General features: G+C 46.2%; 39 protein-coding genes, 1 tRNA gene and 1 pseudogene. 2 read left to right on the forward strand and 39 right to left on the reverse strand.

Going from position 1 to position 48,255, the window contains the following annotated elements; all coding sequences use genetic code 11:
* Positions 1-337 precede the first annotated feature (337 nt).
* A tRNA-Thr gene (locus tag DXA57_RS14915) sits at positions 338-410 on the forward strand.
* A gap of 123 nt (positions 411-533) precedes the next feature.
* Here the strand turns inward: DXA57_RS14915 and DXA57_RS14920 are convergent.
* The 11 genes from DXA57_RS14920 to tgt form a co-directional block, all read right to left on the reverse strand.
* Positions 534-1,373 carry an alpha/beta hydrolase gene (locus DXA57_RS14920; RefSeq protein ID WP_330423282.1) on the reverse strand — a complete coding sequence of 280 codons (840 nt, stop codon included), beginning with the start codon at positions 1,371-1,373 and terminating at the stop codon, positions 534-536.
* A 340-nt stretch (positions 1,374-1,713) separates the two neighbouring features.
* Positions 1,714-1,794, reverse strand: a complete 81-nt coding sequence (locus DXA57_RS17875; RefSeq protein ID WP_243005809.1) for a transposase — start codon at positions 1,792-1,794, stop codon at positions 1,714-1,716.
* A gap of 196 nt (positions 1,795-1,990) precedes the next feature.
* Positions 1,991-3,067, reverse strand: a complete 1,077-nt coding sequence (locus tag DXA57_RS14930) for an LCP family protein (protein ID WP_117768074.1) — start codon at positions 3,065-3,067, stop codon at positions 1,991-1,993.
* Positions 3,064-5,325, reverse strand: coding sequence for a 1,4-alpha-glucan branching protein GlgB (gene glgB / locus DXA57_RS14935; RefSeq protein WP_117768075.1), 2,262 nt, complete (start codon positions 5,323-5,325; stop codon positions 3,064-3,066). Before glgB ends, DXA57_RS14930 begins: the two co-directional genes overlap by 4 nt.
* Positions 5,326-5,571: 246 nt before the next feature.
* Positions 5,572-6,735, reverse strand: coding sequence for a phosphoglycerate dehydrogenase (locus DXA57_RS14940; protein ID WP_117768076.1), 1,164 nt, complete (start codon positions 6,733-6,735; stop codon positions 5,572-5,574).
* On the reverse strand, positions 6,735-7,817 hold the full coding sequence (gene serC, locus DXA57_RS14945; protein ID WP_117768077.1) for a 3-phosphoserine/phosphohydroxythreonine transaminase: 1,083 nt from the start codon (positions 7,815-7,817) through the stop codon (positions 6,735-6,737). Before serC ends, DXA57_RS14940 begins: the two co-directional genes overlap by 1 nt.
* Positions 7,818-8,019: 202 nt before the next feature.
* Positions 8,020-9,693 (reverse strand): biosynthetic-type acetolactate synthase large subunit, encoded by a 1,674-nt coding sequence (gene ilvB, locus DXA57_RS14950; protein WP_117768078.1) that lies wholly within the window; start codon positions 9,691-9,693, stop codon positions 8,020-8,022.
* A 14-nt stretch (positions 9,694-9,707) separates the two neighbouring features.
* Positions 9,708-11,381, reverse strand: a complete 1,674-nt coding sequence (gene ilvD / locus DXA57_RS14955) for a dihydroxy-acid dehydratase (protein WP_117768079.1) — start codon at positions 11,379-11,381, stop codon at positions 9,708-9,710.
* A 22-nt stretch (positions 11,382-11,403) separates the two neighbouring features.
* The gene (gene leuB / locus DXA57_RS14960; protein WP_117768100.1) at positions 11,404-12,489 is read right to left on the reverse strand and encodes a 3-isopropylmalate dehydrogenase; all 1,086 of its coding nucleotides are present in this window, start codon (positions 12,487-12,489) and stop codon (positions 11,404-11,406) included.
* A 132-nt stretch (positions 12,490-12,621) separates the two neighbouring features.
* On the reverse strand, positions 12,622-12,936 hold the full coding sequence (yajC, locus tag DXA57_RS14965) for a preprotein translocase subunit YajC (RefSeq protein ID WP_117768080.1): 315 nt from the start codon (positions 12,934-12,936) through the stop codon (positions 12,622-12,624).
* Between the two features lie 82 nt (positions 12,937-13,018).
* Positions 13,019-14,149 (reverse strand): tRNA guanosine(34) transglycosylase Tgt, encoded by a 1,131-nt coding sequence (gene tgt / locus DXA57_RS14970; protein ID WP_117768081.1) that lies wholly within the window; start codon positions 14,147-14,149, stop codon positions 13,019-13,021.
* A gap of 289 nt (positions 14,150-14,438) precedes the next feature.
* On the opposite strand from tgt, the gene DXA57_RS14975 reads away from it, so the two are divergent.
* Positions 14,439-18,671 carry a 2-hydroxyacyl-CoA dehydratase gene (locus tag DXA57_RS14975; protein ID WP_117768082.1) on the forward strand — a complete coding sequence of 1,411 codons (4,233 nt, stop codon included), beginning with the start codon at positions 14,439-14,441 and terminating at the stop codon, positions 18,669-18,671.
* 84 nt (positions 18,672-18,755) lie between these two features.
* On the opposite strand, the gene DXA57_RS14980 is transcribed toward DXA57_RS14975, so the two are convergent.
* The 28 genes and pseudogenes from DXA57_RS14980 to DXA57_RS15130 all read right to left on the reverse strand — a co-directional run bounded on the left by DXA57_RS14980 (position 18,756) and on the right by DXA57_RS15130 (position 48,060).
* Positions 18,756-19,796, reverse strand: a complete 1,041-nt coding sequence (locus DXA57_RS14980) for an OmpA family protein (RefSeq protein WP_117768083.1) — start codon at positions 19,794-19,796, stop codon at positions 18,756-18,758.
* Positions 19,797-19,804: 8 nt separating this feature from the next.
* Positions 19,805-21,445: a MotA/TolQ/ExbB proton channel family protein gene (locus DXA57_RS14985; RefSeq protein ID WP_158571340.1), complete on the reverse strand. Its 1,641-nt coding sequence runs from the start codon at positions 21,443-21,445 to the stop codon at positions 19,805-19,807.
* A 19-nt stretch (positions 21,446-21,464) separates the two neighbouring features.
* Entirely contained in the window at positions 21,465-22,139 is a 675-nt protein-coding gene (ung, locus tag DXA57_RS14990) for a uracil-DNA glycosylase (protein WP_117768085.1), read from the reverse strand.
* A 2-nt stretch (positions 22,140-22,141) separates the two neighbouring features.
* A complete protein-coding gene (gene hisF / locus DXA57_RS14995; RefSeq protein ID WP_117768086.1) occupies positions 22,142-22,909 on the reverse strand; it encodes an imidazole glycerol phosphate synthase subunit HisF in 768 nt (255 codons plus the stop codon).
* 1 nt (position 22,910) lies between these two features.
* On the reverse strand, positions 22,911-23,528 hold the full coding sequence (hisH, locus tag DXA57_RS15000) for an imidazole glycerol phosphate synthase subunit HisH (protein WP_117768087.1): 618 nt from the start codon (positions 23,526-23,528) through the stop codon (positions 22,911-22,913).
* Between the two features lie 147 nt (positions 23,529-23,675).
* Positions 23,676-24,647 carry a hypothetical protein gene (locus tag DXA57_RS15005; RefSeq protein ID WP_117768088.1) on the reverse strand — a complete coding sequence of 324 codons (972 nt, stop codon included), beginning with the start codon at positions 24,645-24,647 and terminating at the stop codon, positions 23,676-23,678.
* Positions 24,648-24,704: 57 nt separating this feature from the next.
* Positions 24,705-25,232: a hypothetical protein gene (locus DXA57_RS15010; RefSeq protein WP_117768089.1), complete on the reverse strand. Its 528-nt coding sequence runs from the start codon at positions 25,230-25,232 to the stop codon at positions 24,705-24,707.
* Positions 25,233-25,433: 201 nt separating this feature from the next.
* Positions 25,434-26,333 (reverse strand): carbohydrate ABC transporter permease, encoded by a 900-nt coding sequence (locus DXA57_RS15015; RefSeq protein WP_117768090.1) that lies wholly within the window; start codon positions 26,331-26,333, stop codon positions 25,434-25,436.
* A gap of 12 nt (positions 26,334-26,345) precedes the next feature.
* A complete protein-coding gene (locus DXA57_RS15020; protein WP_117768091.1) occupies positions 26,346-27,296 on the reverse strand; it encodes an ABC transporter permease in 951 nt (316 codons plus the stop codon).
* A 23-nt stretch (positions 27,297-27,319) separates the two neighbouring features.
* Complete coding sequence (locus tag DXA57_RS15025) at positions 27,320-29,245, reverse strand: alpha-galactosidase (RefSeq protein WP_117768092.1); 1,926 nt, start codon at positions 29,243-29,245, stop codon at positions 27,320-27,322.
* Between the two features lie 1,367 nt (positions 29,246-30,612).
* A pseudogene (locus DXA57_RS15030) lies at positions 30,613-32,475 on the reverse strand (recombinase family protein); the annotation flags it as partial.
* A 54-nt stretch (positions 32,476-32,529) separates the two neighbouring features.
* A complete protein-coding gene (locus DXA57_RS15035; RefSeq protein WP_002596259.1) occupies positions 32,530-32,721 on the reverse strand; it encodes a hypothetical protein in 192 nt (63 codons plus the stop codon).
* A gap of 70 nt (positions 32,722-32,791) precedes the next feature.
* A complete protein-coding gene (locus tag DXA57_RS15040) occupies positions 32,792-33,022 on the reverse strand; it encodes a YdbC family protein (protein ID WP_002596258.1) in 231 nt (76 codons plus the stop codon).
* Between the two features lie 45 nt (positions 33,023-33,067).
* Positions 33,068-33,922: a ParB/RepB/Spo0J family partition protein gene (locus tag DXA57_RS15045; protein ID WP_002596257.1), complete on the reverse strand. Its 855-nt coding sequence runs from the start codon at positions 33,920-33,922 to the stop codon at positions 33,068-33,070.
* A gap of 8 nt (positions 33,923-33,930) precedes the next feature.
* Positions 33,931-34,896 carry a MobV family relaxase gene (gene mobV / locus DXA57_RS15050; protein ID WP_002596256.1) on the reverse strand — a complete coding sequence of 322 codons (966 nt, stop codon included), beginning with the start codon at positions 34,894-34,896 and terminating at the stop codon, positions 33,931-33,933.
* Between the two features lie 6 nt (positions 34,897-34,902).
* Positions 34,903-35,082 carry a hypothetical protein gene (locus DXA57_RS15055; protein WP_004613323.1) on the reverse strand — a complete coding sequence of 60 codons (180 nt, stop codon included), beginning with the start codon at positions 35,080-35,082 and terminating at the stop codon, positions 34,903-34,905.
* Between the two features lie 330 nt (positions 35,083-35,412).
* A complete protein-coding gene (locus DXA57_RS15065; protein WP_002596255.1) occupies positions 35,413-36,444 on the reverse strand; it encodes an AAA family ATPase in 1,032 nt (343 codons plus the stop codon).
* Between the two features lie 155 nt (positions 36,445-36,599).
* Positions 36,600-37,073, reverse strand: coding sequence for an RNA polymerase sigma factor (locus DXA57_RS15070; protein WP_002596254.1), 474 nt, complete (start codon positions 37,071-37,073; stop codon positions 36,600-36,602).
* 76 nt (positions 37,074-37,149) lie between these two features.
* Positions 37,150-37,581: a sigma-70 family RNA polymerase sigma factor gene (locus DXA57_RS15075; protein WP_117768093.1), complete on the reverse strand. Its 432-nt coding sequence runs from the start codon at positions 37,579-37,581 to the stop codon at positions 37,150-37,152.
* Between the two features lie 95 nt (positions 37,582-37,676).
* Positions 37,677-38,186: a sigma-70 family RNA polymerase sigma factor gene (locus DXA57_RS15080; RefSeq protein WP_002596252.1), complete on the reverse strand. Its 510-nt coding sequence runs from the start codon at positions 38,184-38,186 to the stop codon at positions 37,677-37,679.
* Positions 38,187-38,676: 490 nt separating this feature from the next.
* Positions 38,677-38,850 (reverse strand): cysteine-rich KTR domain-containing protein, encoded by a 174-nt coding sequence (locus DXA57_RS15095; protein ID WP_008724758.1) that lies wholly within the window; start codon positions 38,848-38,850, stop codon positions 38,677-38,679.
* Between the two features lie 51 nt (positions 38,851-38,901).
* Positions 38,902-40,821, reverse strand: coding sequence for a tetracycline resistance ribosomal protection protein Tet(O) (gene tet(O) / locus DXA57_RS15100; protein ID WP_002596250.1), 1,920 nt, complete (start codon positions 40,819-40,821; stop codon positions 38,902-38,904).
* A 366-nt stretch (positions 40,822-41,187) separates the two neighbouring features.
* On the reverse strand, positions 41,188-41,562 hold the full coding sequence (locus tag DXA57_RS15105) for a TnpV protein (protein ID WP_001129922.1): 375 nt from the start codon (positions 41,560-41,562) through the stop codon (positions 41,188-41,190).
* A gap of 51 nt (positions 41,563-41,613) precedes the next feature.
* Entirely contained in the window at positions 41,614-41,934 is a 321-nt protein-coding gene (locus DXA57_RS15110; RefSeq protein WP_117768094.1) for a hypothetical protein, read from the reverse strand.
* Positions 41,935-42,122: 188 nt separating this feature from the next.
* Complete coding sequence (locus tag DXA57_RS15115; protein WP_117768095.1) at positions 42,123-43,637, reverse strand: response regulator transcription factor; 1,515 nt, start codon at positions 43,635-43,637, stop codon at positions 42,123-42,125.
* A 3-nt stretch (positions 43,638-43,640) separates the two neighbouring features.
* A complete protein-coding gene (locus DXA57_RS15120) occupies positions 43,641-45,224 on the reverse strand; it encodes an extracellular solute-binding protein (RefSeq protein WP_117768096.1) in 1,584 nt (527 codons plus the stop codon).
* A complete protein-coding gene (locus DXA57_RS15125; RefSeq protein WP_117768097.1) occupies positions 45,221-46,900 on the reverse strand; it encodes a sensor histidine kinase in 1,680 nt (559 codons plus the stop codon). The genes DXA57_RS15120 and DXA57_RS15125 overlap by 4 nt, the downstream gene beginning before the upstream one ends.
* A 20-nt stretch (positions 46,901-46,920) precedes the next feature.
* On the reverse strand, positions 46,921-48,060 hold the full coding sequence (locus DXA57_RS15130; RefSeq protein WP_117768098.1) for a M20/M25/M40 family metallo-hydrolase: 1,140 nt from the start codon (positions 48,058-48,060) through the stop codon (positions 46,921-46,923).
* Positions 48,061-48,255 lie beyond the last annotated feature (195 nt).

Below are 48,255 nucleotides of genomic sequence, written 5' to 3' on the forward strand. Positions count from 1 at the left end.
TTTTGAACTTTCAAGGATATGTCACTGTTCAGTTATCAAGGTTCTTGGTTTGTTGCTGTCTCAGCAGTAACTTCTATACTATATCAGGTTTTGTTTCCTTTGTCAACCACTTTTTTATCTTTTTTGAAGATTTAAAAGTTTGAATTGTTTGAATTGTTTGAGCAGTTCAATCAATTTCATCGGCGACATGTAGTATAATACACCAATGGAACGGGATTGTCAACTACTTTTTTCAAGTTTTTCAAAAAATATGTTGATTTAATTTTTTTCAAAAAAACACTTGCCAATCATAACCTTCTGTTATATAATAAATGAGTCGATGCGAAAGCACTGACAGGCTTCCGTGGCTCAGCTGGTAGAGCAACGCATTCGTAATGCGTAGGTCGCCGGTTCGAATCCGGCCGGGAGCTTAAAAAAAAGCCCGTATTTACGGGCTTTTTTTGTGTTCTTTTTTAGAACATACACTATCCGACAAGGCGTCAATTATACGCTTTGATTAACATTTTCTTGGTCAATAAAATTCGAGTTGCCTGTCATAAAATATTTGAAAGAAATTCTTCTATCAAGCTATTGATCATCTCCGGTTTATCTGTATTAGAATTATGACCGGCTCCTTCAACCCACTTTAAAGGAATTTTCGTTTTTTGATGCCATGCTCTATTATACCTTATGCATGAACCGGCATGATCCTTTGTGCCACATATCAACAGGGAAGGACATTTGATTTCATATGACAGATCCTTTTCCATTGCCTCTGCCAGAATACGAAATCCATGCCCGGCAATTTGTGCATAACGACGCCGATCACCATCATAGACCAGCATCATTTCCCTCATCAGGCTTCTGCCATAACTGGAAGTTGCAACTCCCTCAGTTCCCGATTTTAAAAGCGACTTCCATGGATAATGTGCATATATTGGTTCCATTCTTTTCAGAAGCCAGATTTCCACTGCTGTCACATAGTTTCTCTGCAGCGGTGCTGAATCAATGGAAATAAAACCTGCCAGCCGGCCGGGATACAATTGTGCATAAGCCTGTCCTACATATCCTCCCATTGATTGGCCGATTATAACCGGTTTTATGATTTCTTCTTTTTCAAGAATCTCATTCAGCCATTTTGCCTTATCAAACAGGTCAAAATCAAACCGAAACGGCCAGGAGGATGCATGAGCCGGTGCATCCCATACAATCATATTATATTTTCCCTCGAAGTACTCAACCTGCTTATCAAACAATCTATGATCAGCAGTCAGCCCTGGTAGAAATATAAGCGTAATTGTATCTAAACTCAGAATACTTGACCAATAGTGTATTGTTCCACAAGGAGTTTGATATGTACTTTCCTTCAACAGATCCACCTCCGCAATTTTCATTTTTTCTGATTTCCTGTTTTCTCTTTAAAAAAAGCTCTGTGCTTTTCTGAACATACTATTTTGCCACTTTATGTTCACTTCCATTTATAATGGTAATACTTTTTTACCATTATATCAATTCTATTTTACTTTTTGTCTTGTATAATAAAACCAGAATATCATTAATGATTAACCCATGGTGACATGCTCCCACCACTTAAATCACTGATTTTGAAGTGGGGGCTTCTTGCTCAATGGCTCTACTGGGCCAAGTATCTACAAGCTATCCTCGCGTGCCCCGCGATTCTTTTGCCCGGACACGGGCATTTTTTTATCTTTCTATTGTCCGGATACGGACAATTTATGCTGTCAACATCCTTCTCGCCTCTTCGCGGATGTTGATTGCTGCATTACGATCTCTGTCCATCTCATTTCCACACACACAGCGATAGACTCCAATTGAGGAATTGTTGGTGTGTATGCATTGCTTACCACGGAAGAATTATTCCGGCTTGCTGTATCGTTAATTATCTTTAAAAGACGTAAACGGATAATTAGTTTATGCTGATTTATACAAAGAAAAGGCACCCTTCACACAAGAAGGATGCCTTTTCTTCATATATCAGTACACAGACTGTTTATTCGCCGGTACTGTAGTTTTCCGTGCTTGCAAGAGACGGATCATCATAACCGGTGGCGTTGATGATCTCCTGGCTTCGGGATACGACCATATCCGAAGGCTGATAAGCGGAATCACCAAAGAGATACTCATGCAGCTGGGTCACATTGCTTTCCAGAGTAACCGGAACCTCATTGTAATCACTCTGACTGGTACGGTGAGCAAACGGGAAGCCACAGGAATCACCAAGCTTATAATTCAGGATATTCAGACCAAGTTTGATCAGTTCTGTCTCGGAAAAGCTGGTGAGTACTTTCGGGAACATGGTATGTGCAAGATCCATCAGATCACTGACGCCCATGGTTTTTACCTTATCCACGATCTTTCCGATCACTTCTCTCTGTCTCTCAGTTCTCTTGAAGTCATTTCCGGATGTGTAACGGATACGGGTATAAGAAACTGCCTGTACGCCATTCATCAGATACGTACCTGCTCCCGGAAGGTCTTCATAGGTTTTTCCGGTAACCTGAGAGGTCTCTACACAATAGCCATTCACATAACCCGCTTCTTCTTCATCTACTGTGATCTCCAGGCCTCCGATCGCATCGATCAGATTTACCAGTGCATTGAAATCTACAGAAACAAATTCTTTGATATCCAGGTCCAGATTTGTATTCAGCATACTTACCGCCCACTCAGGACCGCCGTTGGCATACGCCGCATTGGCTTTCCGGTACATATTACCGCCGATATTGAGATAAGTATCTCGGTAAACAGATACCATTTTGATCTCTTTTGTGTCATTGTTGATGCTGGCAATGATGATGGTATCGCTGTTTGCCTGTTCCAGGTTGCCTTCGCGGGAATCCAGGCCAAAAAGTGCAATGTTGGTATAACCTTTTAATTTTTTATTCTCTTTTACCTGCTGGTTAATCTCAAGCTTGTCGCTTTCCAGTTCCCGGTAATTCATCTCTCCTACCGTATCGCTGAATTTCTGGTACACCCAGAAGGCTCCGCCTGCTGCTACAAGGAGCAGGATCAATACGATCAGCAGGATCACCTTCAACACGGTATGCTTTTTCTTTTGTTTTCTCATAATTCCTCCTGTTTCTTCTTATTATAATTCGCTTTTGCCTCGCGATTGGTAGCTGCCCTCGGGGCAGTTCCGGCAAAAGCAAAGAAAAGAACACTCATGGGTGGGACAGTAATCGTAATGGAGTGTTCTCTGCCGTCACACTCTTCTTTCCTGGATTGTTTCACTCTTGGATTTCCGGCTCCGCTTCCACCATATTCTTCCCGGTCGCTGTTAAAGATCTCCTTATATTTTCCGGGCCAGGGAACACCAATCTTTCGTTTTTCATAAGTCACCGGCGAGAAGTTCACCACCGCCAGAATGGTATCTTCCTTTTTCTCTGTGTTCCTTGCGAAAACAAGCATATTTTCGTTAGCCGAAATGCTGTTGATCCATTCAAAACCGTCCGGATCATAATCCAGTCGGTAAAGGGCCGGGTGTGTCTGATAAAAATGGTTGAGATCACTGACAAAATGCTGCATTTTCTGATGCTCTTCCTCTTCTAAAAGCCCCCAGTCCAGTTCATTTTCCGCATCCCAGTCTTTTTCCTGCGCAAACTCCTGCCCCATGAAAAGGAGCTTCTTTCCGGGATGCGCCGCCATATACGCATAAGCCGCCCGTAAGTTTGCTTCCTGCTGAGCCGCTCTGCCCGGCATTTTCCGGATCATGGATTCCTTTCCGTTCACCACATCGTCATGAGAAAACGTCAGCATATAATCTTCGCTGTACGCATAGATCATGCTAAAGGTCAGATCTCCGTGATGATAGCCCCGGAAGATCGGATCCAGACTCAGATATTCCAGAAGATCTTCTGTCCAGCCTGTATTCCATTTGAGATCAAAACCAAGCCCTTCTTCTTCCACCGGTGCGGTCACTCTTGGCCAGGCCGCTGATTCCTCTGCAATAAGAACGACACCGGGCTGCTTTTTCTTAAAGATGGAATTCAGATGTTTAAAAAACTCCACTGCTTCCAGGTTTTCATTTCCGCCATACATATTGGCAGCCCATTCACCGCCCTGACGGCCGTAGTCCAGATAAAGCATGGATGCCACCGCATTCATGCGAAGCCCATCTGCATGATACTTTTCTGCCCAGAAAAGTGCATTTGCGATCAGGAAATCAGAAACCTCCGGCTTTCCATAATCAAACACATACGTCCCCCACTCCGGATGGATCCCGCGACGCGGATCCGGATGCTCATAAAGACAAGTACCGTCAAAACCGCCCAGTCCAAAATCGTATTTCGGAAAATGAGCCGGAACCCAGTCCAGGATCACACCGATCCCTTCTCTGTGAAGATAATCCATGAAATACATGAAGTCCTCTGGAGTGCCGTATTTTCTGGCAGGTGCATAATATCCGGTCACCTGATACCCCCAGGAGTCTTCTGCATAATGTTCCATCACCGGCATAAGCTCCACATGCGTGTAATTCATCTTCTTTACATAAGCAGCCACCAAAGGAGCTAATTCCCGAAAATTATAAAGCTCTCCGTTTTCTTTTCGTTTCCAGGAGCCCAGGTGCATCTCATAGACAGCCATTGCCTCTTTTTTGACATCGCATTTTTTCCTTCTGGCCATCCAGTCCTGATCCTTCCATTCAAAGCCGGAAAGGTCTGTCACCACGGATGCAGTCCCGGGAGATTCTTCGGTTTCATTGGCATAGGGATCCGCCTTCAGAAAGACAAGCCCGTTTTTCGCCTTGATCTCATATTTATAAAGCGTCCCAGCCGAAAGTCCAGGAACAAACAATTCAAAAATACCGGAATCTGGAAGTCTTCTCATCGGAAGTCTCCGTCCATCCCAGAGGTTAAAATCACCTACCAGGCTGACACGCATGGCATTCGGTGCCCATACGGCAAAATAAACACCGGGAATTCCTTTGACTGTCATCGGATGGGCTCCCAGTTTTTCATAAATATCGTAACAGATCCCAGCCTTGAAACGCTTTTGCTCTTTTTCTGTGATCTGTGGTTCAAACGCATAGGGATCCTGCCAGCAGACGGTATCTCCACTGTCAAAGGTTACCTGCAAAGTATACGATGGAATCCTCTTTCCCGGAATGAGTGCTGCAAAAAATCCTGCCTCGTCTTCCAGTTCCATGGGATATGATTTTTTTCCACATACAACGCTAACGGATGCTGCTGTGGGAATAAATGTCTGGATCAGTATTCCATCATCCGTAACCTGTGCTCCCAAAAGACTGTGCGGGTCATCGGTCTCTGCATAGGTAACTGCCTCGATCTCAGCCCAGTCCATCAGGTTATACAGTCTTTCGTTCATCCCAACACACCTCCCCTGTATCCATATCTTCTCTTATTTATTCTGCTTTGAAGTTTCTGCTTCACCGCTGTCATCATGTAACGCGGACATTCGCAATCCATTTTCGCTGCCTGCCCATGAACGCAGTCGGTTCTGAATAGTTACATTTTATCATATCTGCTTTCACTTTCAAGCCTTTTTCACAGTTTTCCTCTTTACTGCCTTAAAAATAAGAAAAGACTGCAAGCTGCAGCCTTTTTCTTATTTTCATTTCAAAATGCGTACCTTCAGAACACCATTGATCTTTTTTAATCCTTCCAGAACCGCTTCCGACGGATGACTCTCAAGATCAAAAAGAGAATAGGCATAGTTTCCTTTGCTCTTGTTCAGCATTTTGGCGATGTTGATATCCGCTTCTCCGAAAAGAGTGGTAAACTGACCGATCATATTCTTGATATTCCGGTGATTGATGGCAATGCGACACTTCTCCTGGCAGACACCCATCTCACAGTCCGGATAATTGACCGAATGACGGATGTTTCCGTTTTCCATGTAATCAATGAGTTCTTCTGCCGCCATTCTCGCACAGTTGTCTTCTGACTCCTGTGTGGATGCACCCAGATGCGGGATCACAATGGCTCCCGGTGTTTTTGCGATCGCAGGTGTGGGGAAGTCCACTACATAACGTTTTACTTTTCCCTGCTCCAGCGCAGCGACCATCGCTTTTTCATCTACGAGAAGATCTCTTGCAAAATTCAGGATCACAACACCGTCTTTCATCTGGCTTAAAGCAGCCTCATTGATCATCTCTTTCGTGCTGTCCAGAAGAGGAACATGAATGGTAATGTAATCACATTCCCGGTAAATATCATTTACATCCTGGATATGATGAATGTCTCTGGAAAGCTTCCAGGCTCCGTCCACGGAAATGTAGGGATCATAGCCATAAACCTCCATATCCAGATTCACTGCCGCATTGGCCACCAGAACGCCGATTGCGCCAAGACCAATGATACCGAGCTTCTTTCCTTTCAGCTCACAGCCTGCAAAATGTTTTTTCTCCTTCTCCGCCTTTTTTCCGAGGTCCTCGCTGTCTTTTTCACTTTGTACCCAGCTGACACCACCAATGATATCTCTGGAAGCCAGAAGAAGACCTGCCAGAACCAGTTCTTTTACACCATTGGCATTGGCTCCCGGTGTGTTGAAAACCACGATGCCCTGTTCTGCACATTTTTCCAGCGGAATGTTATTGACACCGGCACCGGCCCTTGCAACAGCTTCCAGGCAGGCCGGAAGTACCATCTCATGCATGGAAGCGCTTCGTACCATCACCGCATCCGCTTCGTTGAAATCTTCTGTTTTTTCAAAATCTTCTCCGAAAAGAGCTGTTCCTTTCTCAGAAATCGCATTCAGACAGGTATATTTAAACATTACAGATTCTCCTCCTCAAACTTCTTCATAAATGCCACCAGAGCTTCCACTCCTTCCAGCGGCATGGCATTGTAAATGCTGGCCCGCATACCGCCTACCGTTCTGTGGCCTTTCAGGTTTACAAAGCCTGCTGCCTCTGCTTCTTTGACAAATCTGGCATCCAGCTCTTTATCCCCTGTCACAAAAGGAACATTCATAAGAGAACGGTCTTTCTTTTCCACCGTACCATGGAAAAGACGGCTCTGATCCAGATAATCATAAAGAATCGCTGCTTTTTTCTCATTCTTTTCTTTCATGGCAGCAAGACCACCGTTCTTTTTCAGCCATTTGAAAACCTTGCCGCACATATAAATGCAGTAACAGTTCGGTGTATTGTAAAGGGAATCCGCATCCGCATGCGTCTTATAAGTCAGCATGGTCGGAGTTCCCGGAAGAACGTCCTCCGTGATCAGATCTTCTCTTATGATCGTAATGACCATACCTGCCGGTCCGATATTCTTCTGGACACCGCCGTAGATGATCCCGTATTTTGTCACATCCACCGGTTCAGAAAGGAAACAGGAGGACACATCTGCAACCAGTGTCTTTCCTTTCGTATTCGGAAGTTCTTTAAATTTCGTTCCGTAAATCGTATTGTTCTCACAGATATAAACATAATCTGCATCCGGGCTGATGGGAAGATCGCTGCAATCCGGAATATAAGAAAACGTCTTATCCTCTGAAGAGGCGATCTTATTTGCTTTTCCGTATTTCTGTGCTTCCTGCCATGCCTTCTTTGCCCACTGGCCGGTAACGATATAATCAGCCACCTTATTTTTCATCAGGTTCATCGGGATCATGGCAAACTGCTGGGAAGCACCTCCCTGCAGAAAAAGCACCTTGTAATTATCAGGGATCTGCATCAGATCTCTTAAATCCTGTTCCGCCGTCTTTATGATCTGGTCGAAAGTCGAAGATCGATGACTCATTTCCATCACGGACATTCCTGAACCACAGTAATCCAGCATTTCCTCCGCAGCTTCTTTTAATACTTCTTCCGGCAGACAAGCCGGACCCGCTGAAAAATTGTACACTCTCTTCACTACTTGCTTCCTCCTCTTAATCCTGTCATCTGTTATTAAAGATACTGACCTTTGATTTTGTCATCTATCTCTTTAATTCATTAAAGTGTATCGCATTGTGAAAGAATTGTCAACATTTATTTTCCCAGCAGTTACATTTGTCTTTAGTCTGCGTACAAAAAAAGAAAGTCTGTTTTCTTTTACAGACTTTCTCTCTGGTTTCTTATTTCAGGTCATCCTGATCAAAAACTTCCTCTATGGCAGCCCCGGCAGGAACCATGGGGAATACTTTATCATCCTTGTCAATGATGCAGTCGATCACTACGGGACGGCCAAGCTCTATGGCCTTGCGTACAGCAGGCTCCAGCTCTTCTTTCTTTGTCACACGGATACCGACAGCACCCATGGCCTCTGCCAGTTTGACAAAATCCACATTGTCATTAAGAATTGTATTCGAGTAACGCTTTCCGTAGAACAATGTCTGCCACTGGCGAACCATTCCAAGTACATGGTTATTGATGACAACCTCGATGACCGGAATGTTATATCTCGCAGCCGTAGCGATCTCATTCATATTCATACGGAAACAGCCGTCACCGGCGATATTGATCACCGTTTTATCCGGGCGGCCAACCTTTGCTCCGATTGCAGCTCCAAGACCATATCCCATCGTACCAAGACCGCCGGAGGTCAGAAGCTGATGGGGCTCCTTATATTTATAATACTGGGCAGCCCACATCTGATGCTGTCCGACTTCTGTGACGATCAGGGCATTTCCTTCTGTGATCCGGTAAAGCTCTTTCACCACATAGGGTGCAGTCAGACCTGCCGGATCGTATTTCAGCGGGAACTGATTCTTATAGCCCTCGATGTGTTTTACCCATTCCTCATGGGCATTTTCTTCCACTTTCGGAAGGAGACGTTTCAGCACTTCTTTTACATCACCGATAACAGAAGCGTCTACTACCACGTTCTTATTGATCTCTGCCGCATCCACATCGATCTGAAGGATTTTGGCATTTTCTGCAAATTTGGATACTTTTCCTACCACACGGTCACTGAAACGGGCGCCGATGACGATCAGAAGGTCACAGTCCGTCACACCAAAGTTGGAAGCCTTGGTTCCGTGCATACCGATCATACCACAGTAGAGCTCATCTCTGCCGTCAAACGCGCCTTTTCCCATCAGGCTGTCTCCCACAGGCGCATTGATCTTATGAGCCAGAGCGCTCACCTCTTCCGAAGCATTTGATATCACAGCTCCGCCCCCTACATACAGGAAGGGACGCTCACTCTTATTGATCATCTCTGCTGCCGTCTCAAGATCTGCCTCTTTGATATATTCCGTACTGCGAAAGACCGGCCAGGGCTCCTGCCTGGTATATTCGGTCTCTGCAGCCGTTACATCTTTGGGGATATCCACCAGGACAGGACCGGGGCGTCCCTCCTGTGCAATAAAGAAAGCACGGCGCAGGGCATCTGCCAGATCTGCAACATTCTTCACGATAAAATTATGTTTGGTGATGGGCATGGTAACGCCGGTGATATCGATCTCCTGGAAACTGTCACGTCCGAGAAGGGGAACCGTCACATTTGCTGTGATCGCAACGACAGGAACCGAATCCATATAGGCAGTGGCGATACCAGTGACCAGATTGGTTGCACCGGGACCGGAGGTCGCCATGCAGACGCCCACTTTTCCGGTAGCTCTGGCATAACCGTCTGCCGCATGCGAAGCTCCCTGTTCATGGGAGGTCAGGATATGATGGATTTCCTTGTCATGTTTATAAAGTTCATCATAAATATTCAGGATCGCACCGCCCGGATACCCAAAAACGGTATCCACACCCTGTTCTTTCAGGCATTCCACAACGATCTGAGAACCTGTTAATTTCATTCTTCTTCCTCCAGTTATTTTGTCTTTGGTATTTCAAGGATCGCGCCGCGGTTTCCTGAGGTAACCATTGCCGCATAGCGGGCCAGATAACCGGTCGTGATCTTCGGTTCTCTGGGCTGCCATTTCGCCTTTCTCTCAGCAAGGACTTCTTCGCTCACTTTAAGCTCCAGACGGTTCTCCGGGATATTGATGGAGATGATATCTCCCTCCTCCACTAAAGCGATCGGACCTCCCACAGCTGCCTCCGGAGATACATGGCCGATAGAAGCACCTCTGGATGCACCGCTGAAGCGGCCATCTGTAATAAGAGCAACACTGGAACCAAGTCCCATACCTGCGATCGCAGAAGTCGGATTCAGCATCTCACGCATGCCGGGGCCGCCTTTCGGACCTTCATAACGGATGACAACGACGTCACCGGCCACGATCTTACCGCCAAGAATAGCCGCAATGGCATCTTCCTCGCAGTCAAAGACTCTGGCAGGACCTTCATGAACCATCATTTCCGGTACTACCGCAGAACGTTTTACCACACCGGAATCCGGAGCCAGATTTCCTTTCAGGATAGCCAGACCGCCGGTGGTACTGTACGGATGATCGATCGGACGGATCACTTCCGGATTGCGGTTTACACTGTTTGCAATGTTCTCTCCAACCGTCTTTCCGGTAACTGTCATACAATCCAGATTCAACAGATTTTTTCTGGTCAGTTCTTTCATGACTGCATATACACCGCCTGCCTCGTTCAGATCCTCCATGTAGTTAGGACCTGCCGGTGCCAGATGACAGAGGTTCGGCGTGCGTGCGCTTACCTCATTGGCAATGTCCACATTCAGCTCCACTCCTGCTTCATGAGCGATAGCCGGAAGATGAAGCATACTGTTTGTGGAACAGCCCAGCGCCATATCTACGGTCAGCGCATTCATAAAGGCTTTGTCTGTCATGATATCTCTCGGGCGGATGTTTTTCTTCAGAAGCTCCATAACCTGCATACCGGCTCTCTTGGCAAGGCGGAGCCTCTCGGAATAAACAGCCGGGATCGTTCCGTTCCCCTGAAGTCCCATGCCCAGGACCTCTGTCAGACAGTTCATGCTGTTGGCTGTATACATACCGGAACAGGAACCGCAGGTCGGGCAGACCTTACACTCATACTCCTCCAGCTCTTCTGCATTGATCTTGCCCGCCGTATACTCTCCTACTGCCTCGAACATGCTGGAAAGGCTTCTCTTTCTGCCTTCCACATGACCTGCCAGCATGGGACCGCCGCTGACAAAGACCGTCGGAATATTCAGCCGGGCTGCTGCCATCAGAAGACCCGGCACATTTTTATCACAGTTCGGGACCATGACAAGGGCATCAAACTGATGTGCCATTGCCATCGCTTCTGTGGAATCGGCAATGAGGTCTCTGGTAACCAGAGAGTATTTCATTCCCACATGACCCATGGCGATTCCGTCACAGACAGCGATCGCCGGAAACACTCTCGGCACTCCGCCAGCCATTGCAACGCCCATTTTTACGGCTTCCACAATCTTATCCAGGTTCATATGACCGGGAACGATCTCATTATAGGAACTTACGATTCCGACCAGCGGACGTTCCATCTCTTCTTTGGTAAATCCAAGCGCATTGAAAAGGGAACGGTGAGGTGCCTGCTGTACTCCTTTTTTTACTGCATCACTTTTCATAATAGTACACTCCTTTTATCTCTTACTGAATTCTCTCAGCGATCAGATCGCCCATCTTTGCCGTGCCTACAAGGGTACAGCCTTCAGACATGATATCACCTGTGCGGTAACCGTCTTTTAAAACCTGCTTTACCGCTGCCTCAATGGCATCCGCCGCCTCGTCAAGATCCAGAGAAAAACGAAGCATCATGGCTGCTGAAAGAATGGTTGCGATGGGGTTTGCTTTATCCTGGCCTGCGATATCCGGTGCGGAACCGTGACTCGGCTCATAGAGGCCAAACTTTGTTTCATTAAGGCTTGCGGAAGAAAGCATTCCGATGGAACCGGTCACCATGCTTGCTTCATCAGAAAGAATATCACCAAACATGTTCTCCGTCAGGATCACATCGAACTGTTTCGGATCACGGACGAGCTGCATGGCACAGTTATCTACCAGCATATGTTCCAGGGTCACTTCCGGATAATCCTTTGCCACTTCCTCTACCACGCTTCTCCAGAGACGGGAAGAATCCAGCACATTGGCTTTATCTACGCTTGTCACTTTTTTCCGGCGTTTCATGGCTATGTCAAAGCCTCTTCTGGCGATCCGGCGGATTTCTTCCTCCGTATAGGTCAGCGTATCCGTGGCTTTTTTTACTCCGTTTTCTTCCACTGTTTTTCTTTCACCGAAATAAAGGCCTCCGGTCAGTTCTCTCATGATGACCATATCGAAACCGTCTCCGATGATCTCATCTCTTAACGGGCAGGCTGCTTTCAGTTCTTCGTAGAGATATGCCGGCCGCACATTTGCAAAAAGATTTAAGGATTTCCGAAGCTTCAGAAGACCTGCCTCCGGGCGTTTATCCGGAGAAAGCCGATACCATGGAGACGTCTTTGCATCTCCTCCGATGGAACCCATCAGGACTGCATCGCTTGCTTTGGCTTTTTCAATGGTCTCATCGGTAAGCGGCACACCGTTCACGTCAATAGAAGCGCCTCCCATAAGAAGATCCGTATAATCAAAAGAGAAATTGTATTTTTTTCCTGTCACATCCAGGACTTTTCTTGCTTCCCGGACGATCTCCGGACCGATACCATCACCGGCGATCACTGCTATTTTATAATTCATCACAATCATCCTTTCTCTGCTGCGTTAAAGTATATCATAATTCATTTTTTACTGTTTTTCAATAAAAAGTTACAGTGACACAGAAAAAAAGGACACCGGATGATCCGATGTCCTTTTCACTCATTCTCTGAATTATTCTTCTCCTGGCTTCTCAACCTGAGAAATTGCAGTCTTTTTCATAGGAATACGGCAGTTTTTATTGCTTCCGAACTCCACGATCACGTCCTCATCTGTGATATCGATGACAACGCCGTAAAAACCGCTGGTGGTCACTACGCTGTCGCCAACTGCCAGCTCTGCCAGCATAGCATTCAGTTTTTTCTGTTCTTTCTTCTGGGGTCTGATCGCAAGGAAATACATGATTACAACGATCACAACGATGTATACCAGAGTGAAACCGATACCGATACCGCCTGCTGCAGCAGTATCACTTGCTAATAAAAACATATTTTTTCCTCCTTATGGCTAACGCCTGTGCATGCTTATTACTATACACAATTTTCCCGAATACATCAAGCTTTTTTTCTTGTTATTCGCCCTGTTCCATTCCTTCCAGCTTTGCTTTCTTAAACTCTTTATAACGGCCTTCTTCGATGGCTGTACGGATCTCTTCCATTAAATGATTGTAGAAATACAGATTGTGAAGGACACACAGACGCATGCCCAGCATCTCCTTGGCTTTCAGAAGGTGACGGATGTAGCCCCTGCTGTAATGGCGGCAGGCCGGACACTGACAGCCTTCCTCGATGGGATTCTGATCCAGTTCATACTTTGCATTGAAAAGATTCAGTTTTCCGCATTTGGTATATACATGACCATGACGGCCATTCCGGCTGGGATATACACAGTCGAAGAAATCCACGCCACGATCCACAGCTTCCAGAATATTGGCCGGTGTTCCAACACCCATCAGATAGACCGGTTTTTCTACTGGAAGATGAGGCACTACTGCATCCAGGATCCGATACATCTCTTCGTGGGACTCTCCTACAGCCAGACCGCCTACCGCATAGCCATCCAGATCAAGCTTTGCGATCTCTTTTGCGTTTTCGATACGGATATCTTCATAAATTCCACCCTGATTGATACCAAAGAGCATCTGATGAGGGTTGATAGTGTCGGGCAGACCATTCAGACGGGCCATTTCATTCTTGCAGCGGACCAGCCAGCGATACGTACGCTCCACGGAATTCTGGATATATTCCCGGCTGGCTGTACTGGGCGGGCACTCATCAAAAGCCATTGCGATCGTGGAAGCCAGATTGGACTGGATCTGCATACTCTCCTCCGGTCCCATAAAAATCTTCCTGCCGTCAATATGAGAGTTGAATCTGACACCTTCCTCTTTGATCTTCCGAAGACCTGCCAGTGAAAATACCTGAAAGCCGCCGGAATCCGTCAGGATCGGCTTGTCCCAGACCATGAATTTATGAAGGCCTCCCATTTTCTTCACGATCTCATCTCCAGGGCGCACATGAAGATGATAGGTATTGGAAAGCTCCACCTGGGTACCGATCTCCTGCAGATCCATGGTAGAGACAGCGCCTTTAATCGCTGCCGCTGTTCCCACATTCATGAACACCGGAGTCTCGATCACTCCATGTACGGTTGTAAGACGGCCCCTTTTTGCCTTGCCGTCCTGTTTTATCAGCTGATACATGATTCACCATCCTTTTTCTCATTCATCAAACTGTTTCGTATATTTTCCGCCACAGTTTTCATCCATTCAGTATACCTTGATATGGCTTTTTTTGCAAGAACTTTTGCCCTGGAAGCTGACAGTTTGGTATCTTTGTCGATTGAATTTTTTTTCTATTTGCCCTATAATAAATTTCGTATGCTCTGAGGAAGCTTTTACTATAAAAGGAAGTTTCTGCTTCAGAGAGGAACACACAACCGTTTACTCTATACAGAGAATAGGAGGTCGCAGGATTTTCCTGTAAATACATATGACGCAAACCCGATATACTTTAGGAATCGACATCGGTTCCACGACTGTGAAGATTGCAATTCTGGATGAGGAAAAAAAGCTTCTTTTTTCCGATTATGAACGGCATTTTGCCAACATTCAGGAAACGCTTTCTTCTCTTTTAAAAAAAGCCCATGATTCCCTGGGAGAACTGACCGTTCATCCCATGATCACCGGTTCCGGCGGACTGACCCTGGCCAAACACCTAGGTGTTCCTTTTGTTCAGGAAGTTATTTCCGTATCCACTGCCTTACAGCATTATGCACCACAGACAGATGTCGCCATCGAGCTCGGCGGCGAGGATGCGAAGATCATTTATTTTGAAGGCGGAAATGTCGAACAGCGTATGAACGGCATCTGTGCCGGAGGTACCGGCTCCTTCATTGACCAGATGGCTTCTCTCCTTCAGACAGACGCTACCGGCCTGAATGAATATGCAAAAAATTACAAAGCACTTTATACCATTGCCGCCCGCTGCGGCGTTTTCGCAAAAACCGATATCCAGCCCCTGATCAACGAGGGTGCTACCAAGGAGGATCTTTCTGCTTCTATTTTCCAGGCAGTCGTCAACCAGACCATCAGTGGTCTGGCCTGCGGCAAACCGATCCGCGGTCATGTCGCCTTCCTCGGTGGACCGCTTCATTTTCTTTCCGAATTGAAGGCTTCTTTTATCCGGACCCTGAAGCTGGATGATGAGCATGCCATCACACCAGAAAATTCTCATCTCTTTGCTGCTATCGGTTCCGCATTGAATTACGACAAGAATGTTTCCGTTTCCCTTTCCGCACTGGTAAAGAAACTCTCCTCCAACATCAAACTGGAATTTGAAGTAGCCAGACTGGAGCCTCTCTTTGCCACAAAGGAAGACTATCAGGCCTTTACGGAACGTCAGAACCAGTACAGCGTTGCCAAAAAAGACTTTTCCACTTATGAAGGAAACTGCTTTCTCGGAATTGATGCCGGTTCCACGACCACAAAGGCGGCACTTGTCGGTGAAGACGGCAGCCTTCTCTACTCTTTCTACAGCAGCAACAACGGAAGCCCGTTAAAAACTGCTATCCGCGCAGTCCAGGAAATCTATTCCCAGATGCCGGATACCGCCCGGATCGTCTACTCCTGCTCCACCGGCTATGGGGAAGCACTGATCAAAGCCGGTCTCATGCTGGACGAGGGGGAGGTTGAGACAATTTCCCATTATTATGCCGCCTCCTTCTTTGATCCGAAGGTAGACTGCATTCTGGACATCGGCGGTCAGGATATGAAATGCATTAAGATCAAAAATCACGCCGTGGACAGCGTTCAGCTTAATGAAGCCTGTTCCTCCGGCTGTGGTTCCTTCATTGAGAACTTTGCAAATTCCCTGAACTACAGCGTACAGGATTTTGCACAGGCTGCCCTTTTTGCAGAGAATCCCATCGATCTTGGAACCCGCTGTACCGTATTTATGAACTCCAAGGTAAAACAGGCACAGAAAGAAGGAGCTACCGTAGCGGATATTTCAGCCGGTCTCGCCTATTCCGTGATCAAAAATGCCTTATATAAAGTGATCAAGGTTTCCGATGCCACCGAACTTGGCCGTCACATCGTTGTCCAGGGAGGAACCTTTTATAACGATGCGGTCCTTCGAAGCTTTGAAAAGATTGCTTCCTGCAAGGCGATCCGTCCGGATATCGCCGGTATCATGGGTGCCTTCGGTGCTGCTCTGATCGCCCGTGAACGCTATGTGGAGGGCGCTGCAACAACCATGCTCTCCATTGAAAAGATCAATGAACTCCAGTTCACGACCACCATGGCAAAATGCAAGGGCTGTACCAACAACTGCCGCCTGACCATCAACCGTTTCACCGGAGGACGTCAGTTCATCAGCGGAAACCGTTGTGAGCGCGGACTCGGAAAAGAAAAAAACAAAGAAAAAATCCCGAACCTTTTCGAATATAAAAACAAACTTCTTTTCGGCTATGAACCACTGGAAGCAGATGAGGCGGAAAGAGGTGAGATCGGTATTCCCAGAGTCCTGAACATGTATGAAAATTATCCCTTCTGGTTTACCTTTTTCACGAAACTGAAATACCGGGTGATCCTGACTCCTGCTTCCACGCATAAAATGTATGAGCTTGGTATCGAATCCATCCCCAGCGAATCGGAATGCTATCCGGCCAAGCTGGCGCACGGTCACGTGACCTGGCTCATCCGCCAGGGGATCAAGGAGATCTTTTATCCCAGCATTCCTTATGAACGAAAAGAATTCCCGGATGCCAACAACCATTACAACTGTCCCATCGTCACTTCCTATCCGGAAAATATCAAGAACAACATTGATGAGCTTCGTGACGACAGGATCCGTTTCCGCCATCCCTTCCTGAATTTTGAAAGCCCGGAAACCATTACCCTGGGACTGACCAGAGAGTTTCCGGAGATTCCGGCTGCTGAAATAGAAGAAGCGGTCCGTCTGGCCTGGGATGAGCTGGCAAAAACCAGGGAGGCCATGTGGGAAAAGGGACAGGAAACCTTAAAATGGCTGAAAGACAACCACCGCCACGGTATCGTTCTGGCCGGAAGACCGTACCATGTCGATTCCGAGATCAACCACGGTATCCCGGAGCTCATCAATTCCTATGGTGTAGCAGTGCTTACCGAGGATTCTATCTCCAATCTCAATGAGCCGGAGCGTCCCCTCATTGTCATGGATCAGTGGATGTACCACAGCCGTCTTTACGCTGCTGCCAACTATGTGAAAACCACAGAAAATCTCGACCTCATCCAGCTGAATTCTTTTGGCTGCGGTCTGGATGCCGTTACCACCGATCAGGTAAAAGATATTCTCGCAAATTCCGGAAAAATCTATACCTGTCTGAAGATCGATGAGATCAGTAATCTCGGCGCTGCCCGTATCCGTGTCCGTTCTCTTCTGGCTGCCATCCGTGCCCGTGAGGAGAAAAAAGAGGAGCGAAAAATTGTTCCCGCCAGCTTCGACCGGGTGGTATTCACCGAAAAAATGCGGAAAGATTATACGATCCTCTGCCCGCAGATGACACCGATCCACTTCGATCTTCTGGAAACCGCCTTCAATGCTTCCGGCTACCGTCTGGAGGTACTGAACCGTGATGAACGGGAAGCGGTAAACCTTGGTCTTAAATATGTAAATAACGATGCCTGCTATCCTTCCATCATCGTGGTGGGACAGATCATGAGTGCTTTACTTTCCGGCAAATATGACCTCAGCAAAACAGCAGTCCTGATTTCCCAGACAGGAGGCGGCTGCCGTGCCAGCAACTACATCGGCTTTATCCGCCGGGCCCTGGAGAAAGCCGGCATGGAACAGATCCCTGTCATCTCTATCAATTTAAGCGGACTGGAGAAAAACCCCGGCTTTAAGCTGACGCCTCAGCTTCTGATCCGCGGCGTCTACGCTGCATTCTTTGGCGATGTGTTTATGCGCTGTGTCTACCGGATGCGTCCTTACGAGCAGGTGAAGGGCACCACAGATAAGCTCCATGAAAAATGGGTGGGCATCTGCAAGAAATTCATCTCCAGCCGTTATCCGACCTACGGCCAGTTTAAGAAGATCTGCCGTCAGATCATCCGGGAATTTGACAACATTCCGATCACCGACGAGCAGAAACCGAAAGTCGGCATCGTCGGCGAGATCCTGGTCAAATTCCTTCCGGCCGCCAACAACCATCTGGTTGAACTTCTGGAAGCCGAGGGTGCAGAGGCTGTCATGCCGGATCTCATTGACTTCCTGCTTTACTGCTTCTACAACAGCAATTTCAAGACAGAAGAACTGGGTATGAAAAAATCTTCTGCCACCATTGCCAACATGGGAATCAAGCTGGTGGAACAGATCCGCAAAGCCGCTGCAAAAGAATTCCGTGCCAGCCGTCATTTCACACCGCCGGCACACATCGAAGACCTTGCCAACTATGCCAAAGATATCGTTTCTCTTGGAAACCAGACCGGTGAAGGCTGGTTCCTCACCGGTGAAATGCTGGAACTGATCCACAGCGGAGTCAACAACATCGTCTGCACACAGCCCTTTGGCTGCCTGCCGAACCATGTCGTAGGAAAAGGCGTGATCAAAGAGATCCGTCATCAGTATCCTCTGGCAAACATTGTGGCCATCGACTATGATCCCGGTGCCAGCGAGGTGAATCAGCTGAACCGTATCAAGCTGATGCTCTCGACTGCCCAGAAAAATCTGAACAAACAATAAAGCCGTCAGACGCACCATAGAAAAAGAGCGTTTCCCGCAGCCATCTTATGATGGTATGGGAAACGCTCTTTTTTCATTTCTTTTTTATTCTGCTGCCTGGGCCTCTGGATCTGCTGTTTCTGTTTCAGAAGCACCTGTTTCAGCCGTATCCGTGGTTCCACTCATGATCTTATTCAGCTCTTCGATCATTTCTTCATCCTTTAATCGGAATTTAACTTCCACACGACGGGATGCATCCATATCCACATTTCCGTCTTCATCTAGGATCGGGTTGGCCATGGAATGACCGTTAACTGTCAATACCTGCTTCAGATCTTCCTCCTGCGTGCTGCTGAGGAAATTGCCTTCAATCGCCAGAAGATACTGGGCAACTGCCAGGGATCTCTGCTGGGAAAGACTCAGGTTATAGGCATAGTCTCCTGAGGTATCGGTATAACCGTCAATGATGATCTCTGCCAGATAGTCCTGATATTCTTCTTTCATCAGCACCTGACAGTAGATCGGAAGCACCTGATCCAGAACTGCTTTTCCTTCTTCTGTAAGGTCTGCCTTGTTATAATCAAACATAACGTTACTGTCCAGCATCAGAGCTCCTGTCTTGGAATCGATATCCACGTTCAGATTCTGGGCTGTAAACTCTGCTTTCAACGCAGAAATCACATCAGCCTTGACACCGATGATATTCTCGATCTGCGTCTGCTGGTTCAAAAGCTGTTTGTTCTTCTCATCCAAAGCACTCTGCTGAGCCGCAAGCTGGGTACTCTGCTCATCCAGGGTTGTCTGTTTATCCGCCAAAGCAGCTGCCAGTTCATCCAGTTTGGACTGCTGTTCATCCAGCTGTGCCTGCTGCTCATCCAGTTTTGCTTTCTGAGCAGCCAGAAGCTGATCTTTATCCTCGATCTGCCCCTGCTGTTCATCCAGAGTTGTCTGCTGGCTGATAACCTGGGCCTGGGCGGCGATCCTCTCGTCCCGCTCCTTAATGCTGTCATCATAAGTCTTCTGGGCCTGGAAAAGAGTCACGCACATGATCAGTACAAACAGAAGCAGAAGGCCGCACATCATGTCGGAATAGGAGCGCCATACATTAAAGCCCCGATTTCCTTTGCTTTTACGTTTTCTCTTCATATGCAACCCTACCTGTCATTCTTATTCTTGAAAAAGCCGAATTTTGCGTTGGCTTTTCCACCGTTTTTTGCCAGCTCCTGAACCCATTCAGACATCTCCTGCATGGTTTCCCGCTGATTTTCCTGCTCCTCCTTCAACATATTTTCCATCTGCTGCACCAGTTCACGGTTGGAGCTGATGTTCTGCAGATTTCCCCGGTGAAGGTAAATATTTTTATCATCTCTGCTGACAGCCAGATCTTCAAATACCCGCTTGATCTGTTCAAGAGCTGCGGACACTTCCTTCTGGGCAGCCATGTACTCATCCACCTTCTCGGAGTAGTTCTCAATGAGTCTTCTGTTTGCTTCAAAAATCTGCTCATTGTATTTCTGGGACATGGTAAAGCCTTCCAGCCCGGAAGCTGCTGCATTGACGTATTTCTGCATGGTCTGATTGCAGGCAACCCAGAATTTTGCAGATGTCTGTTCTGCCTCTTTCATATAATCCATGATCTGCTTGTATGCATTCTGCTGCTCTTTCATGATCCGCTGGCTTTCCTGCATAACCTGATCGGCACTGAGCATGTACTGTCCCTGAGACTCTGCCATACTCTGCATCTGCTGGTGCATCGTTTTCTGTTCCTGCTGGAAAGTGGCATTGAGCTCTGCAGCCAGCTGCTGGTAAAGCTCCTTGGTATAGACCGCATTGCTCTCCTGTGCCTTGGTGAGCTCTGAAACTGCTTTGTTAAAGCCGGTGAATTCCATTTTAAAGGAGCTGTTCATCTGCTTCAGGAACTCATCCAGGATTCCTTTTACCATTTCTTCCTGGCCCTTCGTCATGGACGTTACCAGAATATCCAGAGACTGATTCATCTTCCGGAAGGCCGGTGTGATGACTTTCTCAAAGCTGTCTGCCAGCTGATCGGAAAACTGGTCTGCCATACGGTTGATGGAATCTGCCTGGGTCTGCTGGAAAGAAATCATCAGATTTTTGGCTTCCATCTCTGCGGACGGCATTACATTGGCATGGAATTTATCCAGGAAATCATCCAGAGCAGCGATCAGAGAATCGTAACTGCTCCGCATATTATAAGTATACACAAGTGCCAGCGCCAGACCGTAAATAGAAGTCAGGAAAGCGACCTTGATTCCTTCTACCAGAGAAGCAACCGAAGAGGTCATGGCATCATAGTTTGCCGGATTAAAGTTTTTCAGTCCCCAGACCAGACCAATGAAGGTTCCGAGAATACCAAGGCTGGTAAGCATATCCGGGATCATCTCCAGAAGAGATCTGTGGATGCTGTTATCGACAAGATCTTCGTTGATGTAATCTTCCACATCGGCAATGCCGCCTTTGGAACTCTTTGCATACCCCCAGAAATCCTTCAGCTGCTTGTCAATGGAACGGATTGCAAAAATCTTATCTGTTTTCAGCGTGGGATCGTTTCTTTCTGCTTTCTTCGCTGCTGTCTGGAAGTCATGCTCCAGGCCGCTCATCCGGAAAAAACCGCCGATGAGACCTGCAAAATACAGGACAACCATGATCGCGAGAAAGATCAGATTGTACAGCATGGATTCTTTCGTTCCCTGGCTGCCCATGAGCAGTGTCATAGCGACACAGCCTGCCAGTGCAGCCACAAACAAAAGATGTCCGAAAATCTTCTTGCCCATTTGTATATTCCTCCTTTTACTATAGGTTTTCAATCTGCCAGTCAATGGGATCCAGACCATTGGCTTTCAGATAGCGGTTTGTCTGGCTGAAATGAGCGCAGCCGAAGAAGCCGCGATACGCGGAAAGCGGACTCGGATGAGGCGCTTCCAGAATCAGGTGCTTCGGATTATTAAGCATCGATTTTTTCATCTGAGCCGGTCTTCCCCAGAGCAGAAATACCATGGGGCGATCCTGTTCATTAAGAATCTTTATCGCCGCATCGGTAAACTGTTCCCAGCCGATCCCCTGATGAGAGTTGGCCTGATGAGCCCGTACCGTCAGTACGGTGTTCAAAAGCAGCACTCCTTCTTTTGCCCATTTGACCAGGCTGCCGTTATTGGGAATATAACAGCCACAGTCATCGCGAAGCTCCTTATAAATATTCATTAAAGATGGAGGAATGTCGATTCCCGGCTTCACAGAAAAGCAAAGCCCCTCGGCCTGCCCCTCACCATGATAGGGATCCTGGCCCAGGATCACCACTTTCACCTGATTTAAAGGTGTCAGAGCAAAGGCATTAAAAATATCATCTGCCGGCGGAAAAATCTGCCGGGTGGAATACTCTTCTTTTACCTTCTTATAAAGTGCGGCATAATAAGGCTTGCCAAACTCCGGCTTCAGCGGTGCAAGCCAGTCATTCGATATTGCTGCCATCTTCAATCTCCTTCTCTTCTGACCGGTACCTGACGCTCGGCAAGATAAGCTTTCACATCACGAATAGTCAGTTCTTTATAATGGAACAGAGATGCTGCCAGTGCTGCATCCGCATGTCCTTCTGTCAATGCTTCGTAGAAGTGTTCCTTCGTTCCTGCACCGCCGGAGGCAATGACCGGGATATGTACGGCATCTGCAATAGTCCTGGTAAGCGTCAGATCATATCCGGCTTTGGTGCCATCCGCATCCATACTGGTAAGGAGGATCTCACCTGCCCCCAGCTTTTCTGCACGGACAGCCCATTCCACGGCATCCATCCCCGTATCGATACGGCCTCCGTTCTTATAAATATTCCAGCCGCCATCCGCTCTTCTTCTTGCATCAATGGCCAGAACCACACACTGGCTCCCAAATTTGTCTGCCGCTCTGCTGATCAGCTCCGGATCATTGATCGCTGCAGAATTAACCGAGATCTTGTCTGCCCCTTCTCTCAGGATCGCCTTGAAATCCTCTACCGTCCGGATCCCGCCACCTACAGTAAACGGGATAAATACCTGATCTGCCACCCGGCTCACCATATCTGCCACCGTAGCCCGGTTGTCAGAGGAAGCCGTAATATCGAGAAAAACCAGTTCGTCCGCTCCGGCCTCATCATATGCCTTGGCGATTGCCACCGGATCACCGGCATCCTTCAGATCCACAAAATTGACACCCTTTACGACCCGGCCGTTTTTTACATCCAGACAGGGGATGATTCTCTTCGTAAACATATCAGCCTTTTCCCCCTTCCAGCTCTGCAAAATTTTTCAGTATCTGAAGGCCGGTCCTGCTGCTCTTTTCCGGATGGAACTGGCAGGCAAAGACATTTCCTTTTTCTACAGAAGCATCGATATCGGTGCTGTACCAGGTTCTGGCCTTCACGATATCCTCCTCTGCTTTCAGATAATAGGAGTGTACAAAATACACATACGGATCCTCCGGCAGGTCTTTAAAAAGTCGTCCGTCCCCGGATAACTTCAGGGAATTCCAGCCCATATGCGGAATCTTTAAATCTTCGTGCTCCGGTATCCGTAAGATTTTTCCTTTCAGGATCCCAAGCCCCTTTACGCCCGGACTTTCCTCGCTTTCTTCAAAGAGAAGCTGCAGTCCCAGGCAGATGCCAAGGAAAGGCGTATTGTTTTCCACGATCTCATGGATCAGCTCCACCAGACCGTATTTCTCAAGGTTTTCCATGGCAGCTCCAAAAGAACCCACGCCCGGAAGGATGACCTTATCTGCATGTAAAAGAGTTTCCCGGTCACGGCTGACCACCGTTTCCTGTCCAAGATGTAACAGTGCTTTCTCCACACTTTTCAGGTTGCCTGCATCATAATCAATGATTCCTATCAAGTCTTCACATCCTTACTCTCTGTTTTTTCATTCGTCTTCCCTATTTGTCAGAAACAGGAAAGGGAATTTTGCTTATTTTTCTACAAAATTCCCCTCCAGTTTAGCATATTTCACACAAGACTACAAGAAAAAATGTGCCTTCTCACATCAGCCGGCAAAGACAGCTTCCTTAAAGCAACCGGAGCATCCTGTGCTTTCATCATACAAATATTCTTCCGGATCCTCAAGCCAGCCCTGCTCTTTGCTGCTGTTCTCACAGAGGATCCAGATCTTTCCATCCTGGCAGGTCGTTTCAAGAAGCTTCACGGTTTCTTCCGGCTGCACTGTATACGCCGTTTCTTCACTTCCCGGCTCCTTTTTCACATCCAGTGCGGAATTTGCGGTCCAGTCCTGCCCCTCTCCGTTCAGCTCGCCATCCATTCCCAGGCGGTAGATCTTATAGGGCGGCTCCAGAAGCTGTATACCCTCCTCCGTAAGTTCATAGGTGAGATCTGCTTCCACAATACCCGTTGCCCTCAGGGTCTCGGACCAGGTCACGGTAAACTGATTTTCCTTCTCCGAAGGACTCACATAGCCAAACCGAGCCCAGCCAGAAAGGAAATTCTCGGAGGTCTCACTGTTTTTCCGGGAGAGCTCCGCCAGATCTCCGACGATCGTCAGGCTGTCCTCATCCTCCTGGGATAAGAGCAGAAGCTCCGCAGTCCAGTCGTTATCGCTGACACTGGCTGCCAGAAGACAGGTCTTTCCATCCTTCATTGTGCAGTAGCTCAATCTCCAGTAATAGGTATATTCGCTGCTCTCCAGGCTGAAAAGAAGCTCACCATTCCGGTAGATTTCCGCCTTTGCCTGGCAGGTTCCATTGTCTTCGTCTGTGACGGAGGTATCCTTATAGCTGATGGTCTCAGTCTTGCCGTCTCCATCCAGATCCAGCTCGTATTCCTGGCCTTCCGTCATAACATACCGGTCAAAGCGGGAGATCATCTCCTCCTCGCCTTCCACTCCGGAGGCCAGCGTCAGCTCTTCTGTCTGAATCTCCGGCTCCTCTGCAAGAACACCGGAATACGGAACGAGAAGCATAAGACCTGTCAGCAGTACACAAAGCAATTGTTTTTTCTTCATAAAAGTCCTCCCTTCTTTTCTGTCGTTAAAAGCTGCGCCATACAAAGACAAGTTTCTTTACTTACTCCAGAAGTCCACCGGATCTGCTGTCACGGAAAGGCTTCTCTCCCGGATCTCCTTCGGAATCTGAGGAAATTCACTGTGGATCCGGACCAGTGTGGATTTCTGATTGAAAAAGGCCATCTTTTCATCCGGGAAGCGTAGAACAGATGGATACTCAAAGCCTACTCCCAGTTCCAGGATCACAAGCTCCCGGTTCAGCGTATTCCCCAGCCAGGTCTGATAAGCCTTCCACTGAGGCAGATAACCATTCTCATCATAGTGGCCATTGGTGATCACATTGCCGGTCCTGTCACTTCCGCAGGGTGCTACGACAAGTGTAGGATCAAACCCGGCTTCATAGATCAGATCATCCGTGTTCAGCGTGACCACAAAGTAAAATTTCCCTTTTACAGCTTCCGCGATCTCCTGATAAAACGCCAACAGCTCTTCCCTTGTATGATATTTTTCTGAAATCTCCGTACCGATTCCCACCAGGACCATCATAGAATTTTTGATCCGGTTCAGGATCTCCTGTTTTTCCATAAATCATTTACTCCTTTGCCTTCGATTAACACTATTCTACCATAAATCACTTCGCATATAAATGGGGCTGTATAAATTTTCAGAATTCTTAAGATTTGAAATCACAACAAAATCAAAAAAGTTCTGAATCATTGCAGAGGTGAGCGCTAAGTACAAAAAAATCCCCGGGTGGCTTACCCGGGGACAGGGAGGATGGTATGATCAACCCTTTACAGCGCCCAGCATAATACCTTTTACAAAATATTTCTGGACAAAAGGATAGACCATAATGATCGGAAGTGTAGCAACCATGGTAGCTGCCATACGAATACTGTCAGGAGTTACTGTAACACCGGCTTTCGCATTGGACATTGCCTGAGAGGTTGATGCACCGGTCTGATACTGGTTCAGAATTTCAACCAGAATGGACTGCATGGGTTTCAGTGCCTGATCAGAAGTGTACAGATAGGCATCAAACCAGGAATTCCACTGGTTGATGGCCACAAACAGGGCCACTGTCATAAGAATCGGTTTGGACAACGGAATCACCATTTTTACAAATACGACCAGATCATTGGCTCCATCGATCTTAGCCGCCTCAAAGAGAGAATCCGGCATAGATTCAATATAGGAACGGATCAGGATCATATTGTAAACACTCATCATCATGGGAAAAATGAAAACCCAGAAGGTATTCAGCATGTGAATGCCTTTCAATACCATGTAATAGGGAACCAGACCTCCGCCGAAATACATCGTAAATACAAACAACAGGTTCCAGAATTTTCTTCCTACCAGATCTTTTCTGGAAAGGGGATAGGCCAGCATGGCCGTCACCAGAACAGCAATGGGAGTACCGATCAGCGTCCTGCCCACGCTGACTTTGATGGAAGCCAGGAACGTGGATCTTCCCAGGATTTCCGCATAACTGCTAAGGCTCAGTTTTCTGGGAAGGAAATAAAGTCCGCCACGGATGGCATCCGTTGCGTCATTGATGGATATAATAAAGATATTCCAGAAAGGATATACCGTTACCACAACCACAAAAGCCAGAAAAACAACTTTCACAATATCAAGCACCCATTCGCCTGGAGTTCTTGTTATTTTTTTATATCTTTTCATTTTTTCTCCTCCTTAGAACAGTGCAGAATCATTCAGTTTCGCAGTAATCTTATTGGCAGCCAGCACCAGGATAAAAGAAACGGCAGATTTGAAGAGACCCACGGCAGTACCATAGGAATACATGCCATTCTTCATACCATAACGGTAAGCGTATGTATCCAGTACATCCGAATAGTTCAGGATCGCATTATTTCCCATCAGGAGCTGCTGTTCGAAACCGGTATTCAGGATGCCGCCGATAGCCAGGATCAGAAGGATACCAATCTGGGGACGAAGAGCCGGAAGAGTGATATGCCAGATCCGCTGAAGACGGTTGGCTCCATCCACTTCTGCTGCTTCGTAAAGCTCTGCATCAATACCGGAAATAGCTGCCAGATAAATAATAGCATTGTAACCCATGTTCTTCCAGGTGTTTGCCAGGGCGATGATCCACCAGAAGTAGGGACCTTTCTGGAAGAAAAGGATTGGCTCGTCCGTCACATGGAGGGCAAGCAGAATTTTGTTGATCAGACCATCTCCTGAGAGGAAGGTCAGGAAAATATTGGATGCGATAACCCAGGAAATAAAGTAGGGCAGGTAAGATGCGGTCTGCACGAACTTTTTCGCCTTTGTGCTCCGTACCTCATTTAAAAGGATGGCGATGATAATCGGCGCCGGGAAGGAGAACAGAAGTGTTAAAAGGCTGGTGGCCATCGTATTTCTCATGATCATCTTAAAATCATTTTCAAAAAAGTACTGGAACCATTCCAAGCCTACAAAAGGTGCACTTAAAAGATCATGAAAGTATCCCTTGGTAGACGGTGCATAATTGGTGAATGCCATATAAAGACCGGTCATGGGCGCATAACAGATCACGACAACCCAGATAATGGCCGGAACCATCAGAAGGAATAGATAACGCTGATCCCATATTCTTTTCTTTAGCGGCTTTTTTGGTGCTTTCACAGCAGCTGTTTTTGCCATATAACTTCCTCCTTTTTGCTTGCTCACTCTTCCTGAAACAGTGCAGCATCGCAGTCTTTTATATTCCATGAAATCCGTCCGTCCTTTTCCTGGACAGTTTTTCCACTCCAGAGTTCCCTGTAGGAAACTCCTGTTTTCAGACCTGCCCTTAAAGGATCCAACTCCACGATCTGCTCTCCTGTTTCCCAGCTGAACATGGCGATATACTGTTTTCCGTCAATAACTGCCGTAAAGCAGTGGGATGCAGAAGTGCCTCCCGCTTCTGTCGGCCGAAAAGCCACCCGCGAAGCTGCCACTTTATTTACTTCAGGATTTCCGGTAAGAATCCTACTGCGCTCTTTTGCTTCTTCCCGTTCATAATCATCACTCAGCATCATAACGGTTCCTGCAATCACAGAAGCGGTATACCGGGCTCTTGCTTCTCCAAGACTGCTGTCACGATCCATGCAAAAGCTTTTCAAAAGACAGCTATGATCCGGGTCATTAAACGCATAGAGCCGATGATTCTGCCACCAGGCATATGTCTGTGCATTCAGAACATACTCTACATCCTCCGCTGTTCCAAATGCGTCACAGGAAAATCTTCTTGCATGACCGTAACCATTTGGGAAAAGAGGAGCAATCGAAAGGCTGATAAAGAAAGGTTTCCCTGTTTTTTCCGGTTTTAAAAGCTCATCTATAAACTGATATGCTGCATTTAATGCCTGCCGTCCGGTCCGTACAGAAGAATCATAATGAACGCCTTCCATACCACCATGGCTCATAAAATCCACTTTCACATAATCAAAGTCCCATTTTACAAAGTCATTGAATTTTCTTCTTGTATATTCCTTCCACAACGGATGTGTCACATCATAAGGAATCGCGCCATCCACCCTTGGAAGCAGTCTCCCCTTGGAATCCCGAAGGAGGATCTCATTGAAACAGTGTCCGGCAATTCCCGGAATCTCCGCATCCGGTTCTTTTCCAAAAAAAGCAAACGGTGCATCATAAATTCCTGCCCTCTGATCATTTTCATGCAATTCCTTTACTCTGGCAGTAAGGACTTCTTCCGGAATCGTATTCCAGCAAGCATCCAGATTGACATAAGTGACTCCCTTGTTTTCATATCCTTTCGGTGCCAGTTCTTCTCTCAGAAATTTTCCTGTTTTCTGGTAATTATCCGCATTCAGTCTGAATGCCAGTCCTGCCCAACTGTTGAAACCGAAAGGAACACCTTCGTTCCATTCAAGAGGCCGTGTTTCTTCTGCAACAAGATCTCCATATTTCTCTAAAAGTTCTCTGTAATCCGTACCGTAAAGGACAACGAAGCGGGAAGACGATACCTTTTTTCCTGCAAGGCTTCCATGTTCCTCCGTATCATGGCTTCCTTCATCTGCAAGTCCGCTGACTGCGCAAATACTCTTTGCATCATAAGCAGAACAGATCAGACCATTTTTCCAGAAATCAAAATCAATCGCACCGATCAGCAGGCCTTCCCTTGTGTCCTCCTGAAAAAGAACTGTAAGATCATAGCTCTTTCTGCCTGCACGAAGCGGTACTGCTTCATAACGGAGCCACATGGTATTATCATAGGGAACAAGAAGCATTTTTGACCAAAGGCTTTTCCAGAGTTTTTCATTTGTTTCCGGAGCTTCCTGCACAACCAGTGGAACCAGGCAACGCGTCTCTACCTCGTTTCCGTCACTGGAAGACAGACTCACCTTCGCAACCGGTACATGATTTTCCAGGACTTCCAGTTCCTCTGTCAGAATAAGGTCATCGTCTCTTTCAAAGGTAAGCTTTAGTCTGCTTCCTTCTTCTACTTTATCTGTCAGTCTGGAATAACGGCTGTCCATTCTTCTTCCGTCTACGTGAAAAGCCTGTGCATATGCCTGCAGGATTTTTTTCCCTTCCCAGTGAAGTTCAAAGGTTCCATTCTCTGTACAAGTCCAGAATATCTTTTTCATTGTTTGTCACCTCATTTTCTTCAAAGAAACGCAGTTTTTTCAAACTGCGTTTCCGGATATTTTCTATTTATTTCGTAACCGTTCCGTAATTTCCCAGCTGCGTTTCCTGTTTTCCTGGTTTACTCGTTCCACAGCTCCATACGTGCGGCATAGGTTTCATTGATTGCATCCTCTACCTCAGCGATGCCGGCTGCATCCAGATCACTCATCATCTGGTTATACACACTGTCTACTTCATCAGAAGAAGCAGCATTTACCATGTGTGGATAAGCCTGAGCGATGATGTCCTGTACCTTCTGTGCTTTCAAAGCAACCGGAGTATTACCAGTCGGAATCAGGCCGTCAAATTCTGCGGTATCCCAGTATGTATTGGTCAGATTCTTCTCTGCGAACTGAGCGGTGATGTCTTTTTTAGCCATGGAGATACGGCTCGGAGTTCCATCATCTTCGTGGTTACCATTTTTAACAAACCATGTCCATCTGGTGATACCTGTTTCTTCCTGCATCTTGGTGTTGTCTGCTTTGAAACGCTCTACAATATCGCCGACAGGGGTACGGACACCGTCTTCAATGGTGTAATCTTCTCCCTCAATACCCCACAGCAGGAGATCCTGACCTTCCTGACTTGCGCAATAATCAACAAAAGCAAGTGCCGCATCCAGATTCTCGCAGTTATTGGTAATGGCGATAGCGTCCCAGCCAAGAGAGCTTCTGCCGCTCAGTGTAGTCTCATCCGGATCCACATCATCCGCAACCACTTTATAAGCAAGGTAGTTCGCATCCTCACCGATCATCTGGTTCAGGCTGGCGTTTGCCGTCCACACATCCCAGTAAGCACCTGCATAGGCAAACACATTTCCTGCTGCCAGTTTCTGATTTCTCAGATCAGACGTAAGTGTTACCCACTCTTTATCCAGATAGCCTTCTGTATAAAGATCATTCAGAGAATGAACAGCTTCCAGATATTTCGGGTCACTGACACGGAAATGAAGTTTTCCTTCCTCATCTTTGTAATAGGTTTTCATTCCGTACATACCTGCAAAAGTTCCATTCAGGTCGTCTGTTTTTTTAGGCTCATTGAGCATCAGTGCTACCGAATCTTTTCCTTCCAGAGTCGGATATTTTTCTTTAAACTGTTTGAAAACCTCCTCCATCTCGGAAACGGTAAATGGTTCATCACTGTCTGCTCTCTCCTGACCAACCAGGTCAACCATAATATCGTAACGGCAGATAAAACCATTTACTGGATCTGGATCCGGACCATACCAGTTGGAAAGATAGTAGTTGTTTCCATCCGTGTATCTGGTCTTATTCAGGGTATCTCCATACATTTCGACCACATTCGGCAGCTTGTCCATATAGTCGCTTAAGTTCAGTCGGTCATTTTTTGCGGACAGTTCAATACATGCCTGTCTGTTTCGCTCCCTGCTCCTGCGTTTGCTCTCGTTTGATTTCTCCCTCTGTATCTTCTTGGCACAAGCAGGACAATACTTCGATATGCCAGAGCGGGGAACATATTCAACACCGCACACCGTACAATTCTTAGGCTTTAACGCAGTCCACCGCTTTGTCGGTGTGATATGTAATTCACCGACAAAGCCGATGAATTTATAATAAATCTTGATTTCCTGCCGCACCATTCCGTCTGTAAGTTTCTCACGTTCCGAAACAAGTATCTTGTCTATAAGTGCGTTTATGATGGTTGCGTCCAGTTCCTTAATGCCTTGATAGTTGCGGATTAGGGAGAGGAAATCACGGACACCCTGCGTCTTCTCATAGCTGTCGCTGAGCGTTTCCGTTACCTCTTTCAGCCTTGCTTCAATTTCAAGCTGTTCTTTCTGGTATTTTCCCGACATCATCTCAAAATTCCGCTCGGTAATACGCTCCATCACCTTATCTTCATAGAGTGAGGAAAACAGCCTGTCCAGTTCTGCAAGGCGTTTGTTCAGTTTTCTTTGCTCCTTTTCCAGTGCCTTTGCCTTGCTCTGGTCTGTTTCCGTGAGCCGCTTTTCAATCGCCCTCACTGCCTTTTCATCATTGACTGCCATATCCGCAAATCGGTTGATGTCGGTGAGGACAGCGTTGAACAAGTCCCTCGCTTCAATGCTGTGTGCGGTACACATGATATTACCGTATCTGCCATAATTATTGCAGGAATATTGTACGCAGTCGATGATGTCGGGGCGTTTCCTCCTGTTGGCACTCATAGCCCGCATCGCATAGCCGCAGTCCGCACACTTAATAACGCCTGCAAAGATGTTCTCAAAGCCGCCCTTGTTTTCTGGTAATCTGCGGCTTGTAATAAGCTGCTGTACGGTATCAAATTCCTCCTGCGTGACTATCCCCTCATGGGTGTCTGGTATCACTTCCCATTCTTCGGGCAGCTTAGAGGGGCGTTTCTTGCTTTTCATGTTGGCGGCAATCCGCTTGTAGCCTGCAAGGTTTCCCGCATATATCGGGCTTCTTAAAATGCCCCTTACGCTGTTCTCGCTCCAAATATAACGGTTCTCCTCATTCTCCTCAAAATACCTCTCATAGCCTGTTGCCCCCTGCTCCGCCGCATAAGCGGCGGGGCGTAAGATATGCTGTTTGTTGATGTGCTTGCGGATTTTGGCGATTCCGTTGCCCGCTAACGCAAGGTCAAATATTTCCCTTACCACATGGGCAACTTTGTCATCTATCAGCAGATGGTTGTGGTCGGCGGGGTCTTTGACGTAACCGTATGGTGCTGTCGTCCCCATGAATTTCCCCTGCTGAAACCTCGCTCGGTACGCCGATTTTATCTTGACCGACACATCGGCGGAATACATTTCGTTTAGGATGTTGCGGAAAGGCGTGATGTCCATAGCGGATTTATTGAGCGTGTCCACGCCGTCATTGACCGCTATATACCTCACATTATGCTCTGGGAAAAACACTTCCAGATACAGTCCGCAATCAAGATAGTTCCTCCCCAGACGAGATAAATCTTTCGTGATAACGCAGTTTATCAGACCGCTTTCAATGTCCTTAATCATGTTCTGGAAACTTGGTCTTTGGAAATTTGTACCAGAGTAACCGTCGTCCACATACGTTTTTGCTAAGTGCCATCCCTGCTTTTTCACATAATCCGTGAGGATGGATTTCTGTGTCGCAATGCTCGCACTCTCGTTATCCGTGCCATCGTCTTTTGACAAGCGGCAGTACATGCCGACTTCATAAATCTTGTTCTCCATTCTTATTCCTGCCATACTGTAAAACCTCCATATCTGTCCTATCTGTTTTCATGTTCCATTGCGTACATTCTAAGCGGACAGCCCCTCATTGTCGAAGGTGTCGCCCTCGGCAATCTTCTTCCGAATATCCTCGGAAATAATCGGGATAAACGCTTCTGTGACTGTCTGCGTGCCGACATATTCACGGCTGATTATCATCTGAACTGGTGCTTTCGGCACGATACGCTTTCTCTTTTTATCTGCTTTCTTATCCTCGCCCATACTTAAATCTTCCTTTCCAGACAGGGCAGGAGAACGTCTGGAAACGCCCCGCCCTGTCAATCAGATACCATCAATCCCCGCTGTTTACTTCTTTCTGTAATGCTTCAAGGAGTGCTGCTGCTTCATCAGCGTTCAACGTGATACCCTTTCCGCACTTCTCACGGTTCGGGGAAAAGCTGCGGATGTCATATTTCGGCTCTCTTCCGTTCCATGAGATAAGATTGATTTCTTTTGTGTAGCCGCTGTCGCCCTTAGACAATACGGCGATTTCCTTTACAATCTCATACTGGATTTCTTTCATTCTTCATACCTCAATTTTCTGCATTTACCTCCCGAAAAGAGAAGATTAGCGGCTGTCCCTGCCCCGTTTCCTCTGCAATTCACGCTCCAAAAGTTTAATGATGGTTTCCTCCATCTGCTTCGGCGTTGTGTTCTTCGGAAAATACTTTTTCAGCTTGCTTGTGTTGATTTTCAAGGTTTCTTTCTGGTTTCCCTTTTCCTCCGTCATAATTGCAAATATCGTATCCATGTCAAGCCGCCCGCTCTGGCTTAGGCTTTTCATCCGCTGTGCCTGTGAGAGTGAGGGCGTTGCTTCTTCGCTCTCCATCGTGGCAAAGAGGTTTTCCTGCTCGTCTTTCTTCAAAAAGGACAGTTCCACCGCAGGCGTGAGGGCGATTTTCCCCTCGTCCACCATCCGCAAAATCGGCGGTATCAGTTCCGTCAAACGGATAAATCTTTGTACGGTCATCCTGCCTACGCCGAAGCCCTGTGCCACCTTGTCGTCCGTCCGCAACTTCGTCACAACTTGTGACGAGGTTAAGTCTGTGCGGAAACCCTGCCGCTTCATGGCTTCGGATTTCATCTTGTAGGCAAACGCCCGCTCTGATGGCAGGATATTCTCACGCTGTAAATTACTGTCTACAAGGGTGATGATGGCTCGGTCACGGTCTAAGGGCAGGACAAACGCAGGCACGGTATTTATCCCTGCAAGTTCAGACGCACGGACACGCCGCTGCCCTGCAATCACTTCATAGCCGTTCCCGTCCTCTTTCGGGCGTGTGATTATCGGCGTGACAATGCCAAATTCCTTGATGCTTTCCGCTAATTCTGACAGCGTTTCATCCTCTGCCACATGAAACGGATTGTCGGGAAACGGGTACAAGTCTTTGGTCTTTAACACCTTAAAATCCTGTTTCTTCATTCACATATCTACCTTTCTTTCGCTCTGCTTTTATGGTTTTTCTGCAATTCTTCCAACACTTCGGGCGGTATCTTTGAGAGCAGCCGCCCCATCTGCTCGTTGGTTCTCTGCAACTCAAATATCTTCTGGTTCGCTTTCTGCACCTTTAGTTCCTGCTCATACTTTTCATCACGCATACGCCCCGCATAGTCTGATTCCTGCCCGATTTGCTCCTTTAGGCTATTGATATAGGCACTCTGCTTACTGATTTCCTTTGAGAATTTCTCCACGTCTGGGAGCCATGCCGCAATCAGTTCCAGAGCCTTGTCACGCTTCTTCCCTGCATTAAAGGCGTTGATGTCGGACAGTGCAGACACAATTTCCTCATACTGTTTATCAAGCCTGCCGCCCAACTTATAGAGCCATGTGGGGACATGTTTCCGCTTCGTTTCCATTGAGGACTGACCTCTTTCAAGCTGATTCCACCGTGAGGACATCCGCTCATGGTAGGCGGTCTGCCATTCGGACAGGCTCTTTTGATTGCCTAAAATTGTTTTGGCAGACAGCTTATTGTCTGGTGTAATCGGCACAAAACAGAGGTGCATATGCGGCGTTCTCTCGTCCATGTGGACGACTGCGGAGAGGATATTTTTCTCCCCGACACGCTCTGAAATGAAATCCAGAGCCATCGTAAAATACGCTTTCTGTTCTTTGGGCGGCAGGCTGTTCATAAATTCTGGCGAAGCCGTGATAAGCGTTTCCACCATCATCACGCTATCTTTCCTCGTCCTGCACCCTGCTTCGGCTACCATGCGGTTAATCTCTTTCTTGTAGGTGTACCTCGGCGGATTCACAAGATGGTAGTTATCTTTCGAGCGTTCCATATCTATATCTGGATTGCTTTTATAGGCTTCTTTTTTACGCTCGTTGTGGCGTTCGCAAGCCGCAACGCCGCCCGCTTTGCGTTTCTGGAAACGCAGGATTGCATAGGGCATAATTCATCATCTTCCTTTCTTCGGCGGGTAAACTGCCCTTTGGGTGACAGCGGTGACGGCGGTGACAGCAGTTTTGGGATACCCCCTACCGACTGCCTCAACTGTCACCCTTATTCCCTGCATGACGGTCATGTCGATGATGACGGTGTTTTTGGAATACCCCCTCGCAAGAGCCGTCACCGTCATGCTGCCATTCTTTTATCCGAAGCGTGGAGCGTAGGATAAGCAGGGCGTAAGACCTGCCATAAGGGAGTCCAGAGGGAACGTCTGGCACACGACTTTGCAGGGCAAAGTGTAGTGTGTTACACCCTGTAAACGCAGTCGGAAAAATCGGAAGGATTTTTCTGACCGCAGGGGTGGTTTTACACGCCGAAAAGGGCGGGTAAATCCTACGCCTGCACTTTGCGTTTACGGGGTGTTCTCCCGCAGGGATGACAGCGGCAGGGTATCCTAAAATCACTGTCACCGCCGTCACCGCTGTCACCCGCAGGGCAGAGTCGCCAGCTTTACACGGCTTTAAGCGTCAATGACAGTAACAGGGGGTATCCCAATATCGCTGTCACCACCGTCACCGCTGTCACCCGCCCGCTTTGCAAGCGAAATCTGCCTGCCGTGTTTTTTGCGGCTGTACTGATAAACGATATGGTTCTCATTTAAAAATGTGGTGCGGTATTCATTGAGCCATTTCGTAATCACCGTGGGTATGGTTTCCGTTTCCCTCATAGCGGCTAACAGCTCCGTTGCCGTGCCTGCCCATTCTTCCTTATCCCTCATAAAATCCACCAACCGAAAAAGGACGTCTGGTATCGTTTCTTTCGCAAGCTGCTCCTGCGTTTTTCTCTCCACAAGTTCCCAACTGCAATCACGGAAACGCAGCGTGTATTCCTGATAGGGCGTGTCCCTGCCCGTCACATACAGCTTGGCGGTGTCGGATGCCCGTTTCTCCTTTTCCAGAACAAAGGTAGCGTCCGCACTCCCCGTTAAGCCTGTCGTCCCAGACACCTTGTTGAACACATCGCTGTCATTCTGCTTTCGGATGTGGTGTACGACAATGACCGCCAATGAATGCCTGTCGGCAAAGTCTTTGATTAGTGAGATGTCCCCATAGTCGCTTGCGTAGGCATTGTCTTTTGAAGCTGTACGGACTTTCTGCAAAGTGTCAATGACAATAAGCCTGCTGTTTGGGTAATCTTTCAGATAATCTTCAAGCTGCACGATAAGACCGTCTGACAGCTTGCAGCTTGCCACGGCAAAGTGAAGCCGCCTGCTCGCTTCGTTCGTCAATCGGAACAGCCTGTCCTGTATACGGCAGAACGTGTCCTCAAGGCAGAGGTAAAGCACGTCGCCCTCCATTGTCGGCATATCCCACAAGGGAAGTCCCTGCGACACGCATAAACATAGCTTCAGCATGAGCCAGCTCTTTCCTATCTTCTGTGAGCCGCAGAACAGCGACAAGCCTGTGGGGATAAGGCTGTCCACCACAAAGGACGGCTTCTCAAGCGGTTCATAAAGGAGCGTTTCGGCGTTGACTGTCTGTAACTTCTGCATGGCTTTCCTCCTTTCGGGCGGTGTTTTTGTTTTCGTTGCACATAGGCGTTGACCTCCTTAAAAATAGATTTACTCCCACGAAGAAAAAGTGAGAGTATGTAATGCCGCCAATCCCACACAAATAAAAAACAGATTTCTTTTTCGGGCGGTGTCGGTCACGGTTGGAGATACTTCCTCATTTCCGCCTTTACTTTCTCCTTTGCAATCGCAACAGATTTCTGTATTGCCGAAGCGGTGCAATGCTCCATAGCGGCGATTTGGTAAAAATTGAACTCATACTCGTAGTAGAGCAGGAAACGCCGCCTTTGTATCTCTGGCAGTCCGTCAACCGCCTTACAGAGCAGTTCTGCCCGTTCTGCCTCAATCATTTGTTCCTCTATGCTCTTAGGCAGCTTCAACGCCCGCCTGTTCAGCGTTTCGTCCCATACTTCCGAAAACTCCCTGTGCCGCTCGTCCCATTGGAGGAGATTCCTGTTCCTGCGTTCCATCTGCCGAAACTCCATAAAGAACTGTTCCGACACTTCCAACTCGTGGGATTTGCCCTGCCCGTCCTTAAAGCTGATAAAATACCTTGTGCCGCTTTCCGTGGATTCCTCCCGAAGCGTGTACGCCTTAACTCTGTATGCCATCCCGCTTGCCTCCTGCAAAAAATAAGTGAGGGGATTTCCATCCCTCACCCAGTAGCCCGCAGGACGGCAGGCTGTTTTAGACGCTATAAAATTTTCGTAGCTTCTTCCGCAGATGGTCTAACCTCGCATAGATGGCACCAGTCGTCAAATGCACGAGCGGGGCAATCTCCTTTGTGGAATACCCCTGCATTTTCAGCAGGACGATTTTCAAGGTACGCCCGTCCACCGCGACTAATACTTGATAGAGATTTTCGCTCTCAATCTCGTCCAGTAACTCCGCAACCGTACCCACTTCCGTCTGCCGCTCCCTGTCTGCCATGTCCTCAAGGTATTCCGCAATGTCATTCGTCCATCGGTAAAACCGCCTGTTGGAATTGAAGTCTGCCATGTCCGCAATGCGTATCTGCTCAATGGTCGCTTCATCAACGCCGCACTCACGCAGCAGCTTTTCCTCCGCTTCTTTCCAGATACGCCATTTCCTGTCCTCCCGTCCGTGGTTATATGCCATGCTTCTTTTCCTCCAATCAGAATTGATTGAGAGGGCAGAGAAAAACCCCCTCATTTTCCCAAAGGAAAAAACAAGGGGGCTGAACGCCTTAAATTTTAATTTTCTATTATCTTTCTTAGTTTTCTTAGGATTCTGGCTTTGCGTTTGTTCACAACGCTCTGGGTTATGCCGAACCTCGCCCCGACTTCACGCTCAGAAAGTCCGTCAAAAAAGATTGCCTGTATCAATTCCTGTTCACTATCCGACAGCAAAGGCAGGGCGGCTTTCAGCCTGTCCACCATAACCGCATTGACAACGGTTTCCGCAATGTCTGCCGCTTCATCAGCGATAAAGTCTAAAGGCTTCCCCTCGCTGTCCGTAAATCCATCCAGAGAAAGCAGGCTGTTCTTCGTATCTAATTTTTTCAGATAACGCCACCGTTCCTTATCTCGGTAGAAGTCCGTGTATTGCTCCCTCACGACTTCAAGCAGACAGCCTTGAATGGGGATAAACAGCTTGTCCATATAGGTCTGGTCGGATTCCCTGCGGCGGCAGAAATCCGTATAGGACAGTTCCACATATCTGCCGCTTTCCTTGATATATACCTTTCTCGGTGCGTATTTCACTGTAAGTACCTCCCATCTGAATTTTTGAAATGTTCAAAATCCAGATGGAGAGGTGGCGAACGACACCTAACACCACTAATAGCCCTATGGCACTTTCCAACAAAAATCGACAAAAGAAAAACCGCAAAGGCTCTATGACCTTTACGGTTATGGGAAATATTAATTCTGTTGTATGGAGATTGTACTTCTACATTCAAGGCAGGAAGTGCCGTTGCATAGGCAGAAATTTTTTTAACTGGTTTCCTGCCGTTCTCTGATATGCTATGTATTGATAAATTTTGCTTCGTATGAGCAGATAGATAACTGCCCGAAAAAAGGACATAAAAAAATCCCTCCAAATTTAAAAACAAATTCAGAGGGTAATTTAGGGTATAACAAAATAACCCACCCGAATATCGTTTTTTTTATTTGGTGAGTTTGTTCTTTCAAATACGAAACAAAAAGAGCCGATGATTCGTGAATTGTTCCACAATTTCATCGGCTCTGCGTCTTAAGCGTCTGGCTCTTTGATGACAGTTATCTTCAAGTTGTCAACTTTAATCAATCTTTCTTGTCTGCATTTTGGACAATAAAGGGGATAATTCTCCAAAACAGTGTCCTTCCTAATTTTATTACGGGTTTTGTTCCCACAAACAGGACACAATATCCATTCGCATTTCATCATAATTAGTCTCTAATCCTTTCAAATCTCATTTTATATGACTTTTGCAAGCTGTTAAGCTAACTTGTGGAACATATGCCGAACCTTATCTATACGGCTATTCGGGCGGCGGGGTTGGCAAATAAATTTACCAATAGCTGGCTGGTATCCTTTTAACTCTGTCAAGCAGACTCCCTGCCCATTTGTGAAATAAGTTAAATCGTTCCTGTATTCTTGAATACATCTAGCAGGGATTTCTCCTTTCAGAATGACCTCGTCATTCTTTATCTGAGTACTTACAATATCTGCACAATACCTTGGAGCATCATGATACGCCCGTGAGAGATATTCCTGCGGTGCATAAATTTCAAAGTGGAGATATGGCTCTAATAGTTCTGTCCCTGCTTTTTTTAAAGCCTGCTCCAATACGATAGGGGAAAGCAGCCGAAAGTCTGCGGGGGTACTTACAGGACTATAATACAATCCATATTCAAAACAGATTTTACAGTCTGTCACTTTCCATCCATACAGCCCCTGCTCGCAGCCATAAAGAACCCCCTCCATAACCGCATTTTGGAACGATTGATTTAAATATCCAAGTGAAACTCTGCTTTCATACTGCACTCCGCTTCCAATAGGGAGCGGCTCTATGGACAACCCGACAGAAGCCCAGAAAGGATTTGGCGGGACTTCTATGTGGATGGTATATTCTGCTTTTCTAAGCGGTCTTTCCATATATATAACAGTAGGCTCTTTTATTTCTGCCTCCACATGATATTTTTCCTCAAGGATGGCACAAATGACTTCCATCTGCACTTTCCCCAAAAAAGAAAGTATAATCTCATGCGTTGTAGTATCCACATAATATTTTAAAAGAGGGTCGCCATCTGAAATTTCTGTAAGTGCCCCAAGCAATATTTCCCGCTGTTCAGATTTCTTTACTGCAATCGTTGTTTGGAGCATAGGGAGAGGATTTTCAATAAATTTTCTCTGCGGCAACAGTATTCCGTTCCCCAAAATACTGTTTAGCTGCAAAACATCATTTGGTAAAATTACAATATCACCAGAGCAGGCTGTATCGGATGAATATAATTCACCGTTTGTCGGAACACACATCTCTGTGATTTTTATTTTCTCTTTTTCAGATATTCTAATAACATCCCTCAAATGCAATGTTCCGCTATATATACGCACATAAACAAAACGCCGCCTTTTCTCTGAATATTCAATCTTAAAAACCTGCCCGCATAGTTCAGATTGACCTTCAGGCGTTGATGAATAAAATTTACTGGCAATCACTTCTATAAGCTGCCGAATCCCCAGATTGTTTTTAGCGCTTCCGTGATAAACGGGAAATAACGTTCCGTTTTGGAATCTCCTGTTTTCTTCCTGTTCCAGTTCTGACATTTTAAACGGTTTCCCTGACATATATTTCTCTAATAGTTCATCGTTTCCCATAATTACCGCATCCCACTGTTCCATATCGTCATTGTCCGTTACATTTATATGGGGATGCTGCCCAACCTTTTGCTTCACTATAATTTCCGAAGAAAGCTTTGCTTTCATTTCTCGATATACCATTGGCAAATCAATCCCCTCTTGGTCAATTTTATTGATGAAAAAAATTGTCGGAATCTTCATTGTCTGTAGTGCATGAAACAGTATACGGGTCTGTGCCTGTATGCCATCCTTTGCAGAAACTAATAATACTGCTCCGTCTAATACGGATAAAGAACGGTATACTTCCGCCAAAAAATCCATATGGCCTGGCGTATCTATAATGTTGACTTTTACATCCTCCCACTGAAAAGATGTCACTGCTGTCTGGATAGTGATTCCCCTTTGACGCTCCAAATTCATTGTATCTGTCCTTGTTGTGCCTTCATCTACGCTCCCTAGTTCTGCAATTGCACCACTGGTATACAATAAACTTTCCGTTAATGTTGTCTTTCCTGCGTCAACGTGAGCCAGAATGCCTAAGTTAATTATTTTCATGTGATTTTCCTCCTATCAACACCCAAAAAAGGGCATAAAAATACCCAGTGATAAATACTCCTATCACTGGGTAAATAACTCCAATAGCCCCAAAACACTTATATGTTTTCGGGCATATAAAATTACATGATAAAAGTATTCTTAAACTGGGTACAAAAAACTAAGCCCCATATTAAAAGTGAAACGAGACTGCTACTTTTTGTTCCCACTATCAAATTGACAGTTTATTTAAGAATACCTTGCCGCATATTTATTAACTCCTTGTATAATACTGAATCTAATTATATTCCTTAACCCTTTATTTGTCAAGCTGACAAACTAAAGCAGAAAAAGCGGCAGGATTTCCCCCTGCCACTAATCATCTGTTTATGCAAAAATAATTTCCTTTTCCACAATCTCCCTCGCACAAGCCCTTATGTTATTGAGGCATCCTGTCCATTCTAAGGCGTTTTCTGCCTTTAGCTGTTCCGTTATGCCCTGTGCCTGTTTCATACCCTCTATGAGCCTTTCAAAGCGTTCCTGTGCCTGTCTGTTGATGTCGGCAAGGTAGGCGTTTAGCCTGCCGCTTGTAAGAAGATTGGTGTATGTAACTTTACGGTACTGTTTTAGATAATCTAAATGCCGTTGCCCCCAGATGCCTATTGCCTGTTCTTCTTCGGCGGGTACAGTTAAGCACGGTATCAAATAATCCCCTTGCCTTTCGTATTTGCCGCCCAGTTCCTCAAATAATGATTTTGCCATTGTCTGTTACCTCCACATTCTTTTTTATTTTGAATGTCCGCAAAATCCGTCCTACATCACAAGAGCGCCTGCTTCAATGTATTTGTTTACAATATCGGAACTTCTGTCCATCAGGATAATATCCGGATAATCCTGTCCTGCCAGCATCAGGGACAGTTTTTCTGCCGGATCTCCGGTCGGGCTGATCAGGTCAATATTTACACCTGTACGGTTCATCAGTTCCTCGGCAATACGGTCATCAAATGCTTTGATACCAGAGTTCTTGTCAAAAAAAGAAATGGTCGGACGCTCCTCATCGGCTGCTGCCGGGATCACGGTCATAGAGCTGACTGCCATAACGCTTGCAAGAAGTAAAGCAATTCTTTTTTTCATGTTTCTTATCCTCCCTTTGTTTTTGTGTAATATGTTTAATGTTTCCTTTGATATTCTATATTTTATAGTCATTTTTTCATCTCTTCCATATTTCTTTTTTCCGATTTATACTTTAAATGCACAAAAAAACAGCATTCTGTAATTTTTGAATGCTGTTTTTCACCAAAACATATCAATTTTTAACACTGCTATAAGTATTTTTTTCGGTATTCATTGGGCGTTTCTCCATATCTTTTTGTAAATACGGAACAAAAATAGGAAACATTTTCATATCCTACCTGCATACTGACCTCTTTCACCTTGTATTTCGGGTTTTTCAATAATTCACAGGCTTGTTCAAACCGGTAATTTGTGATATATTCCAGAATTGTCTGACCGGTTCCTTCCTTAAAAATAGTACGGATATAATTAGCCGAAAAATGAATCTCCGCAGCCATATCTTCCACCGTCACGGACTGGCTGTAATGGCTTCGAACATACTCCTGGACTTTCCGGACCACATAGGCACTTTTACAGTCGCCAAGCTGCTGATTCCTCTTCTCCTCTATGATTTTCAAAATCCCATCCACATAGTCTCTGGCTTCCTCTATACAGCAGCATTTCCGCAGATTCTCATACTGATTTTCTCTCTGCTTCTCCTTTCCCTCTCTATTTTCCGGCATGATCTTTCTCTCCAGTTTAAGAGAAACCCGGTACAAAAACTGCAAAACTTCTTCTTTTTCTATTTTTTCCTCAGAGAAAAATGTAAAAGCCTGAGCCAGAAGTTTACCGATTTCAGCATCCTGACCGGTACGTATGAGTTCTTCAAGCTGGTTCTTAAGAGCTTCTAATTTCTGAAAATACGTATTATCCCGCATTTCCACCGGTTCTCTGAAGCTTTCCTGTACCGGCTTCAAGGAGCCTTTTTCTTCGTAAAAGATCTCTTTTTCCCAGCTCTTCAGCTGATGCCAGGCCGCCCGGAGGCCTTCTTTCGCCACACTGTGCTTCAACCAGACACCGCCATAGCTTTTTCCTGTAAGGTCTTTCAGGATCTTCTGGATCCGAAAAGCCGCATCGTGAAAATCCACATATCCCCATATCAAAAAAGTCAGTGTACTGCCATCCAGCCAGACAGTTTCGATCTCTGCCAGTTTTTTCTCCATACTCCGGTCCAGGTTCTTCTGAAAAACCTGAAAAAACTGAACCATACCGAAACGATTGTCATTTTTTTCCCCGGATATCTGTTTCAGCTCCTGCAGCAATCTATCCTCCGGTGTCTGTTCCTCCGTACAGAGACGCTGAAGAAGAAGTTTTCCCATCACATCCACAGAATTCTGAAAAAGATTTTCTTTCTCGATCTGTTTGATGGCTCTATGAATCACCTCAGCGATGCTCTCCTCGGAAAAAGGCTTTAAGATGTAATTCACGGCGTTTACTTGAAAGGCTTCTTTTATATAAGCAAAATCATCATAGCCTGTTAAAAAGATGATCTTAATATCCCTGTTCCACTCATAAATCTTTTTCGCCAGATCGATACCGTCCATGACCGGCATCTGAATATCTGTAATGACGATATCCGGCTGCCGGTCCAGTACCAGTTCATAAGCAGCCTTTCCGTTTTTTGCCGTATCTACATGATCAATGCCCAGCGTTTTCCAGTCTATATAATTTTTCAGCGCTTCCAGTTCCATCTTTTCATCATCAACAAGTAAAATCCGATACATATCTTATTCCTTTCCCCACAGTCGGATCCGTTTTTCATAATTTTCTGTTATGACTTTCTCCGCTTTTGAAAGCCCCTCCACTTCCATATCGGCAATCATTTTATCATAAAGCCGGAGGCATTCTTCTTCACTGGATGCATCGATCAGCCGCGGATAAGCTTTCTGGTAAATTTCCTGTACGTTTTTCCAGATCAGGGCCTCCTCGGTACCGCTGGCAGGATCCAGATTGGTATAAAAAGAGGTATCCCACCGGTCTGTCCGAAACCGTTCATTTCCCAGTTTTGCCTCCTTGGATATCTCATATTTGGTCATCATGTCATAAGGACTTCCATCACTCCCAAGACCGTTTTTTATAAACCAGCTCCACCGCCGAATACCCGTGTTCTTTTTGGCCTGATTGATATCACTGAGTGCCTCTGCCAATATTGCCGCATCCGGTGTCCGTTTGCCATCCACATAATTCCAGTCTTCTCCTTCAATCCCCCAGAGCATCAGGTACTGTCCCTCTTCGCTGGCCAGAAAATCGATGACTTTCAGCACGGCATCCATGTTTTTACAGTGATCAGTTACCGCAATTGCATCCCAGCCCAGAGTGCTTCTGCCGTTATAAGTAGTTTCATCTGCTGATATCCCTTTTCCAAGAACCTTATAAGGATAATAATCCGCATTCTCTCCCCATTTTTCTTTTACCTGGTTGCGGTCTTCATCCAGATCCCAGTAGGCACAGGCTGTGGCAAAAACTCTTCCTTCCGTAAGTTTTTTTGAAAAAAGAGTTCTCTGTGTCACGATCCACTCCTTATCCAGCAAACCTTCCCGATACAACTGATTCATAAAAAGGATCAATTCCCGATATTTAGCATCCCTTGTCAGATGATATAACTTTCCATTGTTTTCATAATAATATTTCATTCCATACATGCCGCGAAGAGGCGTATTATAATTCAGACTTGTACACAGAGCTAATGGGAGAGAAGTTTTTCCTTCGGATTCCGGATGTTTTTTCTGAAACCTTCTCAAAAGCTCCAGAAATTCGTCCTGCGTAAAAGGCTCATTGCTGTCTGCCCGTTCTTTTCCTACCAGTTCGCAGAGGTAATCATAGCGGATCTGAAATGCCGAGGAGGCATCCTCATCTGCTCCGTACCAGTTACTTAAATAATAAAGTTTACCATCTTCTGTCCTGAGCCTGTTCAGCACATCTCCGTACATACTTTTCACATTGGGTAACTGCTCCATATAAGGTTCCAGATCTACCAGATAACCGGCCTCCACATATTTCTGGATATTGCTTATGTTAACCAAAATCATATCCGGATAGTCCTGATAAGCCAGCATAAGACTCACTTTCTCTGTAACATCATCTGTGGGATCCATGATGTTGATTTTCACACCCGTCTGCTTCATGATTTCCCGTGCGATCCGATCATCGAACTGGTACTCACCGGAATTCACATCAAACACTGTGATCTCCGGTATTTCTGTCTCCCTTTCCTTTGACTGTTCCGTATCCTCTGTCTTTTGGGGTCCGACACAACCAGTCAGAAAAAAAGCCACTGCCACTAAAAAAAGGATTTTCGTAAATTTTCTCATGCTTTTGCCCTTTCTCTCCCTGGAAATTCAATTCGTATTTTTGTTCCAAATCCCCTTTCACTCTCAATATAGACGCCATACTGAGGACCGTATTGCAACTTGATCCGGATGTTTACATTCCGAAGGCCGTAGCCTCCTTCCGAATGATTCATGGAATTCTGTAGTTCCATCAGTTTCTCCGGATCCATACCACAACCATCATCAATAACTTCGAACACTGTTTTTCCCTGCTCTTCAAAGAGACGGATCAAAATATGGAAAACTTCTGAATCGTCATCTCTGCCATGATGAATCGCGTTTTCCACAATAGGCTGGAGCGTCAGTTTTACCACATGCACATCGAGAAGAGATTCATCCAGTTCATATTCCACCTCTATGGAATCATCAAACCGCATTCTCTGGATCTTCAGATAACTTTCCAGAAGATTCAGTTCTTCTCGGATAGGAATATCCTGTTTTCCTTTACTCAGCGTGATCCGGTAAAAATCAGAAAGATAAAGGATTGCCCTGGAAGCCGCTTTGTCTCCGTTTCCCATCGCAAGCACGGAAATAGAAGAAAGAGCATTATAGAGAAAATGAGGATTGATCTGTTCCTGCAAAAGGTTCAGCTCTGAAATTTTCCTGTCCAGTTCCTTTTTATAAGACTCTTCAATCAGGGTATGGATCTTTTCTCCCATCTGATTGACTGAGTCTGCAATCTCATCCAGTTCATCCCTGCTTCTGCCGTTCTCAGGAAGAAAAATCCGGTAATCCAGTTTGCCTTCACCAATGGATCTGGCTCCCTGACGGACTTTATCCACTTTATTCCGGAAGGAACGGCTATAAAGATAAATTGCCGCGAGAGCCAGAACCGCACTCACAAAAAAAACAAAAAAAATTCTGGAAGCTACCAGTCCCGCTTCTTTATCATAACGTCGGCTGTCCGTAAACAGCTGAAGCTGACCGCAGTAGGCAGTATTGTTTTTCATAAAAATCTGTTTTTCCGGATTTATGGAAGCCATATTTTTACCGATCAGTTCCGGATGATTAGAAGCCTGGATTTCTCCAGCATCATTCAGAAGCACCATGGTGATCTCTTCATCTCCCAGGCCCAACATCTGATTCAGATAATCTTCTGTTATTTCCATATACACAAATATCTGATACTGACCTGATTCATAAAAATTCAGTTTTCTGGTAAAAGAGATTGTTCCGTTACCAGTGTTCTGCATATGCATGACCCCGCCGTTTCCGGTCGTCTGATACCAGTCCGGCAGATTTTCCGGATCCAGCAGATAGAAATAGTATTCATCCTGTGGAAGGGTGCGGTTGCTGGTATAAACGGAAATCTTTATAATATCCGGATTAAAGATTTTGACATTACTAAAAAGATCATCCACATACGAATAAAGATCCTCATATCCTCTCTGACTATAATCTGCTGTAAGATAACTCTGCAGCGTATTATCCATATAAAACATATTAGAAGCCGCATAATAATTGTTTGCTTTTTCATCCAGATTTTTGATGGTATGCTCCATCTGGTAGGACAGCTCCTCATAAAGACGTTCCAGCTGAATTTTCTTTGTATTTCCATAAGTAAAGACTGCAATGAGAAACATGGGAAGAAGTGCAAAGAGTGCATAGTAAAAAATGAGTTTATACTGAACTCCTGCACTTTTATTCGTTTTTTTCATCAGGAACTCTCCCTTCCTGTTTATCTCATAAACCTCTCCGAAACCAGATCTGCCGCAATGGCAAAGCCCGGTTTCAGGCTTTCTGTATAGATCCACTCTTCTCTGGTGTGTTCTCCGTCGCCAAGGCAAAGGCCGATGGTCGCAGCAGGAATCCCAAGGGACAGCGGAATGTTGCAGTCTGTGGAAGAAGGCGCAAAAACCGGTTCTTTTCCATAATGCTTTGTAATAATCTTCCGGCACAGTTCCGCAAGTTCTTTCTGGCGCGGATCCTCATTTCCTTTTCTTCCGCAGGGACGTTCTCCTATGATCTCCGTCCGGATATCCAGACCTGTTTTTCGGAATTTCTCCAGTGTTTCCTCAAAATAATCCCGCACTTTCTCCATGCTTTCCAGGTTATCTGAGCGGAATTCATAGAGCATCTCTGCCTGCTGGGCGATGGTATTAATAGAAGTGCCACCTTTTACCATGCCTACATTATAGGTTGTCTTGCTTCCATCCTGAGGCACCTGATACTGATAAAGTGCCTGGATCAGAGCTGAAAGCTCTGCCAATGCATTCCTGTTTCCAAAATTAAAGTAGGAATGGCCTCCTTCTGTCCGGACTTCTACCCGGTAACGGACAGAACCTACTGCACGGATACAGATACTATCCATATATCCGTCAAAAGAAACGACCTGAACCAGATCTTTTCCATAACGGCTGTTCAGAGCGCGGGAACCTTTGAGATTTCCCAGTCCTTCCTCGCAGGCATTGGCTGCAAAAATCAGATTCCCTTTTGTCTTGGGATGATATTTTGCCACATATTTTGCCATCATCATCAGGATCGCTACGTTAGCTGTATCATCTCCGACACCAGGCGAAAACATTTTCCCGCCTTCTTCCCGGACACCCATGGATTCCATATCCGGGAATACCGTATCGATATGTGCCATAAACAGTGCTGTCGGCACACCTTCTTCATAATGATACGGATAGATCACATTCTTCGCTTCATCAATAAAGACTCCTTCTGCTCCCTGCATTTCCAGCCATTCTTTGATAAAGGCCGCCCGACGTTCCTCATGATGACTGGGTGAGGGGATCTCACAAAGTTTCCAGAGAAGTGCTTTTACCTCTGCCTGGTTTTCTTCCATAAAAATTTCCATTTCTTTTGTCAACATAACATCCTACCTCTCCTTCTATCCGGCAAATAAAACCGATTTTGTGCAAATTTATCACTACAAAGCAACATTTTATAGATATTTTAAACAACTTAACATAAAAAAGCAATAGAATATATAAGAAACCTTACAGACAAAAAAAACCAGAAGCATTTGCTCCTGGTTCTCATCTCATATACCTTCAAAACCACACAC

It is taken from the genome of Blautia sp. OF03-15BH (assembly GCF_003463065.1).
Lineage (GTDB): Bacteria > Bacillota > Clostridia > Lachnospirales > Lachnospiraceae > Limivivens.

What these genes read in the sequence shown, in the direction of transcription:
- DXA57_RS14920 (WP_330423282.1), bottom strand. Translation starts at nt 1,373, where the DNA reads ATGAAAATTGCGGAGGTGGATCTGTTGAAGGAAAGTACATATCAAACT.
- DXA57_RS14930 (WP_117768074.1), bottom strand. Translation starts at nt 3,067, where the DNA reads ATGAGAAAACAAAAGAAAAAGCATACCGTGTTGAAGGTGATCCTGCTG.
- glgB (WP_117768075.1), bottom strand. Translation starts at nt 5,325, where the DNA reads ATGAACGAAAGACTGTATAACCTGATGGACTGGGCTGAGATCGAGGCA.
- DXA57_RS14940 (WP_117768076.1), bottom strand. Translation starts at nt 6,735, where the DNA reads ATGTTTAAATATACCTGTCTGAATGCGATTTCTGAGAAAGGAACAGCT.
- ilvB (WP_117768078.1), bottom strand. Translation starts at nt 9,693, where the DNA reads ATGAAATTAACAGGTTCTCAGATCGTTGTGGAATGCCTGAAAGAACAG.
- ilvD (WP_117768079.1), bottom strand. Translation starts at nt 11,381, where the DNA reads ATGAAAAGTGATGCAGTAAAAAAAGGAGTACAGCAGGCACCTCACCGT.
- leuB (WP_117768100.1), bottom strand. Translation starts at nt 12,489, where the DNA reads ATGAATTATAAAATAGCAGTGATCGCCGGTGATGGTATCGGTCCGGAG.
- yajC (WP_117768080.1), bottom strand. Translation starts at nt 12,936, where the DNA reads ATGTTTTTATTAGCAAGTGATACTGCTGCAGCAGGCGGTATCGGTATC.
- tgt (WP_117768081.1), bottom strand. Translation starts at nt 14,149, where the DNA reads ATGTATCAGCTGATAAAACAGGACGGCAAGGCAAAAAGGGGCCGTCTT.
- DXA57_RS14975 (WP_117768082.1), top strand. Translation starts at nt 14,439, where the DNA reads ATGACGCAAACCCGATATACTTTAGGAATCGACATCGGTTCCACGACT.
- DXA57_RS14980 (WP_117768083.1), bottom strand. Translation starts at nt 19,796, where the DNA reads ATGAAGAGAAAACGTAAAAGCAAAGGAAATCGGGGCTTTAATGTATGG.
- DXA57_RS14985 (WP_158571340.1), bottom strand. Translation starts at nt 21,445, where the DNA reads ATGGGCAAGAAGATTTTCGGACATCTTTTGTTTGTGGCTGCACTGGCA.
- ung (WP_117768085.1), bottom strand. Translation starts at nt 22,139, where the DNA reads ATGGCAGCAATATCGAATGACTGGCTTGCACCGCTGAAGCCGGAGTTT.
- hisF (WP_117768086.1), bottom strand. Translation starts at nt 22,909, where the DNA reads ATGTTTACGAAGAGAATCATCCCCTGTCTGGATGTAAAAAACGGCCGG.
- DXA57_RS15005 (WP_117768088.1), bottom strand. Translation starts at nt 24,647, where the DNA reads ATGAAGAAAAAACAATTGCTTTGTGTACTGCTGACAGGTCTTATGCTT.
- DXA57_RS15010 (WP_117768089.1), bottom strand. Translation starts at nt 25,232, where the DNA reads ATGGAAAAACAGGAGATCCTGAACCGGATCAAAAATTCTATGATGGTC.
- DXA57_RS15015 (WP_117768090.1), bottom strand. Translation starts at nt 26,333, where the DNA reads ATGAAAAGATATAAAAAAATAACAAGAACTCCAGGCGAATGGGTGCTT.
- DXA57_RS15020 (WP_117768091.1), bottom strand. Translation starts at nt 27,296, where the DNA reads ATGGCAAAAACAGCTGCTGTGAAAGCACCAAAAAAGCCGCTAAAGAAA.
- DXA57_RS15025 (WP_117768092.1), bottom strand. Translation starts at nt 29,245, where the DNA reads ATGAAAAAGATATTCTGGACTTGTACAGAGAATGGAACCTTTGAACTT.
- DXA57_RS15035 (WP_002596259.1), bottom strand. Translation starts at nt 32,721, where the DNA reads ATGGGCGAGGATAAGAAAGCAGATAAAAAGAGAAAGCGTATCGTGCCG.
- DXA57_RS15040 (WP_002596258.1), bottom strand. Translation starts at nt 33,022, where the DNA reads ATGAAAGAAATCCAGTATGAGATTGTAAAGGAAATCGCCGTATTGTCT.
- DXA57_RS15045 (WP_002596257.1), bottom strand. Translation starts at nt 33,922, where the DNA reads ATGAAGAAACAGGATTTTAAGGTGTTAAAGACCAAAGACTTGTACCCG.
- mobV (WP_002596256.1), bottom strand. Translation starts at nt 34,896, where the DNA reads ATGCCCTATGCAATCCTGCGTTTCCAGAAACGCAAAGCGGGCGGCGTT.
- DXA57_RS15055 (WP_004613323.1), bottom strand. Translation starts at nt 35,082, where the DNA reads ATGACGGTGACGGCTCTTGCGAGGGGGTATTCCAAAAACACCGTCATC.
- DXA57_RS15065 (WP_002596255.1), bottom strand. Translation starts at nt 36,444, where the DNA reads ATGCAGAAGTTACAGACAGTCAACGCCGAAACGCTCCTTTATGAACCG.
- DXA57_RS15070 (WP_002596254.1), bottom strand. Translation starts at nt 37,073, where the DNA reads ATGGCATACAGAGTTAAGGCGTACACGCTTCGGGAGGAATCCACGGAA.
- DXA57_RS15075 (WP_117768093.1), bottom strand. Translation starts at nt 37,581, where the DNA reads ATGGCATATAACCACGGACGGGAGGACAGGAAATGGCGTATCTGGAAA.
- DXA57_RS15095 (WP_008724758.1), bottom strand. Translation starts at nt 38,850, where the DNA reads ATGATGAAATGCGAATGGATATTGTGTCCTGTTTGTGGGAACAAAACC.
- DXA57_RS15105 (WP_001129922.1), bottom strand. Translation starts at nt 41,562, where the DNA reads ATGGCAAAATCATTATTTGAGGAACTGGGCGGCAAATACGAAAGGCAA.
- DXA57_RS15110 (WP_117768094.1), bottom strand. Translation starts at nt 41,934, where the DNA reads ATGAAAAAAAGAATTGCTTTACTTCTTGCAAGCGTTATGGCAGTCAGC.
- DXA57_RS15115 (WP_117768095.1), bottom strand. Translation starts at nt 43,637, where the DNA reads ATGTATCGGATTTTACTTGTTGATGATGAAAAGATGGAACTGGAAGCG.
- DXA57_RS15120 (WP_117768096.1), bottom strand. Translation starts at nt 45,224, where the DNA reads ATGAGAAAATTTACGAAAATCCTTTTTTTAGTGGCAGTGGCTTTTTTT.
- DXA57_RS15125 (WP_117768097.1), bottom strand. Translation starts at nt 46,900, where the DNA reads ATGAAAAAAACGAATAAAAGTGCAGGAGTTCAGTATAAACTCATTTTT.
- DXA57_RS15130 (WP_117768098.1), bottom strand. Translation starts at nt 48,060, where the DNA reads ATGTTGACAAAAGAAATGGAAATTTTTATGGAAGAAAACCAGGCAGAG.